General features: G+C 41.7%; 42 protein-coding genes and 17 pseudogenes. 40 read left to right on the forward strand and 19 right to left on the reverse strand.

The genetic code is table 11. The features are described 5' to 3' along the window. The first annotated feature begins 108 nt into the window (after positions 1-108). The 13 genes and pseudogenes from TT11_RS13320 to TT11_RS13375 all read left to right on the forward strand — a co-directional run bounded on the left by TT11_RS13320 (position 109) and on the right by TT11_RS13375 (position 11,169). On the forward strand, positions 109-1,500 hold the full coding sequence (locus TT11_RS13320; protein WP_261870809.1) for a hypothetical protein: 1,392 nt from the start codon (positions 109-111) through the stop codon (positions 1,498-1,500). A gap of 2 nt (positions 1,501-1,502) precedes the next feature. Next, positions 1,503-1,874, forward strand: coding sequence for a capsular biosynthesis protein (locus TT11_RS13325; protein ID WP_261870810.1), 372 nt, complete (start codon positions 1,503-1,505; stop codon positions 1,872-1,874). Positions 1,875-1,883: 9 nt separating this feature from the next. Then, positions 1,884-2,528 carry a hypothetical protein gene (locus TT11_RS13330; protein WP_261870811.1) on the forward strand — a complete coding sequence of 215 codons (645 nt, stop codon included), beginning with the start codon at positions 1,884-1,886 and terminating at the stop codon, positions 2,526-2,528. A gap of 229 nt (positions 2,529-2,757) precedes the next feature. After that, positions 2,758-3,495, forward strand: coding sequence for a hypothetical protein (locus TT11_RS13335; RefSeq protein WP_261870812.1), 738 nt, complete (start codon positions 2,758-2,760; stop codon positions 3,493-3,495). An 11-nt stretch (positions 3,496-3,506) separates the two neighbouring features. Then, positions 3,507-4,241, forward strand: a complete 735-nt coding sequence (locus tag TT11_RS13340; protein WP_261870813.1) for a capsular biosynthesis protein — start codon at positions 3,507-3,509, stop codon at positions 4,239-4,241. Between the two features lie 159 nt (positions 4,242-4,400). Continuing rightward, positions 4,401-5,570 carry a nucleotide sugar dehydrogenase gene (locus tag TT11_RS13345; RefSeq protein WP_261870814.1) on the forward strand — a complete coding sequence of 390 codons (1,170 nt, stop codon included), beginning with the start codon at positions 4,401-4,403 and terminating at the stop codon, positions 5,568-5,570. 311 nt (positions 5,571-5,881) lie between these two features. Continuing rightward, complete coding sequence (locus TT11_RS13350; RefSeq protein ID WP_261870815.1) at positions 5,882-6,409, forward strand: glycosyltransferase family A protein; 528 nt, start codon at positions 5,882-5,884, stop codon at positions 6,407-6,409. Between the two features lie 29 nt (positions 6,410-6,438). Then, positions 6,439-6,588, forward strand: a complete 150-nt coding sequence (locus TT11_RS17415) for a glycosyltransferase (protein ID WP_370587855.1) — start codon at positions 6,439-6,441, stop codon at positions 6,586-6,588. Then, on the forward strand, positions 6,563-6,814 hold the full coding sequence (locus TT11_RS13355) for a hypothetical protein (protein WP_261870816.1): 252 nt from the start codon (positions 6,563-6,565) through the stop codon (positions 6,812-6,814). Before TT11_RS17415 ends, TT11_RS13355 begins: the two co-directional genes overlap by 26 nt. Beyond that, the gene (locus tag TT11_RS13360; protein WP_261870817.1) at positions 6,786-7,091 is read left to right on the forward strand and encodes a hypothetical protein; all 306 of its coding nucleotides are present in this window, start codon (positions 6,786-6,788) and stop codon (positions 7,089-7,091) included. Before TT11_RS13355 ends, TT11_RS13360 begins: the two co-directional genes overlap by 29 nt. A gap of 86 nt (positions 7,092-7,177) precedes the next feature. Beyond that, positions 7,178-8,061, forward strand: a pseudogene (locus TT11_RS13365) (UTP--glucose-1-phosphate uridylyltransferase). Between the two features lie 3 nt (positions 8,062-8,064). Then, positions 8,065-9,746: pseudogene (gene pgi, locus TT11_RS13370) on the forward strand (glucose-6-phosphate isomerase). A gap of 37 nt (positions 9,747-9,783) precedes the next feature. Continuing rightward, on the forward strand, positions 9,784-11,169 hold the full coding sequence (locus TT11_RS13375) for a UDP-glucose/GDP-mannose dehydrogenase family protein (RefSeq protein WP_261870818.1): 1,386 nt from the start codon (positions 9,784-9,786) through the stop codon (positions 11,167-11,169). 100 nt (positions 11,170-11,269) lie between these two features. On the opposite strand, the gene TT11_RS13380 is transcribed toward TT11_RS13375, so the two are convergent. Next, positions 11,270-12,778, reverse strand: a complete 1,509-nt coding sequence (locus TT11_RS13380) for a phosphomannomutase CpsG (protein WP_261870819.1) — start codon at positions 12,776-12,778, stop codon at positions 11,270-11,272. Positions 12,779-12,893: 115 nt separating this feature from the next. Here TT11_RS13380 and mazG point away from each other — a divergent pair, with 115 nt between their 5' ends. The 9 genes and pseudogenes from mazG (at position 12,894) to yjgA (ending at position 20,504) form a co-directional block, all read left to right on the forward strand. Then, positions 12,894-13,760, forward strand: a complete 867-nt coding sequence (mazG, locus tag TT11_RS13385) for a nucleoside triphosphate pyrophosphohydrolase (RefSeq protein ID WP_261870820.1) — start codon at positions 12,894-12,896, stop codon at positions 13,758-13,760. After that, positions 13,744-14,118 (forward strand): ComEA family DNA-binding protein, encoded by a 375-nt coding sequence (locus TT11_RS13390; RefSeq protein ID WP_261870821.1) that lies wholly within the window; start codon positions 13,744-13,746, stop codon positions 14,116-14,118. The genes mazG and TT11_RS13390 overlap by 17 nt, the downstream gene beginning before the upstream one ends. 166 nt (positions 14,119-14,284) lie before the next feature. After that, positions 14,285-15,668, forward strand: a pseudogene (gene pcnB, locus TT11_RS13395) (polynucleotide adenylyltransferase PcnB); the annotation flags it as partial. A gap of 568 nt (positions 15,669-16,236) precedes the next feature. Continuing rightward, entirely contained in the window at positions 16,237-16,512 is a 276-nt protein-coding gene (locus TT11_RS13400) for a hypothetical protein (RefSeq protein WP_261870822.1), read from the forward strand. 1 nt (position 16,513) lies between these two features. After that, positions 16,514-17,035: a 2-amino-4-hydroxy-6-hydroxymethyldihydropteridine diphosphokinase gene (gene folK / locus TT11_RS13405; RefSeq protein WP_261870823.1), complete on the forward strand. Its 522-nt coding sequence runs from the start codon at positions 16,514-16,516 to the stop codon at positions 17,033-17,035. Between the two features lie 118 nt (positions 17,036-17,153). Next, positions 17,154-17,955: pseudogene (gene panB, locus TT11_RS13410) on the forward strand (3-methyl-2-oxobutanoate hydroxymethyltransferase). Between the two features lie 66 nt (positions 17,956-18,021). Next, positions 18,022-18,924: a pantoate--beta-alanine ligase gene (panC, locus tag TT11_RS13415; RefSeq protein WP_261870824.1), complete on the forward strand. Its 903-nt coding sequence runs from the start codon at positions 18,022-18,024 to the stop codon at positions 18,922-18,924. A gap of 51 nt (positions 18,925-18,975) precedes the next feature. Beyond that, a complete protein-coding gene (gene rapZ / locus TT11_RS13420; protein ID WP_261870825.1) occupies positions 18,976-19,941 on the forward strand; it encodes an RNase adapter RapZ in 966 nt (321 codons plus the stop codon). Between the two features lie 49 nt (positions 19,942-19,990). Continuing rightward, a pseudogene (gene yjgA / locus TT11_RS13425) lies at positions 19,991-20,504 on the forward strand (ribosome biogenesis factor YjgA). Positions 20,505-20,704: 200 nt separating this feature from the next. Here yjgA and TT11_RS13430 read toward each other — a convergent pair. Continuing rightward, the gene (locus TT11_RS13430) at positions 20,705-21,325 is read right to left on the reverse strand and encodes a thiol:disulfide interchange protein DsbA/DsbL (protein ID WP_102091399.1); all 621 of its coding nucleotides are present in this window, start codon (positions 21,323-21,325) and stop codon (positions 20,705-20,707) included. Positions 21,326-21,830: 505 nt separating this feature from the next. Here TT11_RS13430 and ubiG point away from each other — a divergent pair. From ubiG to TT11_RS13450, 4 genes and pseudogenes are all read left to right on the forward strand, one after another. Then, positions 21,831-22,659 (forward strand): annotated as a pseudogene (gene ubiG, locus TT11_RS13435) (bifunctional 2-polyprenyl-6-hydroxyphenol methylase/3-demethylubiquinol 3-O-methyltransferase UbiG). Positions 22,660-22,726: 67 nt separating this feature from the next. Continuing rightward, positions 22,727-23,438: pseudogene (locus TT11_RS13440) on the forward strand (HAD family hydrolase). 75 nt (positions 23,439-23,513) lie between these two features. Beyond that, positions 23,514-24,349, forward strand: a pseudogene (locus TT11_RS13445) (YciK family oxidoreductase). Between the two features lie 150 nt (positions 24,350-24,499). Continuing rightward, positions 24,500-24,766, forward strand: coding sequence for a DksA/TraR family C4-type zinc finger protein (locus TT11_RS13450; protein WP_101204603.1), 267 nt, complete (start codon positions 24,500-24,502; stop codon positions 24,764-24,766). A gap of 254 nt (positions 24,767-25,020) precedes the next feature. On the opposite strand, the gene TT11_RS13455 is transcribed toward TT11_RS13450, so the two are convergent. The 3 genes from TT11_RS13455 to ompR all read right to left on the reverse strand — a co-directional run bounded on the left by TT11_RS13455 (position 25,021) and on the right by ompR (position 27,111). Beyond that, positions 25,021-25,503 carry a hypothetical protein gene (locus TT11_RS13455; protein ID WP_261870826.1) on the reverse strand — a complete coding sequence of 161 codons (483 nt, stop codon included), beginning with the start codon at positions 25,501-25,503 and terminating at the stop codon, positions 25,021-25,023. Further along, complete coding sequence (locus tag TT11_RS13460; protein ID WP_261870827.1) at positions 25,503-26,285, reverse strand: GTP-binding protein; 783 nt, start codon at positions 26,283-26,285, stop codon at positions 25,503-25,505. Before TT11_RS13460 ends, TT11_RS13455 begins: the two co-directional genes overlap by 1 nt. A 67-nt stretch (positions 26,286-26,352) precedes the next feature. Then, a complete protein-coding gene (ompR, locus tag TT11_RS13465) occupies positions 26,353-27,111 on the reverse strand; it encodes a two-component system response regulator OmpR (protein WP_102093351.1) in 759 nt (252 codons plus the stop codon). A 378-nt stretch (positions 27,112-27,489) separates the two neighbouring features. Between ompR and TT11_RS13470 the strand changes: the two are divergent. Beyond that, positions 27,490-30,035 (forward strand): annotated as a pseudogene (locus TT11_RS13470) (Tex family protein). A gap of 169 nt (positions 30,036-30,204) precedes the next feature. On the opposite strand, the gene TT11_RS13475 reads toward TT11_RS13470, so the two are convergent. Both TT11_RS13475 and TT11_RS13480 read right to left on the reverse strand, forming a co-directional pair. After that, a complete protein-coding gene (locus TT11_RS13475) occupies positions 30,205-30,735 on the reverse strand; it encodes a hypothetical protein (protein WP_261870828.1) in 531 nt (176 codons plus the stop codon). 753 nt (positions 30,736-31,488) lie between these two features. Continuing rightward, positions 31,489-32,775: a trans-acting enoyl reductase family protein gene (locus TT11_RS13480; protein ID WP_261870829.1), complete on the reverse strand. Its 1,287-nt coding sequence runs from the start codon at positions 32,773-32,775 to the stop codon at positions 31,489-31,491. A gap of 503 nt (positions 32,776-33,278) precedes the next feature. Between TT11_RS13480 and TT11_RS13485 the strand changes: the two genes are divergently transcribed. After that, a complete protein-coding gene (locus TT11_RS13485; protein ID WP_082624527.1) occupies positions 33,279-33,434 on the forward strand; it encodes a DUF1328 domain-containing protein in 156 nt (51 codons plus the stop codon). Between the two features lie 134 nt (positions 33,435-33,568). Here the strand turns inward: TT11_RS13485 and TT11_RS13490 are convergent, their stop codons facing one another. The 5 genes from TT11_RS13490 to TT11_RS13510 form a co-directional block, all read right to left on the reverse strand. Continuing rightward, entirely contained in the window at positions 33,569-33,862 is a 294-nt protein-coding gene (locus tag TT11_RS13490; protein ID WP_057757953.1) for a 4a-hydroxytetrahydrobiopterin dehydratase, read from the reverse strand. Positions 33,863-34,017: 155 nt separating this feature from the next. Beyond that, positions 34,018-34,311, reverse strand: coding sequence for a GNAT family N-acetyltransferase (locus TT11_RS13495; protein ID WP_201568193.1), 294 nt, complete (start codon positions 34,309-34,311; stop codon positions 34,018-34,020). Positions 34,312-34,510: 199 nt separating this feature from the next. After that, the gene (locus tag TT11_RS13500) at positions 34,511-34,882 is read right to left on the reverse strand and encodes a fatty acid desaturase (RefSeq protein WP_261870830.1); all 372 of its coding nucleotides are present in this window, start codon (positions 34,880-34,882) and stop codon (positions 34,511-34,513) included. Then, positions 34,879-35,970, reverse strand: coding sequence for an acyl-CoA desaturase (locus tag TT11_RS13505; RefSeq protein WP_261870831.1), 1,092 nt, complete (start codon positions 35,968-35,970; stop codon positions 34,879-34,881). Before TT11_RS13505 ends, TT11_RS13500 begins: the two co-directional genes overlap by 4 nt. Before the next feature lie 157 nt (positions 35,971-36,127). Then, a complete protein-coding gene (locus TT11_RS13510) occupies positions 36,128-37,330 on the reverse strand; it encodes a flavin reductase family protein (protein WP_261870832.1) in 1,203 nt (400 codons plus the stop codon). Between the two features lie 450 nt (positions 37,331-37,780). Between TT11_RS13510 and ettA the strand changes: the two are divergent. Next, positions 37,781-39,444, forward strand: a pseudogene (ettA, locus tag TT11_RS13515) (energy-dependent translational throttle protein EttA). Positions 39,445-39,546: 102 nt separating this feature from the next. On the opposite strand, the pseudogene plsB reads toward ettA, so the two are convergent. Then, positions 39,547-42,334: pseudogene (plsB, locus tag TT11_RS13520) on the reverse strand (glycerol-3-phosphate 1-O-acyltransferase PlsB). 247 nt (positions 42,335-42,581) lie between these two features. On the opposite strand from plsB, the pseudogene ybaK reads away from it, so the two are divergent. Together ybaK and TT11_RS13530 are read left to right on the forward strand one after the other, a co-directional pair. Further along, positions 42,582-43,071: pseudogene (ybaK, locus tag TT11_RS13525) on the forward strand (Cys-tRNA(Pro) deacylase). A 204-nt stretch (positions 43,072-43,275) separates the two neighbouring features. Beyond that, positions 43,276-43,650, forward strand: coding sequence for a 5-carboxymethyl-2-hydroxymuconate Delta-isomerase (locus TT11_RS13530; RefSeq protein WP_261870833.1), 375 nt, complete (start codon positions 43,276-43,278; stop codon positions 43,648-43,650). 114 nt (positions 43,651-43,764) lie between these two features. Here the strand turns inward: TT11_RS13530 and TT11_RS13535 are convergent. Next, positions 43,765-45,581, reverse strand: a pseudogene (locus tag TT11_RS13535) (acyl-CoA dehydrogenase C-terminal domain-containing protein). 418 nt (positions 45,582-45,999) lie between these two features. On the opposite strand from TT11_RS13535, the gene TT11_RS13540 reads away from it, so the two are divergent. Then, positions 46,000-47,085, forward strand: a complete 1,086-nt coding sequence (locus tag TT11_RS13540) for an FUSC family protein (protein ID WP_261870834.1) — start codon at positions 46,000-46,002, stop codon at positions 47,083-47,085. 32 nt (positions 47,086-47,117) lie between these two features. Here TT11_RS13540 and aroE read toward each other — a convergent pair. Then, a pseudogene (gene aroE, locus TT11_RS13545) lies at positions 47,118-47,982 on the reverse strand (shikimate dehydrogenase). Between the two features lie 489 nt (positions 47,983-48,471). Here aroE and TT11_RS13550 point away from each other — a divergent pair. The 3 genes from TT11_RS13550 to TT11_RS13560 are packed head-to-tail and all read left to right on the forward strand — an operon-like array spanning position 48,472 to position 50,131. Then, positions 48,472-48,987 carry a hypothetical protein gene (locus TT11_RS13550; RefSeq protein ID WP_261870835.1) on the forward strand — a complete coding sequence of 172 codons (516 nt, stop codon included), beginning with the start codon at positions 48,472-48,474 and terminating at the stop codon, positions 48,985-48,987. Next, complete coding sequence (locus TT11_RS13555) at positions 48,977-49,135, forward strand: hypothetical protein (protein ID WP_261870836.1); 159 nt, start codon at positions 48,977-48,979, stop codon at positions 49,133-49,135. The genes TT11_RS13550 and TT11_RS13555 overlap by 11 nt, the downstream gene beginning before the upstream one ends. Positions 49,136-49,138: 3 nt before the next feature. Beyond that, positions 49,139-50,131 (forward strand): aminotransferase class IV, encoded by a 993-nt coding sequence (locus TT11_RS13560; protein ID WP_261870837.1) that lies wholly within the window; start codon positions 49,139-49,141, stop codon positions 50,129-50,131. A 3-nt stretch (positions 50,132-50,134) separates the two neighbouring features. Here TT11_RS13560 and TT11_RS13565 read toward each other — a convergent pair whose 3' ends face one another. After that, positions 50,135-50,257, reverse strand: coding sequence for a DpnD/PcfM family protein (locus TT11_RS13565; RefSeq protein ID WP_261870838.1), 123 nt, complete (start codon positions 50,255-50,257; stop codon positions 50,135-50,137). A 217-nt stretch (positions 50,258-50,474) separates the two neighbouring features. Here TT11_RS13565 and TT11_RS13570 point away from each other — a divergent pair, with 217 nt between their 5' ends. Beyond that, entirely contained in the window at positions 50,475-51,041 is a 567-nt protein-coding gene (locus TT11_RS13570; RefSeq protein WP_201606892.1) for a hypothetical protein, read from the forward strand. Between the two features lie 328 nt (positions 51,042-51,369). Then, a complete protein-coding gene (locus TT11_RS13575) occupies positions 51,370-51,774 on the forward strand; it encodes a hypothetical protein (protein WP_261870839.1) in 405 nt (134 codons plus the stop codon). An 87-nt stretch (positions 51,775-51,861) separates the two neighbouring features. Here the strand turns inward: TT11_RS13575 and TT11_RS13580 are convergent, their stop codons facing one another. Next, the gene (locus tag TT11_RS13580; RefSeq protein ID WP_261870840.1) at positions 51,862-52,377 is read right to left on the reverse strand and encodes a DpnI domain-containing protein; all 516 of its coding nucleotides are present in this window, start codon (positions 52,375-52,377) and stop codon (positions 51,862-51,864) included. A 16-nt stretch (positions 52,378-52,393) separates the two neighbouring features. Next, positions 52,394-52,627, reverse strand: a complete 234-nt coding sequence (locus TT11_RS13585; protein WP_261870841.1) for a DpnI domain-containing protein — start codon at positions 52,625-52,627, stop codon at positions 52,394-52,396. 462 nt (positions 52,628-53,089) lie between these two features. On the opposite strand from TT11_RS13585, the pseudogene mltG reads away from it, so the two are divergent. The 3 genes and pseudogenes from mltG to tmk all read left to right on the forward strand — a co-directional run. Continuing rightward, positions 53,090-53,803, forward strand: a pseudogene (mltG, locus tag TT11_RS17420) (endolytic transglycosylase MltG); the annotation flags it as partial. Between the two features lie 110 nt (positions 53,804-53,913). Further along, on the forward strand, positions 53,914-54,228 hold the full coding sequence (locus TT11_RS17425) for an endolytic transglycosylase MltG (RefSeq protein ID WP_370587856.1): 315 nt from the start codon (positions 53,914-53,916) through the stop codon (positions 54,226-54,228). A 52-nt stretch (positions 54,229-54,280) separates the two neighbouring features. Further along, positions 54,281-54,914, forward strand: a pseudogene (gene tmk / locus TT11_RS13595) (dTMP kinase). A 168-nt stretch (positions 54,915-55,082) separates the two neighbouring features. Here the strand turns inward: tmk and TT11_RS13605 are convergent. After that, positions 55,083-57,357 (reverse strand): annotated as a pseudogene (locus TT11_RS13605) (cation:proton antiporter). Positions 57,358-57,671: the final 314 nt, after the last annotated feature.

Genomic DNA, 57,671 nt, shown 5'->3' on the forward strand with positions numbered 1-57,671 from the left:
TCTTAATTTATTGTTTAAGTTCTAATCTTTCCAAATAAAGTTGGTTTTCACTATAAATAGATTCTCGTGTTTTATACAAAGAAATATATGATAGCGTCGGAGGGTTTAATGGTTTTAGATAATTTAGATATATGTATGCTTGACAATTTAGAAAGTAGTAACAAAGTGGATAAAGAGTTTTTTTTGAAAATTATTTCAGAAAAAGATTTACCGTTTTTAATTTATAAAAATACCTCGAAAGGATATCCATGGGGTGAATGGCTTAGAGTTGCAGAAAAGATCGAGTGCTTAGCGTTGAAACATTGCTTTTTTGATGATTATAGTGCACCACAGGATATAAGTCATACTTTTAACTTATTTTATTTTTTCCCAAGTTATGCTACTAGATATCAATCAAGACTTTTAGGTTCTTTGATGGACATGCCTTGGCGGAAACTTGTTTTTTTATTAAATAATAAGTCTATTTGTAGCTCTATCTTAGAATATATTTCGAAAAATACTATTAAAAATGAATATTTGCAAAATTACTTATTTGTTCTATGGTCAATAAATAAAAATAAATTATTAAGTAAAGAAGAAGAGATTAGTCTGTTAGAATATATTATTGCTAATAGTCAAAGTACTAGTATCTTTAAGGAATTTATAAATAAAAGGTTGAAATCTCTGAAAGTGCCCAGAGAAGATCAAAACCTTACTGTAGGTTCATTACCACGCTATGCAATCGTAATTTCAGGACAATTTAGGTTCAATTTTGAAATAGAGGAATTGCTAAGTACCCTCTTTAAAAACAAAAAAATTAATGTACAAGGTGTCTTTATAGCGTCATGGAATAAAACTGGAGGTATTGATACCTCACAAGAAGGTAAGGTTTATAGGTATTTAGATGAGACAGTAGTAAATCTTATCAAGGCTGGCCAGCTTAAAATTGAAGATGTTGTCAATAGAATTGTTTCTTATAGTAAGCCAATAGACTTAAATAAGTTAGATATTCTGAATACTATACCTAATAAAATAAAATTAAATAATGAAAATGAGTATCCTTATAACATAATGTCTAACCCAGAAAAAATGTACTTTAATAATGAATATTGGTTGAAAACATTAGGTGAAAAATACTTTACTGATAACTTTGACTTCTTACTTAAAATAAGGCCAGACGTAAACCTAAAAAATATTGATCTCGATTCTTGTATTAATGATAATTTTACAGTCTTTGCAGAAGAAGGCTATATATTCAGGTATTGGGGGTTTGGAATGGGTGATCAAATTATTTTTGGAAACATTAAGAATATGATTAAAATTATGTCGGCTCATTCTAATGATGAGGTTTGTAAACTGGTTTCTATTTTGTACCCAACTTCAAATGACTATATGGGACATGTTAATTTAGGAATAGCGGCTTGGCTTCATAACATAAATGTAGATAAATTTTCTTTATTGAGTTTTAGTCTTAAACTTCCACCAAAATTGTCAATAGATGATTTAAAGATTAAGGTTTAAAAGTGAAAAATTTAGTTATAGATTTAGATGATACTTTATCGATTACTGTAGATCGTGATTATGCTAATGCTAAACCGAAAATTGATGTTATTTCAAAACTTAATGAGTATAAAAATCAAGGCTTTAAAATCACGATCTTTACTAGTCGTAATATGAGAACATATCAAGGCAATCTTGGAAGGATTAATATATTTACTCTACCTATCATTATCGACTGGTTAGATAGGTATTACGTACCTTATGATGAAATATTAGTTGGTAAACCATGGTGTGGTTTTGAAGGTTTTTATGTTGATGATAAGGCGATAAGACCAAGAGAGTTCGTAGAAAACACTTATAGTGAAATAATTAAATTACTTGAGAATGACAAATAAGAGTTTAATATGATTTTAATTGCCTCAGGTTCTTATGTAGTAAGTAGTTTAGTAAATGAGCTAGGTAGGATTCCTCCTTCCTTTTTGCCGCTAGGTAATAAATGTTTATATGAATATCAAATAGATATTTTAAAAGCTCTTGAACAAGATATATATATTTCTGTACCCGACAGCTATATCGTTAGTCAATTCGATGTTAAACGTTTGCAAGAGTTATCAGTAAAAATAATAAAGGTACCTGATGGGATCTCTTTAGGTAGTTCTATAGTATATTCATGGCTTTCAACTGGTAAAAAGTACAAAAGATTGGTATTGATGTTTGGAGATACCTTGTTTTCCGATATAAACTTAAGTGAATGCTTAAGTGTTAGTAGTTTTTCTGTTCATCCTAACAAAGGACTTTATGACAGAGCTAAGTTAGAATCAATAACTGATGGAGATGAAAATACTAATAACCAGTTTGTAGAAGATAATAGCCTAATTATTTCAGGTTTCTTTTCTTTCCAAGAACCTCATAAGCTAATGCAAGGCATAATTAATAATTCGAATAATTTTATTTCAGGGCTAGTATATTATTATAAGAATAATGACGTGTTTATTAATAGAACTGGAAGATGGTATGATTTTGGTCATGTGCATAGTTTTTTTCCTTAGCCGTTCTGAGGTTACTACGCAACGTTCGTTTAATACTCTTAAGATATACTCAAGGACAGTTAGAAAATCAAGCAAAAATAAGCTAAAGATGTTCGCCGAATCAAATTGGTTTAGAGAAATACCTCATTCCTTAAAGTTGTATACTCCAACCCTAGTATCTAATTACAGAGAAAGTAGTGACTATGCTACTTATGACCTCGAATATCTTTACTTACTTCCTCTCAGTGACTTGTTGGTATTCTCTGAGATTCCAATTACTAGTTGGCGTAATATTTTAACAGAATGTAGAGATTTAATTCAAAGATTTAAAGCATATACATCTGACAGTAGTGTTACAAATATTGATTGCAAATTGGTTGATAAAATTTATCTAGAAAAAAGCTTAGATCGATTAGCATCTATTGAAGACAAACCTATTGAGGTATTCATTAATAAATGTGGTTACTCTTTATACGATAACTCGAACTATAAAAATAGTGTAGAGGAATTACTACTAAGTGTAAGTCAAGCTGTTTCGGAAGTGTCTACTTGTGATTTATCGATAATACATGGTGACTTTTGTTTCAGTAATATTTTATATGATAGTAGAGTTCAGTCTATAAAAGTTATAGATCCTAGGGGTTTGGATGCTCAAGGTAAAATATCTATTTATGGTGATTCTAGATATGATGTAGCTAAGCTTTATCATTCGATAGTTGGCTTTTACGATTTTATAATCTCAGGTCACTATAGCATTAAAAATAAAAAGCTAGAATTTAGTGTATCGCAAACAGGTAGCTCGCTTGAACAGTTGTTTGATGAAATATTCTTCGATAATCATCTTTTTAGAAAAGATGAGATTATAGCAATTAATGTAATGCTATTCTTATCTATGATTCCCTTACACGATGACCAACCAACCAGACAGCAAGCTATGTTCCTCAATGCAGTTAGATTAGCACAGAAATTAAGAGAAGGTTCAAAATGATTATTATACCTATGGCAGGCTTATCTTCCAGATTTACGAAAGCTGGTTATAACAAGCCAAAGTACATGCTTGATGCATTTGATAAAACTATATTTGATTTCTCGGTATCTAGTTTTGAAAAATACTTTCATATAGAACATTTTCTATTCATCGCTTTAAATCTATCTGAGTTTGATGTAGAGAGCTTCATTCATGAGAAAGCGCAATCGTTGAATATCAACTCTTATGAGGTGATCATAATTAATAAACCTACTCGTGGTCAGGCGGAGACAGTATATTTAGGGTTGAAAAGTACCAGCATTTCATTAAATGAACCAATCACCATATTCAATATTGATACTTTTCGCCCTAATTATCAATATCCAAATGAGTTTAATATTGATAATGTCGATGGTTATTTAGAAACCTTTATTGGAGAAGGGGAAAATTGGAGTAATGTGGTTCCGATTGAAGAAGGGAGTAATAAAGTCCAGTTTACAGCTGAAAAACAACAGGTGTCTCAATATTGTTGTACTGGATTATATTATTTCAAATCTGTAGGGCTTTTCAACAGGACATATGAAGAATATATAGAGCTCAACTTAACAAGTATGGGTATCACAGAGTTCTATATAGCACCCATGTATAACCTCCTCATTGAGACAGGAAAAAATGTACACTTTTCAGTAATTGATAAAGATAGCGTTATATTTTGTGGTATTCCTGCTGAGTACGAAAGTTTCCTACAGCTTCGAAGAAGTTATTAAGTAGTGTTTTTAGAATGATAACTCGTATAGTTATTAGGCGGTATTTAAATCTCTGTATATTTTTGAGTACTTAGGAATTATTGAGATAGTAGAGTTATCGCTATACTTTTTTTCGGGTTCAAGCGATTATTGTTAATATTAGTTAAATAAAGAGTAAGTATGAAAATAACTATTGTAGGCACAGGTTATGTTGGTCTGTCGAATGCTGTTTTACTTGCACAACAGCACACCGTGATAGCCTTAGATATTGATGCAGATAAAATCAATAAAATCAATCAGCGTCATTCACCAATTGATGATAAAGAAATAGAAAGTTTTCTGGCTCGTAAAGAGCTGGATTTGTTTGCGACGACAGATAAGGTGCAAGCTTATACAAACGCTGATTATGTACTGATAGCTACCCCAACCAACTACGATACAGACACCAATTCATTTGATACTAGCAGTGTCGAGTCAGTAATAAAAGACGTGTTATCAATAAATGCTAATGCTCTTATTATTATCAAATCTACTATTCCTGTAGGCTTTACTCAAAAAACTAAGAAAAAACTAGGTGTTGATAACTTAGTTTTTGCTCCTGAATTTTTGAGAGAAGGAAAGGCTTTGTACGATAATTTGTATCCATCGCGTATTATCGTTGGTGAGCAATCAGAGAGAGCAAAGTGCTTCGCACAGATAATGGCAGATTGTGCGGTTAAGGAAAATGTGGATATTTTATTAACTGATAGTGCAGAAGCAGAGGCGATTAAGTTATTTGCTAATACTTATCTTGCGCTGCGAGTTTCTTACTTTAATGAGCTTGATACTTATGCTGCAGTACATGGGCTGAATACTGAGCAGATAATCAAAGGCGTCTGTCTAGACCCTAGAGTAGGTGATTTCTATAATAATCCATCTTTTGGTTACGGTGGCTATTGTCTACCTAAAGATACCCAGCAATTATTAGCAAATTATGAAAATATACCGCAAAATTTAATACAGGCGGTAGTTTCGTCAAATAATACTCGTAAAGAATTCATTGCTAATGATATTGTATCTAGTAATCCTAAGATTGTTGGGATTTATCGTTTAATAATGAAGTCAGGCTCAGATAATTTCCGTGCATCAGCTATTCAAGGTATCATCGAACACTTAAAGAGATTAGGTACGACTGTCATTATCTATGAGCCTAAGGCTGATGAATGTAGATTTTTAGATTGTGAGATCGTAAATGACTTAGAGGCTTTTAGGAGTATGGCAGATATTATCGTAGCCAATCGACTTTCGGAAGAGCTAGCAGGGAGCTTAGATAAAGTATATACACGAGACATATCTGGTTCTGATTATTAATTGGGCTTATTCATTGAAATACTTGTTTTATATTAGGAAAAAGCAGTTTACTAAGGCTTTAGCAGTTGTAAATCCGAAACGGCGCTATGTGACTGCTAAGCGCCGTTGGTATGCATTACGTCTAGGCTTGTATCGTAGTGTTTTAGAACAGCCGTCAGGAGCATTAGGGAGTACGCTACGGCATAGGATGGTCTTTATTATCGCTAATATTAAGCGTCAGAATCTTAACAAGAATGTCGCTAAAAGATATATAGAGCAAATCTTATATAAAAAAACGATATCGTCAATTCCATACTGAAGTCATAAAAGAGGTGACACCGTTTTATCCTGAAGTGATATTTAATTTTTTGAAAGAAAATACAAATATATTGGAAAGTTCTTATTATCAAGGTCTATATATTGCGCTTTTGCAGCAGTACTGCCCACTAGATACTCACATTAATAATTATTTAAGTAGTTTTTTATCATGTTCAGCAGATGATGGGTATGCAGATAAAAGATGTCTGTACAGTAATTTAGCACTTAATACGACATTAACTAAACTTGCTAATTTAAATGAGGTATTCGCTTATTATCAGCTTGATCAGATAGAGCTGTCTGATAAGCAGCATCCTTTTACGGTGACAAATCTAAGCGCAGTAAAAGAGATACATAATAAACAGAAATTTCAAGACTATAATCAACTGCACAAAGTGACTGTTGTCGTTACTACCTATAATGCCAGTGAGACAATTGAGAGTTGTATTTATAGTTTGCTGCAGCAGACGTGGCGTAACTTAGAGATCATAGTTGTTGATGATGCCAGTAATGATGATACTTACTGTGTTTGCAGAATTTAAGCCATCTCTATAAAGAAATAACGGTAGTTGTGCTGCCACAAAACGTAGGAACGTTTGCTGCAAAAAGTATAGGCGCGAAATATGCAACAGGTGAGTATTTAACCTGTCAAGATTCTGACGACTGGGCGCACCCACAAAAAAATAGCAGAGCAAGTGCAACCTTTAATAGAAGACGCTAGTATTATTGCGACGACTTCACAATGGCTACGGTTGGATTTTGACGGGCAGTACTATGTCCGTCAAATATATCCTTTCATGCGTCAAAATCCTGCCTCTCCTATGTTTCGTTTGCAAACTGTCAAACGAACGACAGGTTTGTGGCATATCGTAAGAACAGGTGCTGACAGTGAATTTTTCGAACGTTTAAAAGTAGTATTTGGTAGCGAAAAAAATTATAAATATTAAAAAGCCTTTAACTATTGCTAGCCACCGTCCTAACTCATTAATGACTTCAGAAAAGTTTGGTATTTACAACCAAAGTGCGGCTTTGGCTCGTTTGGACTATTGGGAAGCGTGGCGTCTATGGCACATAGATATACTCTATCAAAGAGACAGTTTAGTTATGCCTAGTCTTGAGCATCAAGTAAATGTGGCACAAGCGATATTTTCTGGAATACCGGAAAGCATTAAGGTAGATATGCTGCAATTAAGAGAAAGCTTGTCTAAACATAAAATAAAGTAGTATTGAGCTAAACTTCAGATTAGTTTTAGTTAAAGCTATATATTATATACTAACGATAAATATTAAATTGATAGGATTATTAGAGTATGAGCCACATTACTCACGCTGTTATCCCCGTCGCAGGCTTTGGTACGCGTATGCTGCCATTGTCAAAATCTGTGCCAAAGGAGCTGTTGCACTTGGCAATCGTCCTGCTATTCATTACGTGGTTGAAGAGGCTATTGCTGCGGGTATTAAGCATATTGTCTTAGTCGGTCATGCGCAAAAGAGCGCGATTGAAAACTATTTTGATATCAATGCCGAATTGGATAATCAATTACGTCATAAAGGTAAAGATGAGTTGGCTGATAGCTTAAACTGGTTGCCAGAAGACGTAACAGTATCGATGATACGTCAAGGTAAAGCGTTAGGTTTGGGTCATGCGGTACTGGCAGCGCGACCAATTATAGGTGAGCATGACTTCGCCGTATTGTTACCTGATGTCGTACTTGATCCATTTACCACTGATATGTCTGCTGATAATTTGGCCTTTATGCTAGATGCCTTTGCTACAGATGGTCATTCACAGATATTGGTCGATCAGGTAGCAGATGAAGATGTGCATAAATACGGTATTGCTCAACTAGATAAAAAGCTCAGCAATACTAATGACATTGATGAAGAAATAAATACTAATGCTAGCTTTAAAGTGGCTGGTTTTGTAGAAAAGCCCAACTTAGCTGATGCTCCTTCCAATCTGGCTGTGGTAGGGCGCTATGTATTTAGTAACCATATCTTTGATTACTTAGCCAATACTAAAGCTTCAGTTGGCGGTGAGATTCAGCTGACAGATGCGATTGACGCGCTTATTAGTGAATATGGTGTCCATGTCACAACTATGCGTGGTGATAGCTACGATGCAGGCGATATGCGTTCGTATATGCAGGCGTTCATCTACTTCGCCGAGCAGCAATTAGCAGATGATGAGTAGCTGATGAATGAGATAAAGGGCGACAAGACATATAGCAGTGCTCGACATTCTAAATACTGGCAGCAACTACAAACGCTTGCAAAGCACCCGTGGTCGCTTGCACAGTTATTTGCGCAAGATGATAAGCGCGCTAAGCATTTCAGTGTGCAGGCTGGTGCGCTGTATATGGACTTTAGTAAGCAGCGTATCGATCAGAAAGTATTGTCTAACTTACTGAGTTTGGCCGATAGTTGTGAGCTGGATGCTCGTATTGATTCGTTATTACAAGGTGCAATGGTAAATACTAGTGAGCAGCGTGCTGCGTTACATACGGCGCTACGTTTACCAGAGACAGCAACGTTGCAAGTCGGTGATCAGAATGTTGTGGCTGATGTACATCGTAGTTTGGCACAGGTAGCCAGACTATCTGAGCGAGTTCGTACTGGTACTTGGCGTGGGTTTTCGGGCAAGGCAATCACAGATGTTGTCAATATTGGGGTAGGGGGTTCTGATCTAGGCCCACTTATGGCAACTGCGGCGCTTGATGAATGGGCAGATACCAGTATTAAGGTGCATTTTGTCTCCAATATGGACGGTACTCAGCTTGATAATTTGCTCAAGCATTTAAATCCTGAGACCACACTATTTATTATCTCCTCCAAATCCTTTGGTACGGTTGATACTTTATCAAATGCTAAGACAGCATTATCTTGGCTACTTGCGACGGCAAAACTCCGTGCAGGCACAGAAGATAGTGTATTACGTCGGCACTTTATCGGCATCTCAGCCAATAGTGAAAAAATGAGTGCTTGGGGAATTCATCCTGAGCATCAGTTACAGCTTTGGGAATGGGTAGGCGGTCGCTTCTCTCTATGGTCGGCGATTGGCCTTGCCATTGCTATTCGTATCGGTATGAATGGCTTTAAGGCTTTATTAAGCGGTGCTCATAGTATGGATGAGCATTTTGCCCAGGCGGACTTTGCTGATAACTTACCAGTGCTGCTAGGCTTACTGGCTGTTTGGAACAGTACTTTTTTTTACAAGTGAATGCGCATACTGTATTGCCTTATGATGGCAGGCTAGGTTATTTACCGAGTTATCTTACCCAGCTAGAGATGGAAAGTAATGGTAAGTCCGTTACTCGGAACGGGGATTATATTGACTATGATACGTGTCCAATTCTATGGGGTGAAATTGGATCAAATGCGCAGCATGCATTCTATCAGCTGCTACACCAAGGCACGCAGCAGGTTTCCTGTGACTTTATCGCTTGCGTACGTCGCTATAGTGATGAAGCACAAAACTCATCATTGCAACAACAGCACGAGTTGTCTTTAGCCAATTGTTTGGCACAAAGTCGAGTATTGGCATTTGGTAATGCTGCTGTAACAGATCTAGTCGATCCAAACACAGTTTCCGAAGCAGACAAATATAAGTATTACCATGGTAACCAACCGTCAACTACGTTATTGATTGATGAGCTGACGCCGCATAGCTTAGGCGCATTGATAGCGCTTTACGAGCATAAGGTCTATGTCATGGCCAGCATTTGGGATATCAATCCGTTTGATCAATGGGGTGTCGAGATGGGCAAGCAAATGGCAGACTCCGTACACCATGCTATGCAGCATATCCAGAAAGACTCTCAAGGTCTATTCGATACATCTACTGACCAATTGCTACAGCGTATTAAGCAGCTGTCTTAGTAGTATTGATACGTCAATAATATAGGAAAGCACGCTCATGAAGACGGCTTTAGATGGTAGCCATATGAATAAATACAATAATAAGTCTGAACCAAACCAATTAACTGATTCCACAGTTTGTGTGCTTATTGGTCACAGCATAGAGGCAATTACCAGCGCAGTAGTGCTGGCAAGTCTTGGTCAGTGTGTGCATCTTTACGCAGACAAGACGCTACTGACGCAGCAGATACAACAGTATAGTTTTGAGCATCATCTGCAAGCGCTATGGCAAATGTATGAGCAGCAGCAGGTCATTATTAGTAAAGCCTTACCAGCTAGTGCCGATATGCTAATAAAAGGTTATGAAGTAGCTGGTCATAACGAAACTGATGCTCAAAGTAGGGTAACGCTTTATTGGTTGTTTTTAGACAGTATTAAGCCGTCGTGGACAGAAGACAGTTGGATTACCGCTTTTAACCAAAGCCATCAGCAAGCGCTACCTGTGATTATGAGCGGCATTGAGCAATTAGGCCATGTAGCCGGTTTGGCTCAGCGTTTACAGCGTGCTTGGGTCTATTATGTGCCATTTGTATTCTTACAGGACGGCGATGCGTATAGCTCGATGTTGAATCCTTCGTTATGGCTACTGGGTGAAAAGACAGCAAGTAGTAGCCAGCACTTGAATGTGTTGAAGCCTTTAATGCAGCATGCACGCGCTACTCATCATACTGATATCGCAACGATAGAGTTTGCTCGCAGCAGTATCATGGCGATGCTAGCAACCAGAGTAAGCTTTATGAATGAAATGTCTCGTTTGGCTGATAGTCAAAATGTCGATATCGGACAAGTCAGTCGTATTATGGGGTTGGATGAACGGGTAGGTAGTAGTTATTTAAAAGCAGGGTGGGGATTCGGTGGTAATACTTTGCCCACTGAGCTGGCTAAACTGCAGCAGTCAAGCCATATGCATAGCTTAAATATGCCTTTATTACAATCTATCCTGCATATCAATGAAGATCAAAAAGAATTAATATTCCGCAAGTTTTGGCAGTATTTTGATGGGTTTATTGATAATAAAACAGTCATGATTTGGGGCGGTAGTTACAAGTCAGGCTCGGGACGTACCGCTGGTTCAGCTATTCATCCGTTGTTAGCATTACTGTGGTCTTATAATATTCGTACGCTGGTTTATAGTGATAAGGCACAGCACGAGCTTGCCGAGCTTTATCAACAACAACCATTGCTTGAATTGTTTTCTAGTCCCTATCAACAGCTTTACGATACCCACGCTATTTTTATTATTAGTTGGTCACCGCGAAACCAATTGGATATTGGCGAAATAAATAAGCAAGCCATGCCAGTATTTGATGCACAAAATGTACTGACACGCTCGCAAATCGATAGTTTAGTAGGTGATTACATAGGTATTGGCCGATCTAAATAAATTTATTCAAGAATTTCTATGATCGAAAAAGGCTCGCTAACACTCATTAGCGAGCCTTTTTCGACTAACAATCAAAACTGTTTTTACTGGGTTAATGACTTTATGCTGGTACGGCACCTTGCGTTGCTAGCCATTGCTGGATTTCTTGAGTTTTAGCAGCCAGTAACGGTTGATCGCCGCGACTTTCGATATTTAATCTAATAAGTGGTTCGGTATTCGATACTCGCAAATTAAAGCGCCATTCACCAAAATTCAGACTTAAACCATCAAGTATCGACTTAACTGGTTGCTCGTTGCTGAATTTGGCTTCAATTGCGCTAATAATTGTTGGTGCATCATGAGTTGTGAGACGAAAGTTTAATTCGCCTGAGCTGGGATAGGCAGCAATATAGCCTGTGACCAATTCGGATAGTGTTTTACCAGTGATAGACAACAGCTCAATGGTCAATAACCATGGAATCATGCCACTATCGCAATAGAAGAAGTCGCGGAAATAGTGATGGGCAGACATTTCACCGCCATATACAGCACCTGAGTCCCGCATGACTTGCTTGATAAACGAGTGTCCAGATTTACTAATGACAGCCTTACCGTTGTGTTCCTCTATCACTGCTTCGGTGTTATAAATCACTCGTGGATCATAGACGATTGATTCATTCGGGTATTTGTTCAAAAACGCTTGAGCAAGCATACCGACGATATAGCTACCATCGATAAACTCACCTCGCTCATCGAACAGGAAGCAGCGATCAAAGTCACCATCAAAGGCAATGCCAAGATCCGCGTTGTTTTCCAAAACGGCTTGCTGGGTGGCCACTCTATTGGCTTCAATCATTGGATTGGGGATGCCATTGGGGAAGCTACCATCTGGTGTATGATGCAATTTAATCACTTCAATCGGTGCGCCAGCTTGTAAAAGTTTTTCAATCAACAAATCGACCACAGGACCTGCGCTACCATTGCCTGAGTTAACGACCAGTTTAAGTGGTTTTAGTTTATCAGTATCGATAAAAGTCATGACATGATCGATGTACGCGCTTTTATCCGTCAATAACTGCAATTTGCCTGATTGATTATCCGTAGTGAATTGCCCAGATTCTGCCAGTGCATGAATCTCTGCCAACCCATCATCAGCGCTGATTGGTTTTGAATGTTCTTTAACCAGTTTTAGGCCATTATAATTGATAGGGTTATGACTGGCAGTCACTTCGATACCACCTAACGCCTGATAGTGACTGGTGGCAAAATATACTTCTTCGGTACCACTCATGCCCAAATCAATCACATCAACGCCAGCATCCATCATACCAGTGATAGCGGCTTGTTTTAATTGCTCACTAGAGTGGCGAATATCACTACCGATAACGATAGCAGGTTTTAGAGTTGCTATATCATCGGCTTGAGTTTGAGCCGCTGCCTGATAACGTTGATATAAAATCTGTGCAAACGCGCGCCCGATACGGTAGGCAATCTCTTCATCGAGATTGACCCCAAGCTCACCGCGAATGTCATAGGCTTTAAATGAGCTGATAGTAATAGGTCGAATTTTGCGGTTGGTTGATAGTTGGTGGTCGCAGAAGTGGGCATAATGATAAAGTTCCTCGCGCATAAGCGTGGTAAAATGAAAACGTCAGTAGCACAATTATAAGCCAAGCTGTGTTCAATGATACACTAACTATTAAACGAATCAGCAAACAATACATAAAACGATAAGAGCCATCCTTATGAGTATTTTAGACAATAAAACTACCGTGCCTAAGCCCGTGCAAGGAACGCCAGACGCTACTGGCGAGCTTGCTGATTTGTTAGCGTTGATGGCACGACTAAGGGCAGACTGTCCGTGGGACAAAAAGCAAACCAACCATAGCCTTATTCCGTATGCCATCGAAGAGGCTTATGAGCTAGGCGAAGCGGTACAAGGTGACGATGATGAAGACATCAAAGGTGAGCTTGGCGATGTGCTGCTGCAAGTGGTGTTTCATTGTCAGATGTATGCGGAGCAAGGGCGCTTTGATATGAGTGATGTCATTACGACCTTACAAGAAAAACTGGTTCGCCGTCATCCACATGTGTTTGAAGCCGAAACGCTCAAAGATGATGCGGCAGTAAAAGTACGATGGGATGAGATTAAGCTCGAGGAGCAGCAGGCACGCGAAGCACGTGGTAAATCAAAACGACGCTTGGACCAAGTCAAAGCGGGCAGTGCCTTGATGCAAGCGCAAGATGTACAAAAGCAAGCGTCAAAGTTGGGTTTTGATTGGGAAGGTATTGCAGGCGCCGTAGATAAGCTAGACGAAGAGATTGCTGAGCTAAAGCATGAGCTAACAGATAAGTCTACAATCGAGGTCAAAGCAAATATCAGAGAAGTCGAAAAGGAATTAGGCGACTGTATGTTTGCACTCGTGAACGTTGCACGCAAACTAAACCTTGATGCAGAAGCGGCTACCTTAACATGTGTCCATAAATTTAAATCTCGCTTTGGTTATATTGAGGAGCAGCTAGAACTCGCTGGCAAGCGTATTGAAGACAGCGATATAATAGAAATGGATGCACTGTGGGAAGCGGCGAAACAACATGAACGCTCATTATAAATTCTCATTTACCAGTTTACTGACGACCACCGCTTTTAGTCTCCTATTGTCTGTGGTCGCACTCAATAACGCCAACGCAGATCCTTGTTTTGACGACCCTCAGCGTGCTTATGAGTATTTAATCGCAAAAGAAAAAGCTATCACACAAGCGCGTGAGCAAAAAGTCATCAATATCAATCGAGCCAATGAAGGTGAACTTGTTTCGTTAGATGGTATCGGCAGCAGTAAAGCAAAGGCGATAATTTTATATCGTGACATGTTTGGTGATTTTAAGACAGTGGATGAGTTAGCAAAAGTGAAAGGTATCGGTGCAAAAACAGTCGAGAAAAACCAAAGACGTTTAAGTGTGCGTGATTAATGGCGGTGTTTTGCACTAATTAACCCCAATATTGACAAAATAGCATGTAAGTAAATGTCATAACACCCCCAGTAGGTCCAAAATTTGTTAAACTAGCGGGTACATCCGCCTGATAAACGCTGTGTTATTCAGGGGTAGTTAAAGAATACCGGCGAGGAGTAGATGCATGGCCGAGCGTGCCGCCAAGCAGTTAGAACTGAACAAATCTGAATTACCCAATTCCATTACTGAAGTGATTGCCACATTGACCCGTGCTGGGTTTGATGCGTATATCGTCGGTGGTGGTGTGCGCGATACTTTATTAGGTCTGCGCCCAAAAGACTTTGATGCTGTCACCGATGCCAAGCCGCATGAGATTAAAGATGTCTTTGGTAAGCGCTGCCGCATTATCGGTCGCCGCTTCCAGTTAGCGCATGTATATTCAGGTCGCGAGTTGATTGAAGTTGCTACTTCCGTGGTCCACCAACCAGCGATGCTAATACCAATCAAGATGGTATGATTCTGCGAGACAATGTTTGGGGCGATATCCAACAAGACTTCTCCCGTCGCGATTTCTCTATCAATGCGCTTTATTATCAACCGCTCAAAGGCATCGTTCATGATTTCTGCGGCGCGCTTGATGATATTGATAACAGAATCATTCGTCTATTGGGTAATGCGCCAGTACGTATCGAAGAAGATCCTGTGCGCTTGCTTCGTGCCTTACGTTTCAAAGCCAAGTTAGGTTTTGAGTTTGATGAAGCGTTGTCCGCGCAATTTAACGACGGGAACTGGGCTCTGCTTGAGCAAATATCACCTCATCGTCTCTATGATGAAACGCAAAAGATGTTTACCGGTGGCTATCTAGTACCCCTGTTGCCATTATTGTTTGAGTCAGGTGCGATTGATAGCCTCATTATCTATCCACCGTCTGAGCCAAGTGCTTTAGTCAATCAGGTAGCTATCAACACCGATAAGCGTATTGCAGCGGGCAAGAGTATCAACCCTGCGTTCTTCTATGCTGCCTTACTGTGGGAAAATTACCTGCATCAATTGGCAAAAGCAAGAAGCGTAATATGCCGTTTGCCGAAGCGCAAATGCATGCGGCTGGTAAAGTCATTGACCGTCAGCGTATCAAAACCGCTATTCCGAAGTTTGCTGAGCAGTTTATCCGTGATATCTGGATATTGCAGCCAAAACTTGCAGCCCCGCGTAGCAAGCAAATCGTTCAGCTATCTGAGCATCCACGTTTCCGTGCTGGCTTTGACTTTTTGTTATTGCGTGAGCAATGTGGCGATGCTGAGCATCCGCTATCAGAGTCAACCAACGATATGGGTGACTGGTGGCAGACGTATCAAACCTTGTCTGAACAAGAGCAGCAGCAAGCGATTGATGAGTTTGATGAAAATATTCGCCGAGGTGCTTATAAAAAAGGGCAACGTGGTCGCGGACGTAATCGTCAAGAATCAAAAACACAGACTACTGATAATGCAGCACCTAATCAGAACAGTACAAAGCAAAACAAAGCCGATGACCGTGCTGAAAAAGGTAGAAATGATCAAACAATGGTAAATGATTCGTCAAATATTCCAGCCCGTCGCCGCCGTGCTGCTAGCCAATCTAAAGCTAGTCGCAATGACAGTGGTAGACCCAACGTGCAGCAAGTAGAGCAAGACAATAACGAGCTTGCTCAGCTACAGCAGTTGTCTCTTGCTAGTAACAAGCAATCGGCAAATCAACAGGCAAAGCCTAAGCCATTATTTGTTATAGAGCACGAGAACGTAGTGCCACCATTGCAGAAGCAACTGTCAGCTGATAATACGTCGAAGCGCAGCAAAGCACCTGTGCGAAAGCCAGTATCAACCAATCAAGAAGCTCCAAAGCAAGCGGTTAAGTCTGAACGCTCAGATAACGTTCAGCCGTCTAATACTAACCAACCAGAAGCTCAAGCGTCAGCTAGTCAGGCTAGACCAGTTCGCTCGATCGCAAGATCACCTGCGCTAGTCAGTATGAATAACGAGCCGATCCCGCATAAGCGTCGCCGTCGTCAACCTACTGTAGATAGTGCGAGCAATACCGAGGTACAAGGCAATAGCGATGCGAGGGATAGTAAAGGCAAAGCACAGCCAGCAGCGAAGTATGCGAAAAAAAGCGCCTAAACCTGCAGTTGAATCGACTGATAAAAGCGATACGAAAAGTGTAAAGGAAGTAGGTAGCAAGGCAGTAGATAGCAAAGACGCGACAAAAACCGCTGCACCTACGAGAGCCAGGAAATCGGTGAAAGCAACTACTGCAAAGGCTGCTAAAGCGAAGCAAGATACAAATGATCAGATGCCTGCTGTGAAAGTAACTGATAACAAAGGCCCTGTACCGTCGAAGCGCCGCCGCCGTCAGCCTAGTACTGAAAGTGCATAATATGGATAACAGTACAGATAATAGTAACTGGGTTACCTGTTATGTGGGCTTGGGTAGCAACCTCGCTAATGAGCTGGGTTCGCCTACCGATCATTTGCAGCATGCGCTTGCAGTAATGCGAGCACATGAGCAGGTACGTGAAGTAAGTGTATCTTCTTTTTACGCTTCAGCACCGATGGGTCCACAAGACCAGCCAGATTTTGTCAATGCAGTAGCTGGTTTTGAGACAACGTTTGACCCTTATGAGCTGCTTGTTTTTTGTCAGCAGTTAGAAATCATGGCCAAGCGAGCACGTTTACGCCGTTGGGGCGAACGTAGTCTGGACGTTGATATTTTGCTATACGGTGAGACGCAGATTACTGATCCAACACTGACGATACCGCACGCTGGCTTAAGTGAGCGCAATTTTGTCTTAATACCACTGCGAGAGTTGGCACCAAATTTAACCATCGCAGGTAAGTCGATAAGTGACTATTCACAAAGCCGTGATTGGACAGGTTTAACATTACTATCAAGCGATTGATTATAAGTAACTGATGCTAAGTGATAGGTGATGGGAGATTGGTCTGAGACCTCTCGATCACAGCTAGAATAGTAGCAGTATTGATAATCAAAGGCATTGCAGATTAATTGAGGGGCATATGACGACATTATCTACTCTAAATAAGTTTAAAAAAAGACGGTACCAAGTTCACTTGTTTGACCTGTTATGACTCGATGTTTGCACGAATGATGGAAAAAGCCGAAATTGATACGATTTTAATTGGGGATAGCTTGGGCATGGTTGTACAAGGCCATGACTCGACACTACCTGTGACAGTCAATGATATGGCTTATCACACTGCCAATATTGCCCGTAGTAACAAATACGCGCTGATATTGGCTGATCTACCGTTTATGAGTTATGTGACACTGCCAGAAGCCGTCGCTAATAGCCGCACGCTGATGCAAGCAGGGGCGCATGTCATAAAAATCGAAGGTGGTAGCGAGCTGTGTGAATTGGTAACGACCTTGGCGCAAGCAGGTACACCGACTTGTGTGCATCTTGGTTTGACTCCGCAGTCTGTGAACGTGTTTGGCGGCTATAAAATTCAAGGTCGCGGTGATGAAGCAGCTGACAAACTACTTGCAGATGCCAAGGCAGTCGTCGATGCTGGTGCTGCATTACTATTACTAGAGTGTGTTCCAGCTGCGCTTGCAAAAGCCGTTACTGAAGCTGTTGCCGTGCCAGTCATTGGTATTGGTGCTGGAGCCGATACTGATGGTCAGGTATTGGTTATGCATGACATGCTAGGTATGGCGCATGGCCGAGTGCCACGTTTTGTCCATGATTTTTTAACAGATGAGCGTAATAGCGCACACAGTATCGAAGGTGCTTTTGCGCTCTATCAGCAGTCAGTACGCGAAAGTAGCTTCCCAACTGAACAGCACCAATTTAGCTGATTTTGCAGTTGTTAAAGTTATTTAAGCTATAGAACAACAGAACGTTTGAATAGAAGAAAAGTAATCATGTCTCCAATTATTTATCATGATATCTCGTCACTGCGTGAAGCGCTGCAGCCTTATCGTGGTCAACAAAATGACAAACAAGGCCGTCAGCAGCGCATTGCGTTAGTACCAACGATGGGTAATCTGCATGACGGCCATCTTGAGCTAGTAAAAATTGCCAAGCAGCATGCAGATGTAGTGGTGGTCAGTATTTTCGTTAACCCTACTCAGTTTGGCGTTGGGGAAGATTTTGACAGCTATCCCCGTACGCTAGATGCAGATGTGGCCAAGCTTGCGACAGTGGATGCAGATTACGTGTTTGCACCTAGTATTGATGCAATGTATCCAGTATTACCACCACCTACTGCTGTATTGGCTGGTGCTATTGCCAATCAGTTATGTGGTCAATCACGTCCTGGACACTTTGATGGTGTTGGTATTGTTGTCGCTAAACTGTTCAATATCGTACAACCAGATGTGGCAGTATTTGGACAAAAAGACTATCAGCAGCTTGCTATCATTAAGCAGTTGGTACGTGACTTGAGTTATCCTATTAATATCATTGGTGCGCCTATTGTTCGTGCTGATGATGGCTTAGCGCTATCATCGCGCAATCAATACTTAAGTGCAAATGAGCGACAAGTAGCTCCTGTATTACATCAAGCATTGCAAGAATTAGCGCAGATTTTTAAAAGTACGGCTCTTAGTCAGCAAGCATTTGATAAGCTATTAGTAGATACGCGGACACGTATTAGTGACGCAGGTTTTATTATTGATTATCTGGGAATCAAGACTGATGAGTTAGGTTCTGTCGTAAGTGACTCTAAAGCCTTTAATATAGAAAACAAAAATATCGTTATTTTAGTTGCAGCGTGGCTAGGAAAAGCGCGTTTGTTAGACAATCAGTTGGTAGTGGTAAATTAGCTTTTATGACATAGCAGTAGACTAGATACAATAGACTTGGATGAGTAGATCATGGATGTAAGTCAGGATCAAAATAGTAATGCGGCAGCAACGATAGCGGATCAGACGTCTACGAATAAGCTCAGTATATTGGTGGTCTCAGGGCGTTCAGGATCTGGTAAAACCTCAGTATTGAATATCTTAGAAGATCTAGGCTATTACTCTATTGATAATCTGCCGCTGTCTTTGTTACCTAATGCTGCTCATAAACTGGTCAATGAAAGCGGCATTCATCGTATTGCGCTGGGTGTCGATATTCGAACGCCACGTGCTGATTTATCTAACTTTGCAGTGACATATGCTTCTCTCAAGGAGACTTATGGGTCTCATGCGGTACAGATTTTATATGTGACTGCACAAGAGAGTACGCTGGTAGCTCGTTTCAATGCGACGCGACGCGTACATCCGCTAATGTCACAAGATATCGATAGTGATAACGCTAAGCATATAGCCTTTAATTTACCTGCTGCTATCAAAAAAGAAGTTGAGCTATTAGAGCCAATTGCTAGTCATGCTGATATTAGGATTGATACCAGTAGCCTAAATATTCATCAGTTAAAAGACAGCCTGCGTGAACACATAGGCATGGACAATCAGATTGTCATCAATCTACTGTCCTTTGGTTTTAAATACGGTAGCCCTATTGATGCTGACTTTGTATTCGATGTTAGAATTTTACCGAATCCGCATTGGAACCCTGAGTTACGTGACTCGACAGGTCTGGATACCGAAGTAGGCGCATTCTTTTCAGATTATCCAGAAGTAGCAGAAATGATGGGTGATATTGATAAGTTTTTGACCCGTTGGCTACCAGAGTTTTTGCATAATAATCGTCATACGGTCACGGTTGCCATAGGCTGTACGGGCGGCAAACATCGCTCTGTTTTTATCACTGATCATCTACAACGCCGCCTTACTGATGCCATGCCTAAAGGTGTGAAGGTATTGGCAAAACACCGCGAAAAAAGTCGCTGGTAGTGATATCAGACACTATTTAATTTATTAATTATTATTTTGGAAAGCTTTTATGATCGACTGGAAAGAACAGGACATGCGCGTTTCGCGCACAGAACTCAAAAAAGCTCATGAGCGCTTGCAGCAGTTATCGATACCGCTTGCTAGCTTATCGAAAAAACAGCTAAAAGCCTTACCTGCCAGTGATTATTTTATGGCAGAGCTAATGGCCTTGGCTGATATTACCAGCGCCAATGCTCGCAACCGTCAGACCAAACGTGTTGGCAAGCTGATGATTGAAGAGAATCGTCATGAGCTGATAAAGGCACTATTTGATGCCTTTTTTTCCTAAAGAACAAGTCTCAAAAATCGAGAGCTGGTACGAGCGCCTGAATATCAATGATGAAGGTACGCTCAAGCAATTTGTGAAGCAATATAAAGCTTCTGAGCACCACAGTATGTATCAGTTATTATTGTGGATAGAGTATGCCAAACATATGCAAGATGATGAGTTGCTGGCAGAATCTAAAGCAGATTTGGCAAGTTATATTCGTGAAGTGGCTATTTTATCGCAGCTGAAGAAATAACATCTATATACCAAACTAGAAATCTATTAATTAGAATTTTATTAGTTGAAAGATTAGTAGTTAAAAAATGAGTGAATAAAAGACGTATAGCTACAAGGTTAAGATGCAAAAAAGCAATCAATTTATGATTGGCTTTTTTTGTGCATGACATACGGATGTACTGTGCGTTATGTCTATTATTCAAGTATTTATTGCTTGAGTTATTTCTTTTCAGCACGGGCTTTGTCGACCAAGTAGTCGACGACTTTAGGTACTTTAGCACTCTCACCAGTGACTACATATTTGCCTTGCACCACCACAGCTGGTACGCCAGAAAGCTGATAACGTTTAGCGCCTTCTTGTGAGCGACCAATTTTTGTACCAACAGCGAATGAGTTATATAGGCTGTTAAATTTCTTTTCATTCACGCCTTTTGACGCGTACCATTTGCTCAATGATGATTGATCAAACAGTTTTTTACCATCTTTGTGGATAGCATCAAATAATGCAGAATGAGTTTTGTCTTCGAACCCTAAAAGCTGAGCCGCATAAAAACCGCGTGCATTGGCTTCCCAAACAGGGTTAAGTGCCGCTGGTGTTTTGAAGAATACGACATCTTTGTCTTTGGTCTTTGCCCATTTTTCCATATGCGGATCAAGCACATTACAATGTGGGCAACCATACCAAAAGAATTCACGAACAATGATAGCATCACCGCTGATTTTCTCTGGGTTGTCTAGCACACGGTAATCTTTTCCAGCGACATAGTCTGCAGCTTGTGCGCCCATAGAGGCAAGTCCAATGGCCATGGCTAGACCAGTCAGTGTGATGACACGTTTCATACTTTATCCTTGAGGTGTGGAGACTTAGAATGGGTTAAGAGGTTTGTGTCTATATGGTTGTTAAACATGTGACACTCTAAAATATATAGCTTTTAAAGCGTCTAAACCAGACAGTGTCGAGTATAATCGAACAATAGCAAAGTATCGACTATGATAACGTAAAATGTATGTACTTGTGAATCGCATTCTTAACCGATAGTTGTAAAGCTGTTAGCTATTATTTAAGGTATATTGCTTGTTACTTTCTGAACCTACTGTTTCTTAAACGTCTCCTTTATTTCTATATGGAACTTAAGAGATTCAAAAGTATCAGGATGCGATATTGTCACGAGGATACGTATCTTTTCTATATCAAGATACTGCCCAAAAAACAGGGTAAAGTTTAAGCCTATTCACAATCGGTGACGATGTGCTTACGACAAAACTGCTACTCTCATGCTAATATTAAGCACATAATCGTGCACTGTAAACGATAATAACGATAGTGACAATCAAGGAACATACCATGAGCTCAGCTTTAAATTCTTCATCAACTTCGAGTGATCAAAATAGTAATAGCGCTTTCAATAATACAGAGTCTAACACCATCAACGTAGATCCTAGCGAAGTCGAAAAATTTAATAACTTGGCGAGTGAATGGTGGAGCAACACAGGGGCCTTTGCAACGCTACACGAGATCAATCCATTACGTTTAAACTGGATAGAAGAAAACATCAAACGTGGCTATCAAAACGCTGCTAATAAAACCACTGAGCAAGGACTTTCTGGCAAAAAAAGTACTCGACGTAGGGTGCGGCGGCGGAATATTGTCAGAATCTATGGCACGCCGCGGTGCTGATGTGACAGGAATTGATTTAGGTACAGAAAACCTAAAAGCTGCTGCGTTACATGCAGAGCAAAGCCCGTTAGAGAATACGCTTCGCTATCAGCATATACCTGTTGAAGAGTTAGCAAAAACGCAGGCTGGTCAGTTTGATGTAGTGACTTGTATGGAGATGCTAGAGCACGTGCCAGATCCTAGCTCGATTGTGCAGGCTTGTTATGAGTTACTGGCTCCTGGCGGCGTCTGTGTGTTATCAACGATTAATCGCAATCCTAAATCTTATCTGTTTGCCATCGTTGGTGCAGAGTATGTACTGCGGTTGCTTGATCGCGGCACCCATGACTATGCCAAATTTATCACGCCAGCAGAATTAGACAAAATGGCACTCAATACTGGATTTGTTCGTCAGGATATTATCGGTTTGCATTATAATCCGCTGACCAAACGCTACTGGCTTGCCCAAAACGTCGATGTTAATTATATGATAGCCGTACAAAAGCCATTGGTTTAATGCTGCACGCAGCCATTTATTTGCCATACTTTCACTAAACACGTCATCAATCTCAAGAGCATTCACTATGACCCAATTTGTAAAAGCTGTTTTATTTGACCTTGATGGGACATTAATCGATACTGCTGCTGATTTTGTTCGTATCATTGGTAAAATGAGTCTCGAAAATGACTGGCAGGCACCGCCTGAAGCGGAAATCCGCGAGCAAGTCTCTGCGGGTGCCTCGGCCATGGTGCAATTGATGCTAAGACATAACGATCAACTCGAAGTCAGCGAGGAAGCATTGCTTGAGTTTCGTCAGCAGTTCTTAGATGATTATGAAGCAGATATCTGTGTCGATAGCTGCGTGTTTCAGGCGCTTGAAGCGGTACTGACTGAACTTGAAGCAAAGGGCGTGCCATGGGGTATCGTTACCAACAAGCCGCGTTATTTAGCCGAAAAGCTATTAAGTGAGATGCAACTGGATCAGCGCTGTGCAGTTTTGGTCTGTCCAGATGATGTATCACGTACCAAACCAGATCCAGAGCCAATGTATATGGCGTTAGAAAAACTGGGTATCCCTCGAGGCGCGGCAGGCTGCGTGCTCTATGTTGGTGACCATATACGCGATATCGAAGCTGGCAACGCTGCTGGCATGCCAACGATTTTGGCCGCTTATGGATATATTCCACCTGAAGATCAAAAGTCTTTGAAAAAAATGGGGCGCCGACTATATTACTGACACGCCTGAGCAGTTAAATAAATTACTGCTATCGTCTGGTAAGTTTGAGTATTTATAGACTACTATATATCACCAGTTTTACAACTATAAGCACATATCCTCAACGATTTAATGATAAGTAGTGAGTAATGCCATGAGTGACAATAATAACCAACCATTCGATCCACAAGACAATAAAAAAACGGTTCAAAGTTCTATTCAGCCTTTGACTCATGATGATATTCGTAGCTTTGTACCGTCCAGTAATTGCCTAGATGGTAAGACTATTTTGGTGACTGGAGCAGGGGATGGTATTGGCCGTGTTGCTGCATTGACCTATGCTCGTTATGGCGCCACTGTCTTATTGTTAGGCCGCACTAGTAGCAAGCTTGAGTACGTCTACGATGAGATTGAGAGTCTTGGTGGTAAGCAGCCTGCTATGTTGCCGATGAACTTAGAAGGGGCGACTTATGCCGAAATGCAGCAGCTCGAAGGCTAATCAATAAAGAAGTCGGCCAGTTAGATGGTATCTTGCATAATGCTGGTGTATTAGGACAACTGACGCCGCTTGAGATGTATGACGTCGATACTTTTGCCCAAGTGATGAAAGTCAATTTCACAGCGACTTTTATGCTGACTCAAGCGCTATTACCGCTATTAAAAGATGCTGATCATGGCTCTGTTGTCTTTACCTCTAGCACTGTAGGTACACATCCTCGCGCATTTTGGGGTGCTTATGCACTTTCTAAACAAGCAGTAGAAGGGATGAGTGATATCTTTACTCAAGAGACGCAGAACACAACCAATCTACGTTTTAACTGCGTTAATCCAGGTGGTACTCGTACCAATATGCGTGCGCATGCGTATCCAGGTGAAAACCCTATGAGCTTAAAAACACCTGAAGATATCATGGCAGGCTATGTCTGCCTGATGAGTGATGAGAGCATTGGCGTACGAGGTCAGGTCATTGAGCTACAACCTAAAGATTAGTAGCAAAGTTTGTAAATCGATTACGTCATTTTTTTATGGATGGTTTTATACACTATCGCAGGTTGCAATTAACCATAGTTAGCCCCATCTATTTGTTATTAAAGACATTTGTATTGTCTAATTATAATGAATAAAAAATAGGATAAGATTATGGCAGGTGGCTGGTCAAGAGATGGTGCTGAGCACGAACAAATGGATGCAACGGTCAATGATGCATTGGAGCGAGCGCGACGTTCGTTGCCGACAGGGGTAAGTGCTGAGCTGTGTGACGAATGTGGTAAGCCTATTCCAGAGGCAAGGCGACTGGCAGTGCCCGGTATTCAGCATTGTGTTAGTTGTCAGACGGAGCTTGAACAAGAAGCAAAAGCAGCTGAGCTATTTAATCGTCGAGGTAGTAAAGACAGTCAATTGCGTTAAAAAAATAGTTAGGGCGTGTCCTCAATTCAATCGATAGTCATCTAAATGGGTTAAAAATGGCTAAATCTTGCCAAACGGCGTCAAATAGCTGACTAATGTCTCGATATTATCTGCGCTATTTTCCTTGTTTGACTGCGATTTATCTTATTTTTATCACCATTTTTAAAATGAGGACACGCCCTAGTTGCGTTGAAAAATGAAAGGGCGGACATGGCTAGATAAAATAGCAATGCCTGCCCTTTTTATGCTTATTGCTATATAACCAGTGCCATCAGTTCGCGATCGCACTCTTCCCAATCTATCAATAGTGATGACGCTTTGGCATCATTCTCAGTTTCTTCTATATCTGTATCGGCAGCATTTGTATCGGCAGTATTGTTTAATTGCAAAATAATTTCCAATCGACTATCCGTCTGTGGGTCGATGGTTCTGGTGGTTAGACTACCAGGGTTAAAATTGATCTGCATCCAGCCATCAGAAGTATGTACCACGCCTTTGATACGTTGCCAGTTTGGCAATGCTAGCAACCAATTCTGTAAATCGTCAGCGTTTAGTATGTAGTGAGCGGGTAGTCGCCATCCAGCCAATTGAAAATCCTGCTGATCTTCATGGTAACGATAGGGCAGGTCGTTATCAGCACTGGTCTGAGGATTGGCCTGAGCCTCGCTCTCATCGGTAAATGAAATCGATGATGACGCAACTGCTAAAGAGTTAGCTTGAGACTGTAAACCAATCATCAATTTTTGAGGATTAGAAATACTAACTTTTCGTTGATTCGAATGATAGAGCTGGGCTGATTCAGTTGGTCGTTTAACGTAGACGAATATGCATCTGCTACAAGTTTATTTGCTACAAACTTATCTGATAAATGGACGTCTGAAGAGTCTGTTGCCTCAGATGCCGTTAGTCCTGATACTGACCAAATTATTTTCACTTGTGCATTTAGTGTGGTTATCCATTCTACTAAGGTTTGTTTTTCGCTAGTGTTTAATTGGACATAGCGATTGATAATCAGCACATCGGCATCGCGGACATGCGCTTGATAACCATCATGATCACGATACTTAATCTGTTGCCACTGCTCGCCACTCAGTACGGTTATCACCGCATTCATCTTTAGGGCAGTTTGCCAATGCGGCGCACTAAGTTGTAGTATCAGCTCACGTGGATGTGCCAATCCTGTCGGCTCGATTAATAATCGCTGTGGATGATGCTCACTGAGCAGACGACTGATTGCAATCTGTAAGGGTAGCTGACTGGTGCAGCAAATACAGCCACCACTGACCTCACGAATGGCGATATTCTTTTGCTCAAGATCGTTATCTTGGGAGCTTGCTAGGAGTGCGCCATCAATACCGATACGACCAAACTCATTGATTAAGAGAGCCCAGCGTTCGTCATCAGGTTTTGTGGCCAGTAACTGATTAATTACGGTGGTTTTGCCAGCACCTAAAAACCCTGTCACTAACGTGCAGGGTATGTTTTGAAAAATAATTGGGTTTTTCACAAATAGGCTCATCATATTGGCACGTGTTTGTGAGTAAACAAACACGGCCTATATTAAAAGGAATTAGATCAGTCAAAAGTTATTCACTCTTGATGGTTTCTACCTCGGCTTCATCAGGCACGAACACATAGCCAACGCCCCAGACGGTCTGGATATAACGTGCTTGTGAAGGGTTGTCTTCAATCAAGCGACGCAAGCGTGATACTTGCACATCGATAGAGCGCTCCATCGCACCCCACTCACGACCACGAGCAAGGTTCATCAATTTGTCACGGGTCAACGGCTCACGTGGATGCTGAACTAAAGCCTTTAACACCGAAAACTCACCTGTCGTCAAAGTGACGACATTCCCATCACGTTTGAGCGTGCGAGTCGATAGATCTAGTGTCCATGGACCAAATTCAACCACTTCTAATTGGTGACTTGGTGCCCCTGGAAGCTCACGGTTTTGACGACGCAACACCGCTTTGATACGCGCCAATAGCTCTTTTGGGTTAAATGGTTTAGGCAGGTAATCATCTGCACCCGCTTCCAAACCTGCGATACGATCAGCATCGCCACCCTTGGCAGTCAGCATAATAATAGGAATATCCGCATTGTCTTCACGCAGACGCTTACAGATACTGATGCCATCTTCGCCTGGCAGCATCAAATCGAGCACGACCAAAGAGAAAAGCTCACGTTGCATGAGTTTGTCCATTTGACTGCCATCATGAGCAGTACGAACGACAAAACCGTCGTCTTCTAGGAAGCGTTGCAACAAAGAGCGCAAACGAGCATCGTCATCGACGACTAAAATACGCTGAGTCAACGTGTCAGGGCTGTTGTTATCAGTCATACAGGCATCCTTTTATAAAAATTATTGTTATCAGAAAATACAAGTAAATAGCTATGAGCAAAAACACTGCAATTAATCATCATTATTTAATTATTGGTTACGAATAAGCACTTCATAAAATTAAAAACTATTGTTCAATATGTCAGCACATATCAATATTTGTGTTATTGATACTTTAGTGTATAAGATTGCACCGAGAATTGCATCACCCATGATAATAAATGCTGTATGCGTTTGTTTAACAAGTCCATAGGATGTGTGATATAGAACGATTTGCGTCCTAAAATGTGCAATAAATAACGAAAAGATAAAAAGGATTTTTATTCATGCAGCTTTTGCTATAATGCAAAGCTACATTTCTCAACGATTGATACGTATATGAGTAGCACTGATACCTTAACGTCATCTCAAACCTCGACAAATGCACAGGTTTTAGATGCAACCACACACGCGAATATTCACGACAAGCTTGCTCGCGCGCTTGGCATTAAGACTGCTCAAGTCAATGCGTTTGTCAAACTTTATGATGAAGGCGCGACGGTTCCTTTTATTGCGCGTTACCGCAAAGAAAAGACTCAAAACCTTGATGATGCGCAGCTGCGTGCTTTAGAGAAGTCGCTTAATTATGAGCGTGACATGGCAACACGTCGCCTCAAAATTACTGAGCTGTTAAGCACACAGGGCAATCTGACTGACGAGCTACAGACGCGTATTGATAATGCGACGTCGAAACTTGAGCTTGAAGACATCTACTTGCCATACCGTCCACGTCGCCGTTCACCAGCGGCCAAAGCACGTGCAGCCGGTCTTGATGTGGCCGCACAAGCGGTCTTAACGCAAGAGATTACACTGACAGAGGCGCTGGCCGACTATCAAGTACAATCTACTATCTCTGATGATAACGGTAATGAGATTGAAGTTGATTTTAGCGATATCGACAAGCAATTGGCAGGCGTACAAGCATCATCGTTGATGAATGGACGCAGGCGTTAGACTTACTCGATAATCTACGCAGTGGTTTTGCGAAAACGGCGAGTATCGTATCGAGCGTTGCTAGTGAAGAAAAACGCGAAGTTGGTGAGAAGTTCAAAGATTACTTTGAACATAGTGAAAGCTTGGCGCGTCTGCCAAATCATCGCCTATTAGCCATGCTGCGCGGTCGCCAAGAAAACGTTTTAGGTCTAAAAATTGAAGGCGAAGACGCGCCATTTATCGAAAAAATCGTCAAGCATTTTGAGATTGATGCCAAAGCGCCAGCAGAACGTCAAAAGTTTTTAACTGAAGCCGCGACCAGTTTATGGAAAGAAAAATGGCGTCCGCATATCGAGCATCGTTTATTGACCGAAAAGCGTCTGACCGCTGAAGCCGATGCGATTGATGTCTTTGCCAATAATTTACAGCATTTACTTATGGCAGCGCCTGCTGGCCGTAAAGTGATTTTAGGTGTTGATCCGGGTATCCGTCATGGCGTTAAAATGGCGATTGTCGATGCTCAAGGTCATGTCATGCTAGATGGCGAAGACAAGCCTGTCGTCGCAACCGTTTATCCTTTTGCCCCCGATAATAAGATGGATGAGGCCAAAAAAGTCATCGATACGCTGTTGAGCACTTATAACGTTGATTTGGTCGCTATCGGTAATGGTACGGCAAGTCGCGAAACAGATGCGATGATCAAAGAGATTTTGGCTACAAATGATGCACTAAAAGCCAAAGCCGTTATCGTTAATGAGTCAGGAGCGTCTGTTTATTCAGCGAGTGAACTTGCTAGTGATGAGCTGGCCAATCTAGATGTTTCTGTACGCGGAGCGGTTTCTATCGCGCGTCGCTTGCAGGATCCATTGTCAGAGCTTGTTAAAGTTGATCCAAAAGCCATTGGCGTTGGTCAATATCAGCATGACGTCAATCAAAACCAGCTTGCAGATAGCCTTGATAAAGTCACTCAAGACAGCGTAAACGCGGTTGGCGTTGATGTAAATACGGCGAGCCCAGCTATCTTGGCTCATATCGCTGGTCTTAACCGCAATGTGGCACAGCAAATTGTAACCTATCGCAAAGAGCACGGTGCATTTGATAGTCGTGAAGCGCTTAAAAACGTCCCACGTCTAGGCGCTAAGACATTTGAGCAGGCAGCTGGTTTCTTGCGTATTCATAATGGTAGCAATCCATTAGATGCCACTGGTGTGCATCCAGAGAGCTATGCATTGGTCGATAGTTTACTTGCACAAGCGAGCAAGCCATTGTCAGAAGTCATCGGTAATGATGGCGTGTTAAATACTATCGATACGACTACACTGGCTGCTAATGACGATAATGTCAGCGTAAAAGCGATTATCGAAGAGCTTGCCAAACCTGCTCGCGATCCTCGTCCTGAGTTTAAAACGGCCAATTTCCGTGAAGACGTCAATAGCATCAAAGATTTGAGCGAAGGCATGACGTTAGAAGGGGTAGTCACCAATGTAACGGCCTTTGGTTGTTTCGTTGATGTTGGTGTACATCAGGATGGTCTGGTACATATCTCGCAGATGGCCAATGACTTTGTCGCCGATCCTATGAATCGTGTCAAACCTGGTGATATCGTTTCGGTTCGTGTTATCTCCATCGATGAAAAACGTGGTCGTATCGGATTTAGCATGAAACCTGAATCTGAAAAACCTGTACGTACGGCTGCCAAGTCTACGACAGCTAGTACAGATGGCGAGAAAACCAGTCGTCCACGCAATAATAACGCAAATAGTGACCGTCCAAATAATAGCCGTCCAGCTGCTGACAAACGTCCGTCTAAGTCACGTGGCAAGCGTCAGGATAAAGACAACGCGAGCAATCGTAGTAAGCCAGTAAAAAATGATAAAGCTGAAGCCCCAAGTAAAATGGGTACACTTGGTGCCTTATTACAAAAAGCTGGCGTGACTAAAAATAAGAAATAATCAAAATTGAAATAGCTAGCATAGATAGTTTAATATAAAAAAGGGCAGCCAATAGGCTGCCCTTTTTATGTTTGTTAATATACTTAAATATTAATGGCCATATTAACGATTTACAGCAATACGGCGGTTTTCTTTAAACTGTACATTTGCTGGCTGAGTGGCTAATAACTCACCACGGTTGTCTTTTTTTCTTTTCTTGCAAGGTACTAGTAGCATTTGCCGTTTTATTGTTAGAAGCGGCTTCACCAGCGATTAAAGGCTGATAGTCTGCATTGCTATGCTGCATGTTTGGCGTTTGCGTACGTTGGGTAGACTGTGTAGAGGCTGCACCCGTTGTCGTTGGCACGTTACCGTTCATAGTAGGCATATTACTATTGCTCATAGTGCCAGCTTTATCATTCATCTTGTCATTAGATTCGTTCACTCTGTTGTCAGAGTTGTTCATACTCTTGTTCGAATCATTCATCTCACTACGAGAGTCGTTCATCTTATTGCTAGAGTCATTGATATTGACATGGCTAGGCTGTGCAGCTCCCAATTTACCAGTTGGTCCTTCTACACCGACTTGTACATTGCTTTTGACAGAGCTACTTGGCATACGTGATTGCATAGAATCACTGCTGTTGGTCGGCATAGCCATTGCAAGTGTAGGCAATGCAAGCGTAGTACCTAAAATTAACGATAAAATATTCTTTTTCATTATAAAACTCCATGATACATAATTAGCAATAGTTAAAAACAATAACTCATATTTAATGATGAGCCGTTTTTATTTAAAGTTGTCTGTAAATACTGTATGCAAATTATCAACGATGTAGTTTATATTTCAGTAGCAAACTCATTAAGGTTCTAACAGTTTAATGTTTTCTTGTGACGTTATGAAACTGTCATACTTAAAGTCTAGCTGATATTTTAACTTTTAGATTTTTCAAAAACTTATTAGTAGCAAAGGTTGATTGTGTTATCAAAGCTGTTAATAAATGAGTCTGCTAATAACAAATATCTACCAACATCTCTAGTATTAAAAATATGAATATTTGATTGCTTATAGTTGTTATTTGAACTTAGCTGATTGTTATTAATAGTTTTTTTGAGTACTATTTGTTAGCATTATAGAGGCTTTTATCAGTAGTTTTTATTTATAATTCAAAACCAGTGTTTAGATAGTTCTTAATTTCTATTATATAAATCCTTTGATAATATATACTTCATTAAACTAATGTTTACATATAATTTTTCTACAATATCTATAAAATGATAGTAGCAATATTGGATTAGTAGTTAGTATCATAAAGTATTAGATAATCGGAAAATAGAAACATTGTTCACCAAAAAAAATACGTTGTTCTCAATTTAATCCTAGCTAAAATTTTAAAGTAGGTAATAAAAAAACCGTATCTTGAAAATAAGATACGGTCGTAAAGACATTGAGCCTTTGTTATCACTCAATAGATTAACTATCAATCACTTCAAAGCTAAGACCAGAATGCGCTTCTAAGCGAGTTATTAGCTTATCACCCATCGCAGATGCCGGTGTCCAGAACCCACCGCCAACGTCCTCTTTGCTGATATCTTTTGCCAGACATAATGCCGCCTGCGAAATCATACGAGAAGTACTGCCATAACCAGGATCTCTATCACCTGTTACCTTAACAGTAATAGTGTCATTTTTGGCCGTTTGTCCAAAGTGACGAATATCAAAGTAGCCGTTCTCTTGCTCGTCTTTAGAAGGGCCTGAGCCAGCTTTTGGTAAGACGTGCTTGGATAGTAACTCGCGACTTGGTTTAATCATCATCGCAGTAGCAAAGCCCAATAAACCTGCGCTCATGGCATAGCTAGACAGTTTTCCTTTGACGCCATCTTTCATCCACATCGCTTCGTCATATTTGAAATCGCGACCGTACTCATAGCTGAGCAATTGGTTAGTACGATGGACGATACGCGTATTGATGGTGGCCATGACGAACGGTGCTAACCAGCGCTTATGATTACTGTCATATACTGGTTTGCTGACATTGTCCTGACGTACGTTTGGTGCATCAGTATCATCGTTTAACAGATAAGGATTGGCCACTTGTTTGCGACGTGCTTTGTCCTCACCAGCTTCTTCAAATATTGATGCCATCGATGCGATAGTACCACCTGAGATACCACCTTTCGCTGCTTTGACACGCATATGGATAACATTACAGGTCTCGCCGAACTTTTCTTCTGCCTTAGCTTGGGTAAAGTACGCGCCCAAATCTGATGGAATAGAATCAAAACCACAAGAGTTAACAATACGGGCACCACTTTGCTTGGCAGTGTCTTGGTACTTATCCATCATATCTTTGATGAAAATGGCCTCACCAGTAAGATCGACATAGTCCGTACCGTTTTCAGCACAAGATTTAATCAGTGGCTCACCATATTTTAGATAAGGACCGACAGTTGAGATGATGACTTGAGTTTGCTTTGTCATCTTATCAAGGCTGGCAGCATCGTTACTGTTAGCAATAATAATGTCTACCTTGCTCTCAAGTTTGGCCTGCAACTTGTTGAGCTTGTCTTCATCACGACCTGCGATCGCCCATGATACATTTGAGCCATCTTCGTTCTTATTATTTGATAAAAAATTGGTTAAATAGTGGGCAGTGATCTGACCGACGAAACTTGTCGCACCATATAGAACAACTGCATAAGGGCGTGTGTCGCCGCTGGTTTTTTGTGTAGAGTTTTCAGTATCCGTATTGGTATCCATATGTATTGTCCTTAATAGATTTGAGAATAAGTGGATAGTAAACTATAAACCAAGTCGTTTGATTAGGTTAGGGGTTTGTGAGGTCGTTACAGTTTATAGTTTGCAGCCTACCTCACATACAACATCACATATAACGTGAGGAATTTAAAATAGTTCTGTATACAGTTGGAAGAGTAGCGTTCAGTAAAAGAGTATTCAATAAAAACACGTCCAGTTAAAAAGCGCTTAGTTTAAGAACTCTCAGTCAAATAACACTGTATTCAGAAATATAATTCTATTTCGAAAATATCATCTATTAAAGAAAAAGAAGTATGAGACATTAACAGTTACTACAAACTTTACATAACCTACCGATATTATTACTAAAATGAACGTTTTTTTGGAGACGAACATTGCTAATCTATAAGCGTAAACAGTAATAACTAGCATTAGATAAAAACAAGTTAAATAGATGCTATATAAATTCTAATATCTGTTTTTTACCATTATTTGAGGAGAAGATTATGTTTCGTTGGGCCATTATTTTTGCAGTGATCGCATTATTAGCGAGTTTCCTAGGTTTTGGCGGTGTCGCAGGATTGTCTGCTAATTTGGCATACATTTTCTTAGCAGTCGCTGTGATTTTGTTTATTGTTGCCTTTGTTAGTCGTAAGATGTAAACATGGCTTATCGTTGTAAATACCTACTATAAAAAAAAGACCCTCAATTGAGGGTCTTTTTTGCCTGCTTCAACTAGGGTAATAGGTACAGAGCGAGGATAATCGGCATCAAGGTATACATTATAGACTTTCTACTACAACCGTTTGGGCTGAATAATATGCTCCATGCGTTTGGCTAAACGAATATCCAAACTAGATATACCGCCTGTATCATGATTGGTTAGACGAACCTCCACGATATTGTAGGTGTTACGCCATTCAGGATGGTGCTCAAGCGCTTCAGCATGAAATGCCGCTTGATTCATAAAGCTCATAGCTTCGATAAAATCGCTGAAATGATATGTCTTGACGATACTATTGCCGTCACGTTGCCAGCCAGCAAGCTCTTCTAGCTGTAGATTGATTTGTTTGTCAGATAAACTACTCATATTAATAACCTTTATTGTTATGTCGAATTGGTTTATTAAAAGTGGTGCTGTGGTATCTCTCCTATGCGAAATAAATATCTACACATTTCCTGCTTTGCCCGATGTCACGTAACTGAGCCTAGCTAACGAATTAATTGAGCCGACTACTTAGCTAGTTAAATCAAATCTTGATACTCAGGATGGTTGCTAATGTATGACGCGACAAATGAGCATTGCGGTACCACTTTCTTGTCTTGCTCACGCGCATAATTCAATGCGTGCTTAACGAGTGCTGAACCAACGCCTTGACCGCCTAATTGCTGCGGTACGATAGTATGATCGTAGACCAACTTGTCAGCACTTTCCTGATAGCTAATATAACCTGTCTGACCATCGATAGAGGTCTCAAAGCGGTTCGCTGCTTGATTATGAACAATGTCTAGATTTGGTTTAGAGGTTTGGTTACTCATTAATATACTCCATTTTTTATTATCAAATTTTTATTATGAACTAAATATTTTATTAATTTAATAGTGCCAGTTTAGTATGTAGGTTTGATGCTTAACAATCTAGACGCTTACCGTAATCGTTGATAGGACGACCTTTAATGTCATCTATGTCTTTTGTCCTACCTTATCATGGCCGTATCTGGTTGCAAATCTGAATATTTCACCATGCATAGGATATGGCCTTACGAACGACTGGGGGTAAAAAGCGAGTGAGACCATCAGTGTTCTCTATCGCTAATTTGTCTTCTACTTTTTTTTCTAAATTGGCCGCTGACCTATCATCTTTATGAGTAGTACTATCTACATTTTCCACTGAATGTACATGGGCTTGCCATTCTTTTTCACTAGGTTTGCTAAAGTGATAAATACGTTCCAGTACTTGCTTGAGTTGCGTACCAAAGCGGCCAGTGTTATAGCTTAAACCATACTTACGGCATATGGCCTGTACCTGCGGTGCAACCTTTGCATAGTGGCCGGCTGGCATATCAGGAAATATATGATGCTCAATTTGATGAGACAAATTACCTGTCAAAAGGTGGAACCATTTGCTGCCTTTGATATTGCTAGAGCCAAGGATTTGGCGTACGTACAATCGCCTTTACTTTCATTGGCATCGAGTTGGGTATAGATATGCGCTTGCTCAGTGAAATGCCCGCAAAAAATCACCGCCCACGTCCATAGGTTGCGGACAGTGTTGGCAGTCATGTTACCACTCAGCGTACTAAAGGCGCTACGACGACCTAGTGTCAGCGCTACCACAGACGGCAGTGCAATATAGTCTTTGCCTATTTGCCGTCCAATTTTGGCAAATAACGCGCGAGACTTTTGCTGCATGATTTTGTGCAAATCAGGAGAGTCAGCGTATTCATCTGCACTGATTTGGATATCGTGAAAAGCTACTGCCCATTCAAAGCCAAATGCCAGTACCGCTGTGTTAAACATATTGTAGCGATCTTCTGGCGTCCAAGGCTGCTCGTCAGTCACTCGAATCAAGTGATAGCCTACGTCATGATCACGGCCAACAATATTGGTAAAAGTGTGATGTAGATAATTATGAGAGTGTTGCCACAATGGAGCAGGGCAGACAATATCCCAGTCAAACTTTTGACTATTAAGATGCGGGTGTTGCATCCAGTCATATTGACCATGCATGACGTTATGGCCCAGCTCCATGTTGTTCAATATTTTGCTGAAGCTAAGTAAAGACGTACCTAGTAGCCAAGTAGTGATTAGACTGCGTTTCGATGGCATACGCCCAGCCGCTGCAAGTAGACCACGGGCAATAACTTCACTATATACCACGGTGGCATATATCCGCTGTATGTAGCGTGCATCCTTACTGCCTAGCGAGTCCATGACGCTTTTATATAGGGCATTGAGCTCTACGGCTAAAGCATCACTTTGAGGCTTTGATAGAGGGGCATCAGTTACTGTTGGGTAGCGAGTCCGTGTTGACGTGTCTAGCTGATCGCTATCATTGATTGCTTTATCATTAAGCTGCGTATAAGGCGTTTGCGATGTCAAAGGCAAAGGCGCGTTTTTCGCTAGTTGTGCATCGGACAGTGGCGTCAAGATAGGCACTGCAGATTGTGGCGTGGTAACGGGTGGTAATAAGCGCATAAATAATCCTTAACCGAAACGGCACGAATAAGCAGCACTGGGTCCGGTTTGATAAGTTATCTGAGTTTTAGCCTATAAAATAACGTTTGCCTTTTATTTCTCATAGGTTGTTTAACATATGCTTTCTATTGAGCCAGTCGTTCTATTAAATCAGTCATTAAACATCGAGAACCACATCAGTCATTGCGATATTAATGCAAGTCTGAATAGACTCATAACCATCACTGCTGACTTTACCTGTTTGGATATTTTTGACCACGCCGCTGACTTTATTACAGCGGCACAATTGGCAAATACCTTGCCGGCAACCATGTGCTAGCCGTACATCTGCATTCTCAGCCGCAGCCAGTATGGTCGTGTCACTGCTAAACTGTCGTTGCCGTGACCGCAAATAGACAGTGTGTTCTTCTACAGGTATCGTTTTATCGAATGTTTGATTGCTACCGTTATCAACATTAGCTAGGGAATTACCAAAGTTCTCTACTATGATGTTATCGCGCAGCTGCTTGCCCTGCGGCAAAGTTATCTCTGCTGCCGCTTTGTATAAGCCAGCTAATAACGCTTGTGAACCGCAGGCAAATATTTGCGTATCTGCTAGAGGTAAGTTTAGCGACAGCAGACCCTCTGCACTTAAATATCGTGTGCCAGCTAAATAGGTAGTCGGATCTTCAGTATGGATTAAATGATAAATAAAGTCTGGATATATATCGCTCAGCTGTTGCCATTGATGTTGTAGCTTGGATGAAATAGTCCGCCTATAATGCATTAGCGCCACCTGATATCCATTACTCAGGGCTTGAGTGATAAGTCCGAGCATAGGTGTGATACCGCTACCACCAGCGATGAATAGTAAAGGAGTAGGTTGGTTATTATCTGAGCCTTTCTGCACTGCTATGGAGGTCTGTTCCAAAGTGAAATGACCAAGTGGCAGACTTGTATCGACGACGCTAGCCAGTGGCATCTGCTTGGTTAAATAGTCAGATACCAACCCTTGTGGTTTAATCGCGATAGTTACCGTATGGCATTGGTCTGCCATATGGCTCTCGGTATTATCGTCGAGCCACCAGAGTGGTTGATGCGCCAAGCCCACTATTGAGTAACTACGTTGGTGATAGACCCCCTCAATACAAACGCGCAAATCAAGATATTGACCGCCTTGCCAACCACCCATCATCTCAGAAGTCTGCTGTTTAAAGGCTCTATTGGTCTCAAAATGAAGTGCTATCAAATCATCACTTAACGTATAGCGTGCAATTAGGCGTAACTTAGGAATCGTCAATGACCAAAACGGATGTAAGCGCGATCCGATAAAATCGACAAACGCACGTTGAATAATTTCAGGGCGATAGCCGTTGGCCATATCATCAGTACCTGTATGATTGCTATAAAGTAGGTGTTGAGACGAACACAAGGTCAGGTTATCAATCATTTTGATAATTAAATATCAAACGGATCTACTCGACCTTGTTAAGCCACACTAACATGCTAACGGCTATTGATTAAATTTGCGAAAGTTTTGATGCTATTTTTTGTGGTCTTTATAAAACGCTAATGAATCAAAATGTTAAGTTAGTTCATTAAGATAAGACTCCTTGAGTTATTTTTTTAAAGCGAGTTTTATAGTCAAAAGGCATAGCCTGCTGTCAAAAACAGTAAAACAACTGGTAAAACAACCTGTCAGCTTGCAGGGTATGCGCCACAATGCGATAATGATCTATAATTTGTAACCCTGATTTTGAGGTACGGCACGCTTGGCATCATCGCTGAGTTGCATTTGCTGTTCTCTTCTATGCAGTCTATCGGAGTGTTAATGGCTCAATATATTTACACGATGAACAACGTGTCAAAACTTGTTCCCCCTAAGCGTGAAATCCTAAAAAAATATTAACCTATCGTTTTTCCCTGGTGCCAAAATTGGTGTTTTGGGTATTAATGGTTCAGGTAAATCAACCTTGCTACGTATCATGGCAGGCGTAGATACTGAGTTTAGTGGTGAAGCACGCGCGCAGGCAGGTACCAAAGTTGGCTATCTGCCACAGGAACCACAGCTAGATGACAGCAAAGACGTTCGTGGTAATGTCGAAGACGGTATGCGCGAAGCGCTAGATGCGCTAGCACGTCTAGATGCTATCTATGCTGAATACGCAGAGCCTGATGCTGACTTTGATAAGCTTGCTGAAGAGCAAGGCAAGATGGAAGATATCATCCAGTCTTGGGACGCGCATAACTTAAATAACCAGCTAGAAAAAGCAGCCGATGCGCTACGTCTGCCACCATGGGATGCTGACGTTAGCAAACTGTCAGGTGGTGAGAAACGCCGTGTGGCACTATGTCGTCTACTATTGTCGCGCCCTGACATGCTATTACTTGACGAACCGACCAACCATTTGGACGCCGAGTCTGTTGCATGGCTAGAGCAGTTCTTGCAGAACTACAGCGGTACTATCGTTGCCATTACCCATGATCGCTATTTCTTGGATAATGTTGCTCAGTGGATCTTGGAGCTTGACCGTGGCCATGGTTATCCGTACGAAGGCAACTATACTGAGTGGCTAGAGCAAAAGAACACGCGTCTAGAGCAGCAGAATAAGCAAGAAGAATCATTTGCTAAAGCGCTGAAAAAAAGAGCTTGAGTGGATTCGTAAAAACCAGAAAGGCCAACAGGCTAAGTCTAAATCTCGTGTACAGCGTTTTGAAGAGTTGAACTCGACTGAGTTCCAAAAACGTAATGAGACCTCTGAGATTTATATTCCACCTGGTCCACGTTTGGGTAACAAGGTTATTGAGATTAATGATATCTCTAAATCATTCGGCGATCGTCTGCTGTATGAAAACCTAAGCTTTAACGTACCAGCTGGTGGTATCGTTGGTATTATTGGTCCAAATGGTGCGGGTAAAACCACGCTGTTTAACATGATTACTGAGCGCGATACACCAGATACTGGTTCGGTTGATTTGGGTGAAAGTGTTAAAGTTGCCTATGTCGGTCAGGTACGTGATCATCTAGATGACAACAAAACCGTGTGGGAAGAAGTTTCTGACGGCCTTGATATCATTACGGTTGGCGACTACACCACGCCAAGCCGTGCCTATATCGGACGTTTTAACTTCAAAGGCTCAGATCAGCAAAAGCACGTCGGTCAATTATCAGGTGGTGAGCGTAACCGTCTGCAATTGGCGAAAACACTAAAGCAAGGCGCAAACGTATTGCTCCTCGATGAACCATCAAACGATTTAGATATCGAAACCTTACGTGCACTAGAGGATGCGATTCAAGTATTCCCAGGTACAGTAATGGTCGTATCGCATGATCGCTGGTTCCTTGATCGTATCGCGACTCATATCTTGGCATTCGAAGAAGAAGGCCCAGTCTGGTTTGACGGTAACTATACTGAGTTTGAAGCGTATCGTAAAAAGACAATGGGTGATGACGCCAGTCCTAAACGTGCCAAGTATAAGAAAATTACTAACTAATACGGCTGTTTAATATAGTCCAATCCAAAAAAAAGACCGCTAATCGTTAGCGGTCTTTTTTATTTAGCTTAAAATTCTAAAGGGTATGGCTAGTTGTTAAAATTAACGCTTACGCCCAAATTTACGCTGTTTTTTATTACTAATCTCAGTAATGGCGTGAGTGATTTCTTCTTCGTCCAAACTAGCGACTTGCTGCAAGATTTGCATCATGTCAGGCGTTAGCACGTACTTAGCATGATGAGCAATGTCATTAATACGATGATCAAAAGTCAGTATGCCTGTTTCATCATCTTTTTGTAGATAGTCAAGACGAGTCAACGCACTGATGAAGCTGGTAAACAAGGCGCGGTCAAAAAAAGTCAGGAATATCATCTGCATAGAGCACAGACAAACGCTGCCCAAGCAAGTGACATAGGTCAACAACTTCGTTTTCAGTCAAATTACCAGAGCCTTGCTGAGCAAGTAAAGCAAGCGTCATAAAGTAACGCTCAAGGCTTTGTCCAACTGGAGTCGCAAGCACTTGCAGCTGCTGATAGTGCTTACTATTAGACTCAGGCACGCTGAGCGTATCATCACCCAATTCAACGATGAGCCATGAGACAGCAAGTTATCAACTTTCTTATTGAGCGTATCAGCTAAGCCATGTGCTGGATAATATAAGAATAGCTCACTTTGTAAGAACGGATATAGCTGCTCAGCGATACTATCGAGACGGCTGCGTTTGATACGCCCGTTGCGTGCGACTAGTGCAGACAGGAACGACAGCAAAATAAAGACATGCAAAATGTTGTTACGGAAGTAACTGAGTAACGCTGCCTGCTTACCTGCGACTTGGATGATATCGCCTAAGATATGCGGCGTACGCTCAATAAGTTTTAACTTGATACCATAATCGATGATTTCCTGTGGCGTCATATCAGTGATAACCGTATCATCTGAGTAGACCAGCTGCTGAGCCAGACCTTGGTATAAAGCGATTTGCTCACGGCAGATGTTTTCATCTAACGCAGCTTTCGGTGCTGATAGCAGAACCAATGATAATAGCGAGACAGGGGTTACTACCGCAGCTTTATTGATATGCTGCATGACTTTCACACCGATGTTATCAACCATAGCGCTGGTTTTTCATCAAGCGGCGAGTCAGTACGATCGGATGGCAAACTATTGGCTGGCACATCGAACTTTGTCATAAAATCGCTAAGATGCAACGGCGTACCAAAGCTTAAGTGCACATTACCAAAGATACGTTCGATTTTACGACCAACTTTGAGCAGCCCGATCAAAGACTCCGACTCTTTTGGTTTACCTTTTAGCTCACCGATATAAGTGCCACCTTCCATAATACGCTCGTAACCAATATAAGTTGGAATAAATACCACAGGCTTATTGGTTTGGCGTAATTGGCTATGGACGGTCATCGCTAGCATACCCATTTTTGGCGGTAGCAAGCGACCTGAACGTGAGCGACCACCTTCGATAAAGTATTCAATCGGAGTATTGCGTGTGATAAGGGTATGCATATATTCGCGCAGTACAGCAGTATACAGCGCGTTGCCACGGAAGCTACGACGAATATAAAAAGCAACGGCACCGCGTAATAGTGGGCCTAATACAGGTACATCTAAATTGTCACCTGCTGCGACATAAGGGATACTCAGGCCACGTTTGTAGATGACATAAGACAGTAATAGATAGTCGACATGGCTGCGATGACAAGCACATAAATCAGCTCATAATCGGTCGCAAGGTCACGTACTCGCTCGAAATGATGGACTTCTACGCCGTCATACAACTGCGTCCACAACCATGTCAAAAATTTATAAAAACCACGTATGATAGAATGAGAGTAGTCATTGACCATCTCATTAGCATAGCCTCTGGCCTGACTGCGAGCTTCTCGAACGCTAGTCCCTTTCTCGGCCGCTTCCATCTCAATCGCATGCTTAATAGCTGGCGAGTACACCAGTTTGTCTACCAAGTTGCGTCTATCTGATAAATCAGGGCCAAGCATACTGGCGCGCTGCTTATCTAAATAAATCGACAATTGCTGCTGCAACATACGAACCAGTTCACGATTACTATCAGCCGATGCGACTAGCGCATAGTTTGGTATCTGCGCAGCGTCAGTTGCGTCATCACTGTTAGTAGCCGTTGACTCTATATCGAGTGAATCCGTCGCTGTTAAACTTGCTTTAAGAGCATCTGTAGCAACTGAGTCAAAGGTAGCAGGTCCTTCCACGTCGCCTTTGAGATTATCATTGATAATAGTACGTAAGTCTTGCGGTGGGTGAAACTGTACAAAAGTGTCGCGGCCCATCACCCCGATATTAAATAGTTGCTTGGTAATGCTAGGGTCTTGCCAGTTGTCGGCAGTTAGTAGCTTAAATAGCGAATCTTCTTTTTCAGGTGCGCGTCCCCACAGAATCGATACGGGCACTAGACGTACCTTTAACTCCGGATATTGCAACACAGCAGACACTAAGCGGGAAAGGCGAGGAGACAGCTGGCTGTCTTTAGCACTTGGGTGATTCAAAAATATGATGGCCGCATTTTCTTTAATATTATGGGCGGCATCATTTACTCCAACCAGTGCTGGCGGTAAATTGTGCTCTTGCGTCTGCAAGTCGATCAGAATACTGTTGGAACGAGAATAGTCCTGTAATACATAAAATCTTAGCGTCTGATCATCATTGTCGAACTCAGGTAGCTCGCCTAATAACTTAGGTTTTACGGCGATATCGAGCATCTGACCTGACAGCTTACGATACAGCTGATTGATCGGTGCATTAGAATAAGGCTTAGTAGCGATTGCATTGCCATCAGTTTTAGCAGTGCCATCAGTCGCGACTGGCGCTTTAAAAATCCGTTTTTTTAAGAACTTCGGTATCATAATCAGTATCAAAAATAGTCAAATATGTTGCGCTTATGATGCCATAAAAGCCACCAAAGCGATATATAGTGTCTGTATATACTACCAATATTAATACGGTTTGGTTACGCTGTAGTGAGTGACCAATTATACAAAATGCTCAAACATTTGAAAGTTCACATGTTTAGGGTAATAATATATTTATATCACCGATGACTCATAAATATAGCGTCTATTTTTCAATTTCATTTTATTAAGCCTAAAACTTATGACTCCAGCTATCGATCTTGCCAAAAAAACGTAACCTTGATTACCAAGTACACGAATATACTCACGACAGCAATGCCGTATCGTTTGGTTTAGAAGCCGCAGAAAAACTTGGCGTAGCGGTGACACAGGTGTTTAAAACTCTAGTGGTGACCACTGATACGGGTGTACTTGCTGTGGCGATATTGCCAGTCGACAAGACACTTAACTTTAAAAAAATGGCTAAGGCGCTATCTTCTAACAAATTGCTATCTTGCAAAAAAGTACAGATGGCTGACCCCAAACAAGTAGAGCGTAGCACAGGCTATGTGTTGGGTGGCGTCAGTCCACTGGGTCAAAAAAAGCGACTAAAAACCGTGATAGATAGTACAGCTCAAGATCGGGCCACTGTCTATGTAAGTGGTGGCCGCCGCGGTCTTGAGATTGAATTGCCGCCTGCACAGTTGGCCGCGACGCTTGATGCTTGCTTTAGTGGTATTACTGATGAGTAAAATGTTATACGGTGGCTATCATCTGCCTATTACAAAATGGCCATGTCGACAATTTCGCTCAGCATATTTATGAGTAATCTATACTGGTTTCGCTTGTATTGAAGATATTTTGGCGCAAGATTATTGTAGATTGACCATAGCGATAAGGCGTAGACTTATACGCCAGCTTATCTATTATTTTTATCTACATTTAAGGACATGCTCATGCCACATTTAACCATTCAAGTAACACCCAACGTCAGTATCGCTCATGAAGAATCATTGCTCAAATCGCTAAACAAAGCATTGTGGGATAGTGGTCAGTTTAAGCTGCCTACTGATATCAAAGCACGTATTGTACCTATTAAGTCATTTCTAGTAGGTGTTGAAGACGATGAGCAGGCCAATGGATTTATTTACGTCCACCTAAAGCTGATGAGCGGACGTGATATGGCCACTCGTGACCAGTTGGCTGAGATGTTGGTTGCTACTATCGAGGAAAAAATAGGCGCAGAGCAGTCAGGACGTGCGGCATTGCAGATATGTGTAGAAGTTGAAGAGATAAGTGCGGTCTATCATAAGAAAATGCTTGGTAGCTAACAGTACTTGCCTTAAATTGCTCATTGCTGTGTATTCTGTATAAGTAGATTTTCAGTTAAGCACAAAAAAAGCGCCTAAATAATAGGCGCTTTTTTATGGCTTACTAGTACAATCTTAATCTAGGAACGAGAAGTGATCGATTTCCATTGATGTCATGCTTTCGCTTGGTGCAACCATCGCTTCTGCGTGACCAGAAGTACGTGGTAGCAACTTATCAAAGTAGAATTCAGCAGTCTGAATTTTTGCTTTGTAGAACTCTGGTGCTTCTGTGCCGCCATTTTCTAGCTTTTCATAAGCTACTGCTGCCATACGAGCCCAGTGATAACCCATCATTACGTAGCCTGAGTACATTAGGAAGTCCTCTGACGCTGCTGAGATGATTTCACGGTCTTTACGTGCCATCAACATCAAGCGTACCGTCAAGGTATTCCACTCAGCACATAGCTTGGTCAGTGCCCAAACGAATTTACGCATTTCTTTATCGAGTGCGTACTCGCCACACCATTTCATGATGCTAGAGGTATAGTCACGGATAATCTTACCTTTAGACTGTAAGATAACCTTACGACCTAGTAGATCAAGTGCTTGTACGCCAGTAGTCCCTTCGTACATCGTCGCAATACGAGCATCACGAGCGATCATCTCCATGCCCCATTCTTTGATGTAGCCGTGACCACCATAGACTTGCTGACCATGCTTAGCAGCTTCGATACCTAGCTCAGTTAAGAAGCCTTTTAGAATTGGCGTATAGAAGCCAATTTGTCGTCCCACTTTTCGAACTCTTCATCATCGCCATTGACAATACCTTGTGCCATTTTATCTGCATAACGTGCTGAATGATAAATCATTGAGCGACCGCCTTCAGCAAAGGCTTTTTGCGTCAGTAGCATACGGCGTACGTCGGCATGATGGATAATAGCATCAGCTACTTTTTCAGGATCTTTAGTACCAGATAGCGTACGCATAGAACGGCGTTCTTTGGCATATGGTAAGGCGTTTTGGAAAGACAATTCAGTATGCGCCAGACCTTGGATACCAGTACCGATACGAGCCGTGTTCATGAATGTGAACATGCTTTTAGGCCTTTATGCGGTTCGCCGATTAGATAGCCTGTTGCACCATCAAAGTTCAATACACATGTCGAAGATGCGCTGATGCCCATTTTGTGCTCAATTGAACCACAAACGACGGCATTGCGCTCGCCAGCTTCACCTTCAGCATTCGGGGTGAATTTTGGTACGATAAATAGTGAGATACCGCGCGTGCCTTCTGGTGCATTTGGTAGGCGTGCTAGGACGATATGGACGATGTTATCTGTTAAGTCATGCTCACCGCTTGAGATAAAGATTTTGGTACCGCTGATTTTATAGGTACCGTCATCTTGTGGAATGGCTTTTGATTTAACTTGACCCAAATCCGTACCACACTGTGGCTCAGTCAGACACATGGTACCTGCATGAGCCTTCGACCAACTTAGGTAAATACAGGGCTTTTTGCTCGTCAGTACCGTACTGAAGCAATGTGTTGATACAACCTGTTGATAGACCAGGATACATCGACCATGACCAGTTAGCAGTACCGATCATCTCAGATTTAATAAGGTTGATTGACGTTGGCAGATTCATACCACCGAATTCTTCAGGATATGAGATACCTTGCCAGCCGCCTTCTACGAACTGGTCATAAGCCTCTTTGAAGCCCTTTGGCGTGGTCACGACGCCATCTTCAAAATGACAGCCTTCTTCACCACCTGATTGATAGAGCGGGGCAATGACGTTTTCAGCAAAATCAGCCATACCTTGTAGAATCATGTCTACAGTTTCAGGATCAGCGTTTTCGCCGTTGTCTAAGCTTTTATAATGCGTCTGATAGTCAAATACATCATTAATCAAAAATTTGATATCACGTAAGGGGGCTTTGTAAGTTAACATAATCGCTCTCTTTGGTTAGTTCGCTATCATAAACTTATGGCGCAATATCTGAGTCACAAATTATGTAAGCGATATTTACTTATTTTAGATGAGCTAGACGTTATATTAGTCATCAAGTGAATTATTAGTGGACAGCTTTCTAGTGTATTAGTTATTAGAATGCCTTTAGTGGCGGATAGCTGTTATGGCGTTGATATGATTATAAATCTTAAACAGCGACAAATATACAACTAATAACTATTATTCATGATTAATTATGTTATTAATTCATTTTAGTTTGTATAGGTAAATTGTATCTTCGCTTGAAATTATTCTATAAAGGGTTATGTAGACTCATTTAAATTCAAAGAAAAATGGACTTATCAAATAGGAAGGCCATTTATGAGCACCTCAAAAAAAGCAACAGCGAGCCTCTTGGTTGAGCGCACTATTAACTCGTATTAAGGGGTTAATCGATGGTGAGCTGAATCATCTACTGACAGTCAATCGCAGTCAGCGACCATGGCATATGCCCATCATCGCGGCGATTGCGATTAGCTTTCCGGTGTTTGTAGGGGCTTATTTTGGTGACTTGTCTTCAGGTATTAAAGCATCGCTAGGCTCGATGATTATTCTAAACCTACCATTTGTAGGCGGGCTACCACATCGGCTAGTGACGGTCATGGCTTGGGGGTTTGCGATGATACTTAGCTTTGCACTGGGTCTGATCGCGCAGCTGTTACCAGTGCTGCGATTACCTGTGTTTATGCTGATTGGCATTAGCGTAGTGATGCTAGGTCGTTATTATCGGCAACCACCACCAGCAGGATTGTTTGTGTTGATGGCGGGTGCGATTGCGCTATTTATCCCTGTGCCGATTGATCAAGTGCTCTCAGCGATAGGGCTTGTGATATTGGGTAGTGGCTCCTCGATGTTGCTAGCGCTACTCTATAGTTTGTTGTTATTGGCGACGCGTCCAGTTGCTTCTGTACCTGTCTATGACTATCAGCCTGATATGATTAGCGATAGTCTGATCGTGGTAAGTTTCGTTAGTTTGGCGTTGGTCGTTGCTGTTCTGTTAGAGCTGCCTTATCCCTACTGGGCAGCGATGAGCTGCTTTATTATCACCCAAGGTATGCAGCTACGAACCATGTGGATCAAACAGTTGCATCGATTATTGGGTACGTTGGCTGGCATGGGCGTGGCAGGTTGGATGCTGTCTTGGGGACTATCAGGATGGGGCATCGCTATCGCGATATTATGTATGATGTTTTTGATTGAATCGTTTGTCGATCGGCATTATGGACTGGCGGTGATATTTATCACGCCGCTGACGATATTTATCGCTGAGTATGGTAGTACGATGTCAGTGCCTCCAGTCGCTGGGGACGTTATCCAAGCGCGTATGATTGATACGGCGCTCGGCTGCGTGATTGGATTGAGCGGTGGTCTGGCGATACACTCTACGCGATTGCGTGTACCGCTGCGCCGTTTTGAAAATTGGCTATTACTACGTTTTAGTTAATAGGGTAGAGCTTTGCAAAGACTTTTCTTTGATTAACTGTTTTTATTTAGCGCTGTTGTCGCTTGTGCGACATCGATAGTATGCCCAGTCCAACGCTCAAAACTTAAAGCAGCTTGACCGATAAGCATACCGTAGCCTTCAGAGGTCTGTGCGCCGCGAGCGGCAAAATGTTGTAAAAACGGTAGCGGACGACCATACATCATGTCGTAAGCGTACTGACAGTTTAGAGTATCATCTAGCGGCAACGTATCACCTGATAAACCAATAGAGGTGGCATTAATGATGATATCAAAAGAGCCACTGAGTTCATTGGTCGCGCAAACCTCGATATTTTGGTCATCAATCACTGAGCTGGCCGCACTGAGCTCATTTACCAAATCAGCTGCCTTAGACACGGTGCGATTGGCAATCGTGAGAGAGCCAATACCCGCTTCAAATAATGGCAATATTACGCCACGAGCTGCACCGCCTGCACCTATTAGCGCCACACGAGCATCGGTCAGCGGCCAGTCCATACTCATAATGTGATTGATAAGTCCTTGCCCATCCGTATTATCACCGTAGAGTGCCTCTGTGATTGGTGCGCCGCTTTCTAATAGTGCTTTGTTCAACAGTAACGTATTGACCGCGCCTGCCGTCTTGGCATGTTCTGATAAACCACCACGCGCCGCGCAGCAGTCATAAGCAACTTGTTTAAAAGGAACCGTCACGTTAGCGCCCGCACCGCCACCGCAAAAAAAACGCCTCAACGACAGCCGTAAAACTGGCGGCATCATCAGGACAGTACTGACGCTGATAGCTAATATCAATCCCTGCTTGGATAGCAAACTGCTCATGAATCTCAGGAGATTTACTATGGGCGATTGGATTGCCAATAACGATAAAATGTTGGGTCATAAATAGTCCGCTGGCTAGAGAATAAAAATACTATCAAAGAAGCAATAAGTGGCGCTCAATCATCATAAGGGATAACGCTATGATTGACAAACCAAGAGGCTACCACCAATAGATTATTAGAAAGTGACAGTGTTAATCAGAGGCGGCCTTATCGCTTTTGAAAATAAATTATGACATTGAAGCAAACATACGCAAAACAAGCGCAAGCAGATTTCTACTTTCTACTAAAGAGAAGGTCGTTTTGGTACGTTATATATTTAACAAATCTGTACTCTCGGGGAGTGCTCCGCGTAACGTAAAAGGTAGTCAAGTGCTGAGCAGTTGGGTAAACTATAAAATATGGAAACCTATATCAATATGCTGTAATGACTGCTAGATTATAATGTTTGTGAAATATGCTCTTTATTGAAACTATTCGTTATCAGCGGCGTTCCTGCCAGCTCGTTAATATTATTTCGAGATCAATCTAAAAGTGTGAGTAAATTATCCATGTGGAATCCTAACCTACAGACCCTTCTAGTCGGTATGATAATGGCAGTTAGTGTGACGCTCAGTGGCTGTGACAGCACCAAAGAAGATGCTCCAAATCCAGATGCTGAAACCACTGAGCAGGTAACAACGAATGAGCCAGTACAGGACAGCGCAAACAATCCTGACCTAGACGGTGCCACTGCTCAGCAAGGCACGCCAGTGAGATATGATGTCGCAGCATGGGGTACGGATAAGGTTGAGTCGCTCGCTGTAGATGAGTTAGATAGTATACAATCGGTGTTTGGCGAAGTGATGAGTACTGACGAAAACAGCCTAGACTATGCCAGTAATCCAGCGGCAAAATATCGCTTTATGAAAACGGACGCGCCTTATCTAGATATCATCGACTCTGAAAAATATCTAGAGCTAGGCTGGTACTATGCCAATCCTACTGATACAGACAAAGAAAAAGAGCTGAGCCAAAACCACGCCAAAAAAAGCCTATCAGTTATCGCGTCAATTGATGGGCGATGATGGCGGAAAAATGGTTGCTGATATGCTCAATAGCCAAATCATCAAAAATAGAATCGTCGGTGGACAAAAAATAGAGCTGGCAAAATGCGAGTTTTATAGCTGCATGCTGGTTATCAATAAAGCCGCCGCTCAAACAGACAATAGCTAAATCATGACCGATATGACGTCAGTGCCAAACGGCTGGGTGTGTCTGTATCCACAAGTCAGCAGTGTGACCGAAGATGATAGGGCAACCAGCCAAACGGTAACCATGTCTCTAGATAATCGTGGGCTGGCATACGCTGATGGCTTCTTTACTACCATGGGCGTCATTGATGGGTGGATACTATGGTCAGATTATCATTATCAGCGGCTTGTCTCTCATGCTGAAGCCTTGCAGCTAAACATAAATAGCGAAGAGCTATTAGCAGTACTGCAGCTGTATGCCCAGCAGTTAGAGCAGGGCATGCTAAAGCTAATAGTTACTCGCGCTGCGCAGAATGTACGCGGTTATGGCTATGCACCTAGTGCAGATGGTAGCGACTGTGAAATATGGTTAAAGGCTACCGCAATGCAAGTTTCTACGGCGCTGCAATTGTCTTTGCCTAATGGGAGCTTGATACCTATCCAACCTAATGCCTCGGCAATATGTTTGGCTTCTCAGATTGCTTGCTTACCGCCACCGCTGGCAGGTCTCAAGAGCCTTAATCGTTTAGACAATGTCCTCGCTAGTGGTGAGCTACAGCGGATAAAAGCTGAGCCATTGGCATCAAAGCTTGCTTCAACACTTGGTGAAGGTCTGCTACGCGATATGAGTGGGCAGTGGGTTGAGGGTACGATGAGTAATGTATTCTATCAATTGGCAGAAGAGCCACTATCAGAATCCAAAACTACCTCTAGTATTCATAAAGATGATGAAAACTACCTAACCACTGGTCAGTGGTACGCGCCTTCCATGGATCAATCGGGCGTCGCTGGCGTCATGCGTCAGGTAATTATAGATGCACTATCCACGACGCAGTATCCAGTCATAATCAGGTCGCTACGAGATGAGGATTTACCTAAAGTAACGCAGTTATTCTTTTGCAATGCACTGCGCGGTATCATGCCAATGAGCAGTCTGACGTTATTGTCAGGTGATGTTGTGGATTTTCGATCGTTTTAGCTATTATTGAAAAATATTGAATTTGGTATCAATAAAATCATCTGGATATAAAACCACTTTCTCACTTCTATACATTTCTTGCGCTTTCAAAAGGGCACTTTGCTCATCTTCTGCGACAACATCCACGATAGTCTTAATGTTTCGACAATTTCAATTTGAAAGGTTTGTGCTGACTTCTCATTTTTTTCTATTATATTCACGCTCGGTTCTCATATATCACTTCAGTCATTTATAGCAAGTAGATTAGCAAAAGCCCTCAAAAGAAGTGATCGTCTTTTGTTACGTGGTCTTGTGTCTTAAAGCAAATCGATCAATGCTGCTTATCTAATAAGGAGATAAGCCAATGTACGAAGTTTATGAAGATGAAAGTATCCCGCTACAAATCCGTCGTTTGATGGTTTTTGATGAAATCTGTAAATTAGCGAAGAAAGAACCTGATGAAATTATTCATTTATCAAAATTTACTCAGTTATCACTCGGAGTTATGTATCTAAAGGATTTCAAGAAATTTATAGCCTTTGGTGGTGTGTTTGAGTATGCACAAACACCCGAAGAAGTTATTGAGCAACGTATTCGCATTTTTCCTAACGACGAGCCAGTAAAGTGTGCGCTGACTGTTAATCTAAAGCAGTTTACTCGCCCAGCTAGTACACCTATACAATTAGTGTGGTATTGGAATAAATATGTAAAGAATAGAATGCATGCTTATGTTGACTATCGTGAAGAAGTTTTTTTTCGGATAAATGATGAAATTGATTCGGATTACCCACCGCATAAGTTTCATGACCGTCTAGTTGCGACAGCTCGTCTGCCACTATGGGATGATAGAGATGAGTTAATTGCAGATGTATACCGTGACAATCAAGGCGAACCTAGACCTGAACGTTATAATGAAAGGCGTCTGTTATAATTCGAAATAATTACTATGTTATACGAAACTCATAATTAAGTTACTACTTATAGTTATAGCTGCTAATAAATTTTAGCGGCTATAATATTATGATCTTGATACTGTGTTTATATGACGTATTAGCCTTCTTACATAAATCACCACTAGCCTTTGTGGCTCCGTCAATTGAAGTTAATGCACTGGTACTTTCGCAAGAAGTCTATTGAGTGATGCATATCTCCAATAACGTTCTTCATAATTGATCGTCTTTTGTTAATGAGTATTGCGTACTGATGTTAATCGATCAATGATTGCATTCTATCCAATACTATCTAACAGGGGATAATAAATGCGTACTACCTATGAAGATCAACGAATTCCACTACAAATCAGACGCTTGATGATATTCAATAAAGTTTGCGGTGCAGCGAAAAGAAATCCTGATGAAATGATTCACTTACCTTGTTATTCACAGATAGCATTTAGTATTGTTTATTCTAAGAAAGATAGAAAATACACAGCATTTGGGAGTGTGTTTAAGTATGCGCATACCCGTCAAGAAGTCATTGAACAAGGTTTAGATAAGCAGTTTCATGAAGATACTGTGATGTGTGCAATCACAACCGAAAGACAAGCTTTTACTAAAGCTTCTCGCACTCCGTTAGGGCTGCTAATGAGCTGGAATAAACAGGTAAAAAAATCGAGCTTATACCTGTCTCGATGGCAATGTGAAACACTTTTTCAAAGTAAATGATGAGCTAGAGCTAGATTACCCTCCTCATAAGTTTTACGGTCGTTTGGTTGCTGCCAAAGGTTTACCATTATGGGATGATAAGTGTTCTTAGTATAATTTTTGATAGTGACCACGGCTTACAAATTCAATGATGCCTTTATCTCGTAGTACTTGTAACTGTTGGCGAATTTTATCTTTTACGTGGTTGTTTTCAGGATGTTTGAGCTGCAGTTCACTAGCAAAAGCATAAACTTGATTGAGAGAAAAACTGACATCGAGACGGTCGATACATTGCCAGACATCGAGTGTCCAACCGCGTGAAGCCATAGATTGCTTGCGTAAAAACAAAGTCTTTTGGAACTGTTGGGTAACGCTTTCACGCGGTATAGCTTGTTGGTCTTTGACCAAAAATACTTTGCCTGATTCGGGTACGTGGCGTAAGTCAATATTGCAACCAACCCAACCTGCTCGTTTTGCCGTCACTGATAAGGGTTTACGCTTAACAATAATATCGGGTGTAAAGAAATGCTTGGGAATAATCAGAAAATTGTTGACGGTGTATTCTTTTGAGTAGGTTAAAAAGAAAAAGCTGGGATTGTTCTTACTATTGATACGCTCAATCATCGTCTTATAAGCGCCATCATTGACAACATTGCTTAACTTGGCTTTTTTTACTTTTTAGCTCATATTGCTCATTACAATTTTCGCAATAAAAATCAGCGACAGGTTTGTTATTAGCAAACTCAGCTAGCGATTGGGCGCTACAATTGGTGCAGTAACTATTTTCTTTTACCCATGCTTCGCTGAGTACACGAACTTTTTGAGGTTCAGAGTGATAGTTTTTAGCAAGACTTTGGTTAAAATGTAGGTTCATAAGATATTTTCATTATTAATAGATAAACTGAGAATACTGAAAAAAAACGCCTAAGTATTAAGCCATATAAACGACCATCAATAGCAAGATAATTCATAAGCTAAGCAAATACCATTGAAAATCGCACGGTTCAGTGCTAAATTCTAGCAAACATCTGCCTCGCGAGTTGCCATGAGCAAGCCTACACCTAATATACCACCTGAACGTCCCAATGAGTCGCCGTCAAACAAACAAGATGGCACAGTCGAGGAGCGTGTCGATACCACGCTACCGGACGCGCAACCAGTGGTAGATGAGGTGGAAGACACATCAGCAACGTCAACAACGCCAGCAACCAACGTCTCGCTCATCAGCGGCAACAGTAAACCGCGCCAATATAAAGTCAATAACCCATCGTTTTTTATGCAACGCGGCTATCAAGTGCTGCTAGTATTGGGGCTTATTGCCGCATTTTTCTTGGTCATGGTTTATCAGACGTTGTTTGGGCGTATCGAGCAGCCGCAGCAAATGGTCACGATTGAGCCAGGTCAGACGTATTATGGTCTACTACCGCAGTGGCAGCAGCAGATTCCGTTGTTTTCGGCAGGCGTGGCCAAGCTATATATCAAATCACAAGTCGATGCGCCGTTGCATGCTGGTACGTATAAACTACCCGAAAACCCGACTATCGCTGAGGCGCTACAGATACTAGGTCAAGGCGCAAAAGCAGCCATGGTCAAGGTACAGATCATCGAAGGTAAGACATCTAAAGACCTTTATCAAGCGCTGCGTGATAATGACAAAATCGAAAAAGAAGTACTGACCGCAGATAGTGACAATGCCAGTATCGCCCAAGCATTGGATTTGACAGGTATATTGCCAGACAGTGTGGCTAATAGCAGTGACCCGATTGTTAACTATAATCTTGAAGGTTGGTTCGCGCCTGATACCTACTATTACGGTGAAGGAACCAGCGATAAAAAAGTACTGACTGACTTGTATAAGCGTCAGCAGCAGGTACTGACTGATGCGTGGGAAAATCGTGCGCCGAATCTGCCTTATAAGAGTCCATATGAAGCGCTAGTCATGGCGTCTATTATCGAAAAAGAGACCAGCGTTGCTGATGAACGTCCTTTAGTTTCTGCCGTGTTTAGAAACCGTTTGAATAAAAACATGCGTATGCAGACGGACCCGACCATCATCTATGGTATGGGTAGTCGTTATGATGGCAATATCCGCCGCAAAGACATCAATGAAAAAAAACGTCTTATAACACCTACCAAATTGATGGTTTACCGCCAACGCCAATTGCGCTACCATCAGCGGCCTCTATCGAAGCGACCTTACATCCTGCCGATAGTGAAGCATTGTATTTTGTGGCAACGGGCAATGGCGGGCACAAATTTACCAATAGCTTGGCTGAGCACAACCAAGCGGTAAAAGACTATCTCAGTGTCATGCGTGAGAAAAAAATCTCAAACGCCGCCGCAGTAAATAACCTCTTAATCTTCTCACAAAACTTATCGTTTATTGAGTGCTACAAAGTAGAGGTAGCGCTCATCAATGACATAAGGTCATATCATGTCAGTATCTATGCACACCAGCGCAACACCGTCACATAGCAGCACGCCAGCATCGAATCTACCTGAATCAAGTGCTTCAAATACAGCACCTATCTTAGGACGCTTTATTAGTTTTGAAGGAACTGAAGGCGTGGGCAAAACCACCGCGATTGAACAGTTGTGTTTGCGCTTAGAAGCTAATGGCATCTCGTATCTGCGTACTCGTGAGCCGGGTGGTAGTCCATTTGCCGAGCAATTGCGTGACATATTATTAGATCCGGCGACTGATATCGAAGACGATACCGAGCTGCTGCTATTGTTTGCGGCGCGCTGTGATCATATGCAGCAAGTCATTCTACCAGCGCTCCAAAATGGTACTTGGGTGATATGTGATAGATTTACCGATTCTACTATTGCGTATCAGGGCTTTGGGCGTGCGTATGGCGACGAGCTGGTACGCGGCAAAATCGATATGCTTATCAAACAATTTGTGACGCAGCTTCCTGAGCTGACATTGTGGTTGGATTTGCCAGTAGCAGAGGGCATGAAGCGTGCCAACAAGCGCAGTGCAGCAGATCGTTTTGAGCAGCAAGCTACCGAGTTTTTTTACCTGGGTGCATACTGGTTTTAGTCAACTTGCGAGCGAGTATCCTGAGCGCATACAGCGTATTGATGCATCGGGCAGTACGGATGATGTGAGTGCGCGTATATGGCAGACTGTTATGGACAGATTCGATATTAAATAATTAAATTTTGCCAAGTAGATTTATAAGGCAGTTAGATGTATCGATAGTTAGCTAGCCAGTTAGCCAGTCAGTTAGTTAGCACCAATAAAAAGCCCCAGCATATTGTTGGGGCTTTTTGTTAAGGTAAATCTTTTATCTTTAAGTCAATAAAGCAGATAACTATGCACGTTATTTGTCATCTATTTTATCTACTTTTATACCCTCAGTAGTCGCGATAGAGGCGTCGCTATCCTGAGCAGAGTCAGGTAGACGACTTGGGTCAAGTGCCCCTTTTTTTGTTTTTAGGCGCACTACCATTGCCATTACTGTTCGTAGAGGTTTTGGTCTTCGAAGTCGCTGTCGAATTTGCAGACATGACGCCTTTATTAGCCATATTAGTAGCAGACGTTTTTGGCTCTTCTACTGGCTCACTTTTCTCTACGGTAGTGCTAGAAGGTGACTTAGTCTCGGTGCTACTGCTTTGGGTAGCTGATGACTGATTAGCAGTGTTTTGCCCATCACTTTTGTCACTATCTACCGAAGGCTCTGGCGCTGCTGTCTGGCTATCGTCAGGGCTAGGCTCCTGCTCTTTGCGCTTTTCAGGTGCTTTTGAGTTTGACTCAAAGTTAGCATCAGCTGCCATGCGAGCCTGCTCTTGTTTAGGCGTTACATCGACTGGCTTCGGCTGTACTTCATCGTCTACCACTAGCGATATAAGCTTGCGGTCACGAGGGACAGTACCGTCAAACTTATCAGTGATAACGTGCAGTTTGCCTTCTTTGTCGACGGTATATAGCGGTACGAACTGCTTATTATCCGCTTTATACTGCTCAAAGCTATAGCTATCCGTGATATTGGTAATCTTAATTCGAGCTTTTTTTGGACAGCATACTGGCAAGCTTGGTATAGGTCACATCTTTGCCAAACAGCCACTGTGAATGGAAGTTCGATTGCTTGTCATCACGCTCGCTTTTGACTTTTTCATCACTGAATTTAAGTCGGTACAGCTTACGCTCACCAAATTCATGACGATAATGAATCTCGGACAATGTATTCATTTCTTTGTCCATACTCATCGCAAACAGACGACCAATACCGATTAGATCCAGATGATGATCTGCGTGATCAGAGATGGGATTACCAAAGTAAGTACGCAGACCGCTCATGCGTGCGCGTGCAATATTGGTGTAGTTATTATGCGCAACGATGACGTCGAAGCCTTGGTCTTTGAGAGAGGTAGCAATCAATAACGTAATTGGGTTTGAGCCAACGATAAGAATACCATTGGTCTCAGGCTCACGTACGCCTAGTAGATTACCGACGACTTTTGCACCCAGACCCTGAATCATGACCGTACCGATGATAACCATAAATACGAGAGGTACAAGTAGCTCAACGCCTTGGATATCATACTCTTGCAAACGAATCGCAAACAGTGATGAGATGGCAGCAGCGACGATACCACGTGGGCCAATCCAGCTAATCATCAGCTTTTCATTGGTCTTAAGGTTCGAGCCGATAGCCGATGCCCAGACCGATAGTGGACGTGCCACAAACATCACGATAGCGAGCAGCACTAGCCCTGCAAAACCAACGCTGAGCAAGCTTGCCAACTCTACACGCGCCGCCAGAATAATGAACAGCACTGAAATCAGCAGAATGGTCAACGACTCATTGAACTCTAAAATCGTCTCACGGGGGAATTTTGGCCAGTTCGCCAATGCCACGCCCAGTACTGTGACGGTCAATAGACCTGACTCATGCTCTAGGTGATTCGATATTGAAAATAAGACCAGTACAAATGCTAGAGTAAACACATTACGCAAAAACTCAGGAATCATATGACGACGCATAAGGAACGCAAGTAACCAAGCGCCCGCCATACCCATTGCAGTCGCCAATACGACAATCTTAGCAAACAGTAGAATACTACTGCTTCGCCGCCTGAGATAATGTACTCATAGACCAATACCACAGCGATAGCGCCGATTGGGTCAATGATAATACCTTCCCACTTCAAGATGTTGGAAATGGTTTTGTTAGGGCGTACACTACGCAGCAGTGGCATAATGACCGTTGGACCAGTCACACAGACTAGCGCACCGAAGAGTAGAGCAATCAATGGATCGACATCAAATAGTAAATAAGTCGATAGTGCCACGATAGCAATGGTAATCAGTACACCGACCGATACCAGCATCTGTACCACGGTACCATGTTGCTTAATCTCATCGAACTCTAGCGTTAGCGATCCTTCAAATAGGATAATCGCTACGCCCAAAGAGATGAAAGGAAACATCAGCTCGCCTAATACCAAATCTGGGTCAAATACACCCAGCACTGGCCCGACGATAATACCAATCAGTAATAAAAATAAAATGGATGGTTGCTTTAAATACCAAGCCAACCATTGGGCGGCAATGCCAATCCCAACCACGCCGGATAGCAAAAGGGCGGTATCCATAAATTAATCCTTTTATAATCTTGTCATATTTTATATCTATCGATAGCTGTTATAAGATAGTCGCTACCGTTTATTTAACAATAAGTTGTTATCCGTTTCTGTTGTAGCTAAGCCATCGCACTGATAGCCATCATGAATCACAACATAAGCTAGATATGATATAACTACTATAAAGTAGCAAAGACAAAAGCGTTTCTAGATAAATCACAATACGCTAGAAATGCAAAAGATGGAAAACAAGAGTGATGATAGCCAGTTTATAAACCTGCAATAAACAGTCTTATATACAAGCTAACTTTTGTTTGTTTAGTAAA

The organism is Psychrobacter sp. JCM 18901 (assembly GCF_000586435.1).
In the GTDB taxonomy this organism is placed as follows: Bacteria; Pseudomonadota; Gammaproteobacteria; order Pseudomonadales; family Moraxellaceae; genus Psychrobacter.

What these genes read in the sequence shown, in the direction of transcription:
- TT11_RS13450 (WP_101204603.1), top strand. Translation starts at nt 24,500, where the DNA reads ATGGCAGGTGGCTGGTCAAGAGATGGTGCTGAGCACGAACAAATGGAT.
- TT11_RS13555 (WP_261870836.1), top strand. Translation starts at nt 48,977, where the DNA reads ATGGGCGATGATGGCGGAAAAATGGTTGCTGATATGCTCAATAGCCAA.
- TT11_RS13550 (WP_261870835.1), top strand. Translation starts at nt 48,472, where the DNA reads ATGTGGAATCCTAACCTACAGACCCTTCTAGTCGGTATGATAATGGCA.
- TT11_RS13510 (WP_261870832.1), bottom strand. Translation starts at nt 37,330, where the DNA reads ATGGCCAACGGCTATCGCCCTGAAATTATTCAACGTGCGTTTGTCGAT.
- TT11_RS13345 (WP_261870814.1), top strand. Translation starts at nt 4,401, where the DNA reads ATGAAAATAACTATTGTAGGCACAGGTTATGTTGGTCTGTCGAATGCT.
- TT11_RS13380 (WP_261870819.1), bottom strand. Translation starts at nt 12,778, where the DNA reads ATGCGCGAGGAACTTTATCATTATGCCCACTTCTGCGACCACCAACTA.
- TT11_RS13490 (WP_057757953.1), bottom strand. Translation starts at nt 33,862, where the DNA reads ATGAGTAGTTTATCTGACAAACAAATCAATCTACAGCTAGAAGAGCTT.
- TT11_RS13530 (WP_261870833.1), top strand. Translation starts at nt 43,276, where the DNA reads ATGCCACATTTAACCATTCAAGTAACACCCAACGTCAGTATCGCTCAT.
- TT11_RS13585 (WP_261870841.1), bottom strand. Translation starts at nt 52,627, where the DNA reads ATGAACCTACATTTTAACCAAAGTCTTGCTAAAAACTATCACTCTGAA.
- folK (WP_261870823.1), top strand. Translation starts at nt 16,514, where the DNA reads ATGGATAACAGTACAGATAATAGTAACTGGGTTACCTGTTATGTGGGC.
- TT11_RS13430 (WP_102091399.1), bottom strand. Translation starts at nt 21,325, where the DNA reads ATGAAACGTGTCATCACACTGACTGGTCTAGCCATGGCCATTGGACTT.
- ompR (WP_102093351.1), bottom strand. Translation starts at nt 27,111, where the DNA reads ATGACTGATAACAACAGCCCTGACACGTTGACTCAGCGTATTTTAGTC.
- TT11_RS13455 (WP_261870826.1), bottom strand. Translation starts at nt 25,503, where the DNA reads ATGATTGGTTTACAGTCTCAAGCTAACTCTTTAGCAGTTGCGTCATCA.
- panC (WP_261870824.1), top strand. Translation starts at nt 18,022, where the DNA reads ATGTCTCCAATTATTTATCATGATATCTCGTCACTGCGTGAAGCGCTG.
- TT11_RS13340 (WP_261870813.1), top strand. Translation starts at nt 3,507, where the DNA reads ATGGCAGGCTTATCTTCCAGATTTACGAAAGCTGGTTATAACAAGCCA.
- TT11_RS13580 (WP_261870840.1), bottom strand. Translation starts at nt 52,377, where the DNA reads ATGATTGAGCGTATCAATAGTAAGAACAATCCCAGCTTTTTCTTTTTA.
- TT11_RS13320 (WP_261870809.1), top strand. Translation starts at nt 109, where the DNA reads ATGGTTTTAGATAATTTAGATATATGTATGCTTGACAATTTAGAAAGT.
- TT11_RS13480 (WP_261870829.1), bottom strand. Translation starts at nt 32,775, where the DNA reads ATGGATACCAATACGGATACTGAAAACTCTACACAAAAAACCAGCGGC.
- mazG (WP_261870820.1), top strand. Translation starts at nt 12,894, where the DNA reads ATGAGTATTTTAGACAATAAAACTACCGTGCCTAAGCCCGTGCAAGGA.
- TT11_RS13505 (WP_261870831.1), bottom strand. Translation starts at nt 35,970, where the DNA reads ATGCGCTTATTACCACCCGTTACCACGCCACAATCTGCAGTGCCTATC.
- TT11_RS13390 (WP_261870821.1), top strand. Translation starts at nt 13,744, where the DNA reads ATGAACGCTCATTATAAATTCTCATTTACCAGTTTACTGACGACCACC.
- TT11_RS13485 (WP_082624527.1), top strand. Translation starts at nt 33,279, where the DNA reads ATGTTTCGTTGGGCCATTATTTTTGCAGTGATCGCATTATTAGCGAGT.
- TT11_RS13495 (WP_201568193.1), bottom strand. Translation starts at nt 34,311, where the DNA reads ATGAGTAACCAAACCTCTAAACCAAATCTAGACATTGTTCATAATCAA.
- TT11_RS13460 (WP_261870827.1), bottom strand. Translation starts at nt 26,285, where the DNA reads ATGAGCCTATTTGTGAAAAACCCAATTATTTTTCAAAACATACCCTGC.
- TT11_RS13560 (WP_261870837.1), top strand. Translation starts at nt 49,139, where the DNA reads ATGACCGATATGACGTCAGTGCCAAACGGCTGGGTGTGTCTGTATCCA.
- rapZ (WP_261870825.1), top strand. Translation starts at nt 18,976, where the DNA reads ATGGATGTAAGTCAGGATCAAAATAGTAATGCGGCAGCAACGATAGCG.
- TT11_RS13475 (WP_261870828.1), bottom strand. Translation starts at nt 30,735, where the DNA reads ATGAAAAAGAATATTTTATCGTTAATTTTAGGTACTACGCTTGCATTG.
- TT11_RS13330 (WP_261870811.1), top strand. Translation starts at nt 1,884, where the DNA reads ATGATTTTAATTGCCTCAGGTTCTTATGTAGTAAGTAGTTTAGTAAAT.
- TT11_RS13400 (WP_261870822.1), top strand. Translation starts at nt 16,237, where the DNA reads ATGCGAAAAAAAGCGCCTAAACCTGCAGTTGAATCGACTGATAAAAGC.
- TT11_RS13375 (WP_261870818.1), top strand. Translation starts at nt 9,784, where the DNA reads ATGAAGACGGCTTTAGATGGTAGCCATATGAATAAATACAATAATAAG.
- TT11_RS13575 (WP_261870839.1), top strand. Translation starts at nt 51,370, where the DNA reads ATGCGTACTACCTATGAAGATCAACGAATTCCACTACAAATCAGACGC.
- TT11_RS13570 (WP_201606892.1), top strand. Translation starts at nt 50,475, where the DNA reads ATGTACGAAGTTTATGAAGATGAAAGTATCCCGCTACAAATCCGTCGT.